Source organism: Pannonibacter sp. CBAS1226 (assembly GCF_055685825.1).
Map to the genome: position 1 here is coordinate 225,613 of NZ_JBVOUO010000005.1, position 57,022 is coordinate 282,634.

Annotated in this window: 50 protein-coding genes and 1 pseudogene (2 of these 51 running past the window's edge); 28 read left to right on the forward strand and 23 right to left on the reverse strand. The window is 61.5% G+C overall.

Features of this window, described 5'->3' with window-relative positions; all coding sequences use genetic code 11:
- From AC0CMF_RS15760 to AC0CMF_RS15775, 4 genes are all read left to right on the forward strand, one after another.
- Positions 1–1,083, forward strand: partial view of a hypothetical protein gene (locus tag AC0CMF_RS15760; protein ID WP_374629679.1) — the 3' portion only. It extends 45 nt beyond the left edge of the window; only the last 1,083 of its 1,128 coding nucleotides appear in the window; its start codon lies off the left edge, out of view; it ends in the stop codon at positions 1,081–1,083.
- Between the two features lie 51 nt (positions 1,084–1,134).
- Complete coding sequence (locus tag AC0CMF_RS15765; RefSeq protein ID WP_374629680.1) at positions 1,135–1,644, forward strand: MmcB family DNA repair protein; 510 nt, start codon at positions 1,135–1,137, stop codon at positions 1,642–1,644.
- Positions 1,645–1,712: 68 nt separating this feature from the next.
- The gene (locus tag AC0CMF_RS15770) at positions 1,713–3,344 is read left to right on the forward strand and encodes an FAD-binding domain-containing protein (RefSeq protein ID WP_374629681.1); all 1,632 of its coding nucleotides are present in this window, start codon (positions 1,713–1,715) and stop codon (positions 3,342–3,344) included.
- A gap of 2 nt (positions 3,345–3,346) precedes the next feature.
- Positions 3,347–3,541 (forward strand): DUF2256 domain-containing protein, encoded by a 195-nt coding sequence (locus tag AC0CMF_RS15775; RefSeq protein ID WP_200901754.1) that lies wholly within the window; start codon positions 3,347–3,349, stop codon positions 3,539–3,541.
- Between the two features lie 43 nt (positions 3,542–3,584).
- On the opposite strand, the gene AC0CMF_RS15780 is transcribed toward AC0CMF_RS15775, so the two are convergent.
- A complete protein-coding gene (locus AC0CMF_RS15780; RefSeq protein WP_019964223.1) occupies positions 3,585–3,971 on the reverse strand; it encodes a YraN family protein in 387 nt (128 codons plus the stop codon).
- The gene (gene rsmI / locus AC0CMF_RS15785; protein ID WP_374629682.1) at positions 3,968–4,897 is read right to left on the reverse strand and encodes a 16S rRNA (cytidine(1402)-2'-O)-methyltransferase; all 930 of its coding nucleotides are present in this window, start codon (positions 4,895–4,897) and stop codon (positions 3,968–3,970) included. Before rsmI ends, AC0CMF_RS15780 begins: the two co-directional genes overlap by 4 nt.
- A gap of 120 nt (positions 4,898–5,017) precedes the next feature.
- Here rsmI and AC0CMF_RS15790 point away from each other — a divergent pair, with 120 nt between their 5' ends.
- Positions 5,018–6,280, forward strand: coding sequence for a penicillin-binding protein activator (locus tag AC0CMF_RS15790; protein WP_374629683.1), 1,263 nt, complete (start codon positions 5,018–5,020; stop codon positions 6,278–6,280).
- Positions 6,281–6,291: 11 nt separating this feature from the next.
- Positions 6,292–7,521, forward strand: a complete 1,230-nt coding sequence (gene coaBC / locus AC0CMF_RS15795) for a bifunctional phosphopantothenoylcysteine decarboxylase/phosphopantothenate--cysteine ligase CoaBC (protein ID WP_374629684.1) — start codon at positions 6,292–6,294, stop codon at positions 7,519–7,521.
- A gap of 2 nt (positions 7,522–7,523) precedes the next feature.
- Here coaBC and AC0CMF_RS15800 read toward each other — a convergent pair whose 3' ends face one another.
- The gene (locus tag AC0CMF_RS15800) at positions 7,524–8,078 is read right to left on the reverse strand and encodes a sugar transferase (protein WP_094462588.1); all 555 of its coding nucleotides are present in this window, start codon (positions 8,076–8,078) and stop codon (positions 7,524–7,526) included.
- A 342-nt stretch (positions 8,079–8,420) separates the two neighbouring features.
- Between AC0CMF_RS15800 and AC0CMF_RS15805 the strand changes: the two genes are divergently transcribed.
- From AC0CMF_RS15805 to AC0CMF_RS15835, 7 genes are read left to right on the forward strand one after another with little or no spacing between them, the layout of a single operon-like run.
- A complete protein-coding gene (locus AC0CMF_RS15805) occupies positions 8,421–9,341 on the forward strand; it encodes an ABC transporter permease (protein WP_082206007.1) in 921 nt (306 codons plus the stop codon).
- A gap of 33 nt (positions 9,342–9,374) precedes the next feature.
- A complete protein-coding gene (locus tag AC0CMF_RS15810; protein ID WP_058898365.1) occupies positions 9,375–10,634 on the forward strand; it encodes an ABC transporter ATP-binding protein in 1,260 nt (419 codons plus the stop codon).
- Between the two features lie 57 nt (positions 10,635–10,691).
- A complete protein-coding gene (locus AC0CMF_RS15815) occupies positions 10,692–11,438 on the forward strand; it encodes a dTDP-glucose 4,6-dehydratase (protein ID WP_472482119.1) in 747 nt (248 codons plus the stop codon).
- A complete protein-coding gene (locus tag AC0CMF_RS15820) occupies positions 11,439–11,636 on the forward strand; it encodes a hypothetical protein (protein WP_472482121.1) in 198 nt (65 codons plus the stop codon). It begins immediately after the preceding gene.
- A 21-nt stretch (positions 11,637–11,657) separates the two neighbouring features.
- Entirely contained in the window at positions 11,658–12,053 is a 396-nt protein-coding gene (locus AC0CMF_RS15825) for a cupin domain-containing protein (protein WP_050473600.1), read from the forward strand.
- A gap of 1 nt (position 12,054) precedes the next feature.
- Positions 12,055–13,338 (forward strand): methyltransferase domain-containing protein, encoded by a 1,284-nt coding sequence (locus AC0CMF_RS15830; RefSeq protein ID WP_374629685.1) that lies wholly within the window; start codon positions 12,055–12,057, stop codon positions 13,336–13,338.
- The gene (locus AC0CMF_RS15835; RefSeq protein ID WP_374629686.1) at positions 13,317–14,261 is read left to right on the forward strand and encodes a Gfo/Idh/MocA family protein; all 945 of its coding nucleotides are present in this window, start codon (positions 13,317–13,319) and stop codon (positions 14,259–14,261) included. Before AC0CMF_RS15830 ends, AC0CMF_RS15835 begins: the two co-directional genes overlap by 22 nt.
- On the opposite strand, the gene AC0CMF_RS15840 is transcribed toward AC0CMF_RS15835, so the two are convergent.
- From AC0CMF_RS15840 to AC0CMF_RS15865, 6 genes are all read right to left on the reverse strand, one after another.
- Positions 14,250–15,185, reverse strand: coding sequence for a glycosyltransferase (locus AC0CMF_RS15840; protein WP_374629687.1), 936 nt, complete (start codon positions 15,183–15,185; stop codon positions 14,250–14,252). The two genes, AC0CMF_RS15835 and AC0CMF_RS15840, sit on opposite strands and share 12 nt — an antisense overlap.
- A complete protein-coding gene (locus AC0CMF_RS15845) occupies positions 15,182–16,462 on the reverse strand; it encodes a glycosyltransferase (RefSeq protein ID WP_082675892.1) in 1,281 nt (426 codons plus the stop codon). Before AC0CMF_RS15845 ends, AC0CMF_RS15840 begins: the two co-directional genes overlap by 4 nt.
- A gap of 263 nt (positions 16,463–16,725) precedes the next feature.
- Complete coding sequence (locus AC0CMF_RS15850; RefSeq protein WP_122522410.1) at positions 16,726–17,967, reverse strand: glycosyltransferase; 1,242 nt, start codon at positions 17,965–17,967, stop codon at positions 16,726–16,728.
- Positions 17,968–17,988: 21 nt separating this feature from the next.
- Positions 17,989–19,821 (reverse strand): carbamoyltransferase family protein, encoded by a 1,833-nt coding sequence (locus AC0CMF_RS15855; RefSeq protein ID WP_122522408.1) that lies wholly within the window; start codon positions 19,819–19,821, stop codon positions 17,989–17,991.
- Positions 19,818–20,849, reverse strand: coding sequence for an SGNH/GDSL hydrolase family protein (locus AC0CMF_RS15860; protein WP_058898356.1), 1,032 nt, complete (start codon positions 20,847–20,849; stop codon positions 19,818–19,820). Before AC0CMF_RS15860 ends, AC0CMF_RS15855 begins: the two co-directional genes overlap by 4 nt.
- A gap of 55 nt (positions 20,850–20,904) precedes the next feature.
- Complete coding sequence (locus AC0CMF_RS15865) at positions 20,905–23,163, reverse strand: glycosyltransferase (protein WP_163001433.1); 2,259 nt, start codon at positions 23,161–23,163, stop codon at positions 20,905–20,907.
- Between the two features lie 482 nt (positions 23,164–23,645).
- Between AC0CMF_RS15865 and AC0CMF_RS15870 the strand changes: the two genes are divergently transcribed.
- The 8 genes and pseudogenes from AC0CMF_RS15870 to AC0CMF_RS15905 all read left to right on the forward strand — a co-directional run bounded on the left by AC0CMF_RS15870 (position 23,646) and on the right by AC0CMF_RS15905 (position 31,361).
- Positions 23,646–24,524, forward strand: a complete 879-nt coding sequence (locus AC0CMF_RS15870; protein ID WP_058900576.1) for a dTDP-4-dehydrorhamnose reductase family protein — start codon at positions 23,646–23,648, stop codon at positions 24,522–24,524.
- 44 nt (positions 24,525–24,568) lie between these two features.
- Positions 24,569–24,751: pseudogene (locus AC0CMF_RS15875) on the forward strand (polysaccharide biosynthesis protein); the annotation flags it as partial.
- 46 nt (positions 24,752–24,797) lie between these two features.
- Positions 24,798–25,625, forward strand: coding sequence for a polysaccharide biosynthesis protein (locus AC0CMF_RS15880; protein ID WP_472482125.1), 828 nt, complete (start codon positions 24,798–24,800; stop codon positions 25,623–25,625).
- A 50-nt stretch (positions 25,626–25,675) separates the two neighbouring features.
- Entirely contained in the window at positions 25,676–26,467 is a 792-nt protein-coding gene (locus AC0CMF_RS15885; protein WP_082675890.1) for a class I SAM-dependent methyltransferase, read from the forward strand.
- A 12-nt stretch (positions 26,468–26,479) separates the two neighbouring features.
- Complete coding sequence (locus AC0CMF_RS15890; RefSeq protein ID WP_157757099.1) at positions 26,480–26,644, forward strand: hypothetical protein; 165 nt, start codon at positions 26,480–26,482, stop codon at positions 26,642–26,644.
- A 351-nt stretch (positions 26,645–26,995) separates the two neighbouring features.
- On the forward strand, positions 26,996–28,090 hold the full coding sequence (wecB, locus tag AC0CMF_RS15895; protein ID WP_122522402.1) for a non-hydrolyzing UDP-N-acetylglucosamine 2-epimerase: 1,095 nt from the start codon (positions 26,996–26,998) through the stop codon (positions 28,088–28,090).
- A gap of 11 nt (positions 28,091–28,101) precedes the next feature.
- Positions 28,102–28,767 (forward strand): methyltransferase domain-containing protein, encoded by a 666-nt coding sequence (locus AC0CMF_RS15900; RefSeq protein ID WP_472482128.1) that lies wholly within the window; start codon positions 28,102–28,104, stop codon positions 28,765–28,767.
- A complete protein-coding gene (locus AC0CMF_RS15905; protein WP_472482129.1) occupies positions 28,764–31,361 on the forward strand; it encodes a sulfotransferase in 2,598 nt (865 codons plus the stop codon). Before AC0CMF_RS15900 ends, AC0CMF_RS15905 begins: the two co-directional genes overlap by 4 nt.
- Before the next feature lie 100 nt (positions 31,362–31,461).
- Here the strand turns inward: AC0CMF_RS15905 and AC0CMF_RS15910 are convergent, their stop codons facing one another.
- Positions 31,462–32,598 carry a glycosyltransferase family 4 protein gene (locus AC0CMF_RS15910; protein ID WP_472482131.1) on the reverse strand — a complete coding sequence of 379 codons (1,137 nt, stop codon included), beginning with the start codon at positions 32,596–32,598 and terminating at the stop codon, positions 31,462–31,464.
- A gap of 226 nt (positions 32,599–32,824) precedes the next feature.
- Between AC0CMF_RS15910 and AC0CMF_RS15915 the strand changes: the two genes are divergently transcribed.
- A complete protein-coding gene (locus AC0CMF_RS15915) occupies positions 32,825–33,739 on the forward strand; it encodes a glycosyltransferase family 2 protein (RefSeq protein ID WP_050473585.1) in 915 nt (304 codons plus the stop codon).
- Here the strand turns inward: AC0CMF_RS15915 and AC0CMF_RS15920 are convergent.
- Genes AC0CMF_RS15920 through gmd form a run of 9 tightly spaced genes read right to left on the reverse strand, consistent with a single transcriptional unit; the run spans position 33,729 to position 43,708 of the window.
- On the reverse strand, positions 33,729–34,790 hold the full coding sequence (locus AC0CMF_RS15920; protein ID WP_472482133.1) for a glycosyltransferase: 1,062 nt from the start codon (positions 34,788–34,790) through the stop codon (positions 33,729–33,731). The two genes, AC0CMF_RS15915 and AC0CMF_RS15920, sit on opposite strands and share 11 nt — an antisense overlap.
- Positions 34,787–35,695 carry an alpha-1,2-fucosyltransferase gene (locus tag AC0CMF_RS15925; protein WP_472482135.1) on the reverse strand — a complete coding sequence of 303 codons (909 nt, stop codon included), beginning with the start codon at positions 35,693–35,695 and terminating at the stop codon, positions 34,787–34,789. Before AC0CMF_RS15925 ends, AC0CMF_RS15920 begins: the two co-directional genes overlap by 4 nt.
- Complete coding sequence (locus AC0CMF_RS15930; protein WP_472482137.1) at positions 35,685–36,650, reverse strand: glycosyltransferase family 2 protein; 966 nt, start codon at positions 36,648–36,650, stop codon at positions 35,685–35,687. Before AC0CMF_RS15930 ends, AC0CMF_RS15925 begins: the two co-directional genes overlap by 11 nt.
- Entirely contained in the window at positions 36,637–38,343 is a 1,707-nt protein-coding gene (locus AC0CMF_RS15935; RefSeq protein WP_472482139.1) for an FkbM family methyltransferase, read from the reverse strand. The genes AC0CMF_RS15930 and AC0CMF_RS15935 overlap by 14 nt, the downstream gene beginning before the upstream one ends.
- A 28-nt stretch (positions 38,344–38,371) precedes the next feature.
- Positions 38,372–39,643 carry an ABC transporter ATP-binding protein gene (locus AC0CMF_RS15940; RefSeq protein WP_472482141.1) on the reverse strand — a complete coding sequence of 424 codons (1,272 nt, stop codon included), beginning with the start codon at positions 39,641–39,643 and terminating at the stop codon, positions 38,372–38,374.
- A gap of 3 nt (positions 39,644–39,646) precedes the next feature.
- Entirely contained in the window at positions 39,647–40,495 is an 849-nt protein-coding gene (locus AC0CMF_RS15945) for an ABC transporter permease (RefSeq protein ID WP_050473580.1), read from the reverse strand.
- A 29-nt stretch (positions 40,496–40,524) separates the two neighbouring features.
- The gene (locus AC0CMF_RS15950; protein ID WP_050473579.1) at positions 40,525–41,712 is read right to left on the reverse strand and encodes a DegT/DnrJ/EryC1/StrS family aminotransferase; all 1,188 of its coding nucleotides are present in this window, start codon (positions 41,710–41,712) and stop codon (positions 40,525–40,527) included.
- Positions 41,693–42,637 carry a GDP-L-fucose synthase family protein gene (locus AC0CMF_RS15955; protein WP_472482144.1) on the reverse strand — a complete coding sequence of 315 codons (945 nt, stop codon included), beginning with the start codon at positions 42,635–42,637 and terminating at the stop codon, positions 41,693–41,695. The genes AC0CMF_RS15950 and AC0CMF_RS15955 overlap by 20 nt, the downstream gene beginning before the upstream one ends.
- Before the next feature lie 3 nt (positions 42,638–42,640).
- Positions 42,641–43,708 (reverse strand): GDP-mannose 4,6-dehydratase, encoded by a 1,068-nt coding sequence (gene gmd, locus AC0CMF_RS15960; protein ID WP_050473577.1) that lies wholly within the window; start codon positions 43,706–43,708, stop codon positions 42,641–42,643.
- A 260-nt stretch (positions 43,709–43,968) separates the two neighbouring features.
- Between gmd and asnB the strand changes: the two genes are divergently transcribed.
- Positions 43,969–45,915, forward strand: coding sequence for an asparagine synthase (glutamine-hydrolyzing) (gene asnB, locus AC0CMF_RS15965; RefSeq protein ID WP_472482146.1), 1,947 nt, complete (start codon positions 43,969–43,971; stop codon positions 45,913–45,915).
- 25 nt (positions 45,916–45,940) lie between these two features.
- Here asnB and AC0CMF_RS15970 read toward each other — a convergent pair whose 3' ends face one another.
- On the reverse strand, positions 45,941–46,414 hold the full coding sequence (locus AC0CMF_RS15970) for an Lrp/AsnC family transcriptional regulator (RefSeq protein WP_050473575.1): 474 nt from the start codon (positions 46,412–46,414) through the stop codon (positions 45,941–45,943).
- Between the two features lie 118 nt (positions 46,415–46,532).
- Between AC0CMF_RS15970 and AC0CMF_RS15975 the strand changes: the two genes are divergently transcribed.
- From AC0CMF_RS15975 to AC0CMF_RS15995, 5 genes are all read left to right on the forward strand, one after another.
- Positions 46,533–47,972, forward strand: a complete 1,440-nt coding sequence (locus AC0CMF_RS15975) for an aminotransferase class V-fold PLP-dependent enzyme (RefSeq protein ID WP_472482148.1) — start codon at positions 46,533–46,535, stop codon at positions 47,970–47,972.
- Between the two features lie 80 nt (positions 47,973–48,052).
- The gene (locus tag AC0CMF_RS15980; RefSeq protein WP_472482150.1) at positions 48,053–48,964 is read left to right on the forward strand and encodes a methylated-DNA--[protein]-cysteine S-methyltransferase; all 912 of its coding nucleotides are present in this window, start codon (positions 48,053–48,055) and stop codon (positions 48,962–48,964) included.
- Positions 48,965–49,105: 141 nt separating this feature from the next.
- Positions 49,106–51,502, forward strand: a complete 2,397-nt coding sequence (locus AC0CMF_RS15985) for an ATP-binding protein (RefSeq protein WP_374630036.1) — start codon at positions 49,106–49,108, stop codon at positions 51,500–51,502.
- A 278-nt stretch (positions 51,503–51,780) separates the two neighbouring features.
- Positions 51,781–52,677, forward strand: a complete 897-nt coding sequence (olsB, locus tag AC0CMF_RS15990; RefSeq protein ID WP_371328523.1) for a l-ornithine N(alpha)-acyltransferase — start codon at positions 51,781–51,783, stop codon at positions 52,675–52,677.
- Between the two features lie 188 nt (positions 52,678–52,865).
- On the forward strand, positions 52,866–55,061 hold the full coding sequence (locus AC0CMF_RS15995) for a transglycosylase domain-containing protein (RefSeq protein WP_374630037.1): 2,196 nt from the start codon (positions 52,866–52,868) through the stop codon (positions 55,059–55,061).
- Here AC0CMF_RS15995 and AC0CMF_RS16000 read toward each other — a convergent pair whose 3' ends face one another.
- The 3 genes from AC0CMF_RS16000 to phaZ all read right to left on the reverse strand — a co-directional run.
- On the reverse strand, positions 55,062–55,799 hold the full coding sequence (locus AC0CMF_RS16000) for a M48 family metallopeptidase (protein WP_374630038.1): 738 nt from the start codon (positions 55,797–55,799) through the stop codon (positions 55,062–55,064).
- 240 nt (positions 55,800–56,039) lie between these two features.
- On the reverse strand, positions 56,040–56,453 hold the full coding sequence (locus AC0CMF_RS16005) for a DUF2852 domain-containing protein (RefSeq protein ID WP_050473670.1): 414 nt from the start codon (positions 56,451–56,453) through the stop codon (positions 56,040–56,042).
- Between the two features lie 289 nt (positions 56,454–56,742).
- Positions 56,743–57,022: the final stretch of a polyhydroxyalkanoate depolymerase gene (gene phaZ, locus AC0CMF_RS16010; RefSeq protein ID WP_374630039.1), read on the reverse strand. 1,364 nt of this gene lie beyond the right edge of the window; the window shows 280 of its 1,644 coding nt (coding positions 1,365–1,644); its start codon lies beyond the right edge, outside the window; its stop codon occupies positions 56,743–56,745.

Below are 57,022 nucleotides of genomic sequence, written 5' to 3' on the forward strand. Positions count from 1 at the left end.
GCGAGCCTGCGGCAGCGGTTCGTATCTGGCCCGCAGAGCGGCGGGAGCGGCATTCTGGCCGTCGTCTATTCGCAGGTCCGCGTGCCGGAGGGGCGGTTCGGGCTGGAGCGGCTGTTCATGGACACGCGCCACGCCTGCCTCTTCCTCAATGACCTGCGCTGGCGCTGGTATGAGGGGCAGACAGAGGCCATCGACGCGGCGATTGATGCCTCTGTCGCCGAGGCGAAACCCTCGCGCATCATCCACTATGGCTCGTCCATGGGCGGCCATGCGGCGCTGGCGGCGGGTTTGCGCCGGGGAGATGGCGAGGTGCACAGCTTCGGCCCGGAGCTGGAGCCCGGACGGCCCGGCACCCAGAGCGCGGACTATGGTCTTGCCTCACCCGGGACGCCAGCAGAGGCGCTGGCGCTTGCACCGGAGTTCGCAAGGCTTGAGACCCCGCCCGCCCATCCGCTGCATCTCTACTTCGGCCATTTCGATGCTGCCGATGCCGCAGGCGCGGCGCGGGTGCTGAGCCGCAAGGCGGAAGTTCCGGCGATGGCTGGCATCCACGTGCATGAGCTTGCCTCCTGCCACGCCAGCCATGATCACCTCTATGCGCTGAACGTGATCCGCAAGATCATCCGCACCTTTGAGCGCGATCCGGCTGCCGAACTGGCCGCCCGCGATCTGCTGCAGCCCCTGCCGCCTGCGTTCCATGCCGGGTTTTCGCAGGCCGCCGAACTGCTGGCGCAAGGCGTCGTGCCCGAGGAATCCGACCTTCTGCATCTGGCAGGCCTCGCCCCGGATCACATCGGCCTCCTGCGTCTCCGGGCGGATGCAGCTGCCGCGCGCACAGATCTGGAATCCGCCCTTGCCCTGATGACACAGGCCGAAGCGCAGATTGCCGGCCATCCCGGCCTTGCCGCCTTGCCCAAGCGCTGGCGCAAGGACCTGACGCTCGCCCGCATCCGCTGGATGGCGGACCTCGGAAGACAGGAGGCAGCGGCGGACCTGCTGAGGTCTCTCGCCGTGCAGATGCCCCATGACGCAAAGGTTCTGGCGCTGGCGGGGGCGCTTGGCATCAACCTGCCGGAAAGCTGAAATGCAGGGACAGCTCTTGCATTTTTCGAACAAATGCGGAACATTTGCAGGATGAACCCGCTTGACCTTGCCCATACCAACCGCATTGCCCTTGATGACCCGCTGACGGACGGGCGCCAGTCCGAAACGGCGCTCAAGGTCTGGCGCGGGGCGGCCCGGCTCATGCGCCTGCAGGGCTTTGCCTGCCTGCCCGAGCTGACGCTGGCCTCCGGGCGGCGGGCCGATCTCATCGCGCTGGGCCCGAAGCACGAGATCATCATCATCGAGGTGAAATCCTCCATCGCGGATTTGCGCGCGGACAGCAAATGGCCGGACTACCGCGCCCATTGTGACCGGCTCTATTTCGCCACCCATGTGGATGTGCCGGCGGAGATCTTCCCGGAAGAGGCGGGGCTGATCCTGTCCGATGGCTATGCGGCGGATATCCTGCGCGAGGCTCCGCACCATCCCCTGGCCGCCGCCACCCGCAAGGCCGTGACCTCCCGCTTTGCCCGTCAGGCCGCCCTGCGCCTGCATGACCTCCTGGACCCGGACGCAAGGGCCATCGCCAGCGTGCTCTGATCCTTGGCGCGGGGGCTGGCGTAAGAGGGAAAGTCTCCACGCGAACCACGCCCTTGCCAGAACCCGTCATGCCACCAGCACCTGCCACGGCCCCTACATCCTCCTCCTCGCTCGGCCTGCAGGTTGTCTGGTTCAAGCGGGATCTGCGCGCCTTTGATCATCAGTCCCTGTTCGAGGCCGCCCGCCTTGGGCCGGTGCTGCCGCTCTATATCGTGGAGCCGGGGCTGTGGGCGCAGCCGGACATGTCCGGCCGCCAGTTCGCCTTTCTGCGCGAATGCCTTGAAGAACTGCGGGAGGCGCTCGCCCGGCTGGGCCAGCCGCTGATCATCCGCACGGGCGAGGCCGTGCCGGTGCTTTCCGCGCTGCACCGGGCGCGGGGCATTGCCGCCCTGTGGTCGCATGAAGAAACCGGCAATCTGTGGACCTTCCGCCGCGATCTGGCGGTGAAGGCCTTTGTACGGGCCGAAGGCATCCCCTGGTATGAGCCGCGCCAGACCGGCGCGGTGCGCCGTCTGGCGAGCCGCAACGGCTGGGCCGCGCGCTGGGACCATGACATGCGCACGCCCCTGCTGCCGGAACCCCTGCTCACTCCGCTCTCCAGCCTTGGCCTCACCATTGATCCCGGCCCCCTGCCCCCGGCGGGCGGTCCTGGCCTCGCGCCGGACCTTTGTCCGCAGCGCCAGCCCGGCGGGCGCAAGGCGGGCCTTGCCTGTCTTGAGAGCTTCCTGCACCGGCGTGGCAAGACCTACAGATCCGGCATGTCGAGCCCCGTCTCCGGCTTCGACGCCTGTTCGCGCCTGTCGCCGCACATCGCCTTCGGCACGCTTTCCTTGCGCGAGACTACGCAGCGGGCGGAAGACCGGCTGAACCAGCTGGTTCTTGCAGGTGATGCGCCGGGTGCGGCCACATGGCGCGATGCCGTCAGTTCCTTTCTCGCCCGGCTGCACTGGCACTGCCACTTCATGCAGAAGCTGGAGGATGCGCCGCGCATCGAGGTCAGCAACCTGCATCCTGCCCATGACGGCCTGCGCCCGCGCGAGCCGGACCGGGCGCGGCTGGAGGCCTGGATGAAGGGTGAAACCGGCCTGCCCTTCGTGGATGCCACCATGCGGGCGCTCCTTGCCACCGGCTGGATGAACTTCCGCATGCGCGCCATGCTGATGGCCGTCTCCAGCTATCACCTGTGGCTGGACTGGCGCACGCCGGGGGAGCATCTTGCGCGCTGCTTCACCGATTATGAGCCCGGCATCCACTGGCCTCAGGTGCAGATGCAGTCCGGCACCACGGGCATCAACACCATCCGCATCTACAATCCGGTGAAGCAGGGGCTGGATCAGGACCCGGATGGCCGCTTCATCCGCCGCTGGGTGCCGGAATTGCGCGCCATTCCGGACGCTTTCCTGCACGAGCCCTGGAAGGCCCCCAACGCGGGCGCCGTGCTGGACAAGGCCTATCCGCTGCCGGTGGTGGATCATGTGGCGGCAGCCCGGGCGGCGCGGGACAAGGTCTGGTCCTTGCGCAAGGACCGTGAATTTCACAAGGCGGCTGACACCATTCAGGAGCGGCACGGGAGCCGCAAGTCCGGCATCACCCGCCGGGGCCGCGATGGCGGAGGAGGATGCAAACGCCCGGCAGACACCACTGCCCAGCTCAGCTTCGGCCTGCTGCTGCCGCAGGAGGAGGGCAAGGGCAGACCATGAAGATGCGCAAGAAATCCGATCTGCCGGTCAAGACCTGCCGCACCTGCGCAAGGCCCTTCACCTGGCGGCGCAAATGGGCCCGCGACTGGGACAACGTGCTCTATTGTTCGGACCGCTGCCGGAGCACGCGCAAAGGCGGCAGCCCGCTGGCTGAAGATCCGGAGGAGGAGACGCAAAGTTCCTCCCGCAGGCGCTAGAGGCTGCCGTCTCCGGCTCCAGACGCAAAACCAGCGCGAGACTTCAGGCCAGCCCGTCCGGGCGGAAGGCGTCCACCACATGTTCGGGCCAGCGGAAGGGCACGACCAGAACCAGATCGAACCGCAGCGTCTGCGCGGCAAGATGCGGATGGTGCAGCAGATAGATCTGCGCGGCACGGATGATGCGGTTGCGGGCGGTGGGGGTGACGGCCTCCAGCGCCGCAGTGCGGGTGCGCCGGGCCTTCACTTCGACGAAGGCCACCACATCGCCCCGTTCGGCAATGAGATCCACCTCACCGGTCGAGGCCTTGAAGCGGCGCTCCAGAATACGCCAGCCGCGCAGGCGCAGCGACAGGGCGGCGAGGCTCTCGGCCAGATGGCCCAGCCGGTAGGCTTTCCGCCGTTTCTGCCGCCGCCCCCGTTCCGTCATGATCCGGTCTCTTCCCCGTCAGCCCCGGAGGCTGCCTTCAGCGCCAGCGCCAGCTTGTAAACCTCGTTCCGGTCCAGCCCCGTGCGCTTCGCCACGTCCTTGGCTGCGGCGGCAACGGGCATGCCGGCAAGGGCCTCGGTGAGCAGCGCTTCCACATCGGCGGCGTCTTCCTCGTGAGCCAGCACCTCCGGCGGGCCGATGAGAACGACGATTTCGCCCTTGGGCGGGTTGTCCTCATAGAAAGCCGCCAGTTCCGCCAGTGTGCCGCGCTGGAAGGTTTCGAACTTCTTCGTCAGCTCGCGGGCGACCACCGCAGCCCTGTCGCCCAGCACCTCAGCCATGGCGGCGAGAGAGGCGGCCAGCCGGTGGGGCGATTCGAAAAAGACAAGGGTGGCCGGTATCGCCGCCAGCTCCGCCAGCCTGCGGCTGCGCTGACCCGCCTTCTGCGGCAGGAAGCCCGCAAAAAGCAGCGTATCGCTGGGCAGGCCGGAGGCGACCAGCGCGGCAAGCGGCGCGGAGGCACCGGGAATGGGGATGACCCGGTGGCCTGCTTCCAGCACATCGCGCACCAGCCGGTAGCCCGGATCGGAGACCAGCGGCGTGCCGGCATCGGAGACCAGCGCCACCGCCTTGCCTTCGGCCAGCGCCGCCAGCAGCCGCGGGCGCTGCCGCTCCGCATTGTGCTCGTGATAGGGCAGAAGCGGTGCCCGCAGGCCGAAGCGCTGGGCCAGCGTTGCCGTGACGCGCGTGTCCTCGCAGGCAATCACATCTGCGCCAGCCAGCGTTTCCAGCGCGCGCAAGGTAATGTCACCAAGATTGCCGATCGGCGTCGAGACGACATAGAGCGCGGCCTCCTGCCGGGGCGCCTCGATCACCTGTCCGGCAACGAAATAACGCCGTTCTGGCGGGGCTTCAGCCATCGTCATGTCAAAACTCCGGGCAACAACAGCTTGAGGGCTGTCCAACACATGATCCAGTCTCGTGAAACTGGACAGGAACGTTCTGAATTCGTAAAGGTTTTTGAACGCGGACGCGAGGAGGCCATAGTGCAAAACACGATTGAAGCCGCCAAGGGCATGAAAACAGCATCCCCACATGCGTCCGGACGCGGCTTTCTGCGCCGGAGCCGGCTTCGGTTTGCCGCCCTTGCCGGGGTGCTCGGCTTTCTGGCGGGCTGCATGCCCTCCACCATGGGGCCGGTGCAGGATGGCTCCTCCTTCCCGGCCACCCCGGCCGCGCCCACCGTGGCAGGCGAGATGATTGGCGACGGATCGATTCGCGTCGGCCTGCTGCTGCCGCTCAGCGGCGGCGGTTCGGCCTCCTCCATCGCCACCACCTTCAAGAATGCCGCACAGCTGGCGATCAGTGATTTTCAGGGCTCCAACATCCAGCTTCTGGTGAAGGATACGCAAGGCACGGCGGAAGGCGGGCGCGCAGCGGCCGAAGCGGCCATGTCGGAAGGGGCCGAGCTGCTGCTCGGGCCGGTCTTTGCTCCCGCCGTCACCGGCGCTGCCAATGCGGCGCGCAATGCCGGCATCCCGATCGTCGCCTTCTCCAGCGACACGGCTGTTGCAGCCCCCGGCGTCTATCTGCTCAGCTTCCTGCCTGCCGGAGACGTGCGCCGGATCATCGGTTACGCCGCACAGCAGAACCGCAAATCCTTTGCCGCCCTGCTGCCGGATGATGCCTATGGCGCCGTCGCCGAAGCGGCCTTCCGTCAGGAAGTGGGCCGTGTGGGTGGGCGCATCGTCGCCATCCAGCGCTACAAGCTGACGGGCAGCGACACGTCGGATCTGGCGGCCAAGGCGCAGCAGCTGGCTCCGAACCTGCCTCAGATCGACGCGTTGTTTGTGCCTGCGGGCGGTGGCGTCGCGCCTTTCGTGGTGCAGACGCTGGTGCAGCAAGGGGCGAACCTTGGCACGGTCAAGCTGCTCGGCAGCGGCCAGTGGGAAACCCAGCAGGTGACCAACAGCCCGATGATGGCCGGCGCCTGGTTCCCCGGCCCGGAAAAAAGCGGCTTTGACGCGCTGGCCAGCCGTTATCAGGCGGCCTATGGCAGCCCGCCGCCGCGCAATGCCTCGCTCGCCTATGATGGCACCATCCTGGCCGCCGGGCTCGTGCGCTCCGCCGGGCCCCAGCGCTTTGCCACGCAGACGCTGACCAACCGCGACGGCTTCCTCGGCATCGACGGCGTGTTCCGCTTCCTGCCGAACGGCCAGAACGAGCGTGGCCTCGCGGTCTATGAAATCACCGGTTCGGGCGTGAAGCCTGTCTCCCCGGCCCCGCGCGACTTCCGCAGCCCCAGCTGAGAAAGCCCATCATGACCGGCGGAAAACGGGTTCTCCTGATCATCGGCGGCGGCATCGCTGCCTACAAGTCGCTGGACCTGATCCGCCGCCTGCGTGAGCGCGGCGTGAGGGTGAAGGTGGTGATGACAGCCGCCGCGCAGCAGTTCATCACCCCGCTGGCCGCCGGGGCGCTGACGGCTGAAAAGGTCTACACCGACCTCTTCGACCGGGAGGCGGAACAGGATGTCGGCCACATCCGCCTGGCCCGTGACACCGGTCTCATCATCGTGGCGCCAGCCACGGCGGACCTGATGGCCAAGATGGCGCAGGGCCTTGCCGGGGATCTCGCCACCACCGTGCTTCTGGCGACCAACCGGCCCGTGCTGGTAGCCCCGGCGATGAACCCGGCCATGTGGGCCCACCCGGCGACGCAGCGCAATGTGGCCACTCTCAAAAGCGATGGCATTGCCTTCATTGGCCCGGAGAGCGGCGAAATGGCCGAAAGCGGCGAGGCAGGCCTTGGCCGCATGGCCGAGCCGCTGGCCATTGCCGAAAGGGCGCTTGAGCTTCTGGAAGCTGGCAGCACGCTGCCTGCCAGGCCTCTCGCCGGGAAGCATGTGGTCATCACCTCCGGGCCGACCCACGAGCCGATTGATCCGGTGCGCTACATCGCCAACCGTTCCTCCGGCAAGCAGGGCCACGCCATTGCTGCAGCAGCTGCCGAAGCTGGTGCCCGGGTGACGCTCATTTCCGGCCCCGTCACCCTGCCCGATCCGGCCGGCGTCACGGTCATCCCTGTGGAAACGGCGAAGGAAATGCTCGCGGCCGTCGAAGCGGCCCTGCCCGCCGACGTGGCCATCATGGCCGCAGCCGTCGCCGACTGGCGCGTGGCGCAGGAAGGCAGCGAGAAGATCAAGAAGGACGGTTCCGGCCAGCCCCCTGCCCTCGCGCTGGTCGAAAACCCGGACATCCTGTCCACGGTCGGGCACCTTGCCGGCAACCGGCCAAGGCTCGTCGTCGGCTTTGCCGCCGAAACGCAGAACCTCATCGCCAATGCGCAAGGCAAGCTGCAGCGCAAGGCGGCCGACTGGATCGTCGCCAATGACGTCAGCCCGTCCACGGGCGTGATGGGCGGCGACGCCAATACGGTGCGCATCGTCACCCATGACGGCATCGAGGACTGGCCAACCCTCGGCAAAACCGAAGTCGCCCGGCGGCTGGTGGCACGGATCGCGGCGGCGCTGGACACCGCTGAGGGCTGAGGTCAGCCGGCGCGGATGCGGTCGCCGCTGCCCGATCCTTTGATGGTCTTGAGGATGTAGCGGAAATAGGCGGAAAGGCTCAGGTCCTTCAGCATCCGCGCGTCGGTTTCCGCCAGCAGCTGCGGCGTGGACATGTCGATATCGTTGATCTGGGCGAGCCCGGTGATGCCCGGCCGCGCGTCAAAGACGCCGCGCGCCGCGCGTTCAGTGATCAGTTCTGTCTGGTTGAACAGGCAGGGACGCGGGCCGACAAGGCTCATCTCCCCCTTCAGCACGTTCCAGAGCTGCGGCAGCTCATCTAGCTTTGTGCGCCGCAAAAAATGCCCCAGCTTCGTCACCGCACGCGGATCGGCCTGATGGGTGGCCACGGAGGCCGTATCCGGCCGCATGGTGCGGAACTTGACGAGGATAAACGGCCTCTGCCCCCGCCCGACCCGCTCCTGCCGGAACAATGGCGAGCCCGTGTCAAACCAGCCCACCACACAGAGAACAGCCAGAACCGGCAAGCCACAGAGCAGCCCGAGCGCGGACAGGATCACATCAAAAGCACGAATCATGCTGCACCATAGTCCCAGCAAAACGAATTGCGAAAGCCGGAGATATCAGCAACGGCATCTTCCGCAAGGAAGCAAGAGGGCTATAGCAGCTCCGGTGCGCGATAGTCACCGGAAGCCCATCCTGCTCATGAGCGGAAAGAGCCTGATACCAAATCCAGATGAGCTTGGCTCATCGGGATTTGGTCAAGCCCATGTGGCACTTGAGCCTTTTCAAGGCGTGATGCGTCAGCGCCGGAAGACTTGGCATGAGATGACGCCTTTTCGCCCTATTGGCCTGTGACTAGTTTGCGCCGGTGTCCTGAAGGGAGGCCATTCGCAGGTGGCTGGACATTTTGCATTTGGATGGGCCCAGCCATTTGGTTACAAGCTGGAGGTGCGGATAGCCGCACAGAGTTCAGCGATCCAACCACATTCGACGCAGGCCCGACATTGAACCGCGACCCCAACCAGATCCAAGTCATTGATGCCGTCGAGATCAAACCTGGGCTCGGTCTATCTGAGGCTTACCGCTTCAGATACCTGATGTACTGGCTGGCCTGGCGCGACATTAAAGTCAGGTATTCCCAAGCATATATGGGAATATTCTGGGCACTTCTTCAGCCCCTTGCAACGGTTGCCATCCTGTCTGTTGTTCTTGGTTTCCTGGCCCGTGTGCCGTCAGACGGCGTTCCTTACAGCGTTTTTGTGGTCTGCGGCATCGTTACATGGACGATTTTTTCCAGTGCGCTGAACAACGTCTCAAATGGTCTTCGTACCAATGGTGCGCTTCTTTCGAAGATATACTGCTCACGGCTTTCTGTTGTTTTAAGCACAATGGGAACGCCTCTATTTGATTCGATATTTCTTTTTTCTTCAATTGTAATAATTGTGTTGGTGCAAACTCATGCACTCTCGCCTCTGACGCTGCTGGCAATTCCGTTCCTTCTATGGGCCCTGGTTCTGGGGGCGGGGATTGGCTTGCTCTTTTCGGCCTTGTCGATCCACTACAAGGACGTGCCCATGGTGATCCCGATCATCCTGCAGATCGGCATGTTTGCATCTCCCGTCATCTATCCGCCAAGTCTGGTTCCCGACCGCTTCCTCTTCCTGCTCCATCTCAATCCTGTGGCAACGATCATCAGTGGCGTCCGCTGGACCATCTATGGTGCGCCTCCTCCGGACATGCCTGCGCTTGCAACATCAGGAGCCGTGTCTGTTGCGATTGTGCTGTGGGCGCTCTACTACTTCAACGAAGTGCAGCGCGCCTATACCGACAAGATGTAAGCCCAGAATGCGAATGAAAGTCAGGCAAGACCAGTGAGCGAACCAGTCATCAAAATTCAGGGCCTGTCGAAACGCTTTGTGCTTGGCCAGACGCCGACGCCTGCGAGCCGCATCAGGAATTCTCTCCGCAGCCTGTTCGGCAAGAAGCCGCAGGAGGCGCAGCCTGCGCTCGCACGGCAGGAGTTCTGGGCGCTTAAGGACATCAATCTGACCGTGAACAAGGGCGATGTGATCGGCATCGTCGGCAGGAACGGCGCCGGGAAATCAACGCTCCTGAAGATCCTTGCTCAGATAACCGCGCCGACGCGCGGCCGCATCGAGATCAAGGGCCGCATCGGCTCCATTCTCGAAATCGGCACAGGCTTCAGTCCTGACCTGACGGGGCGCCAGAACATCACGCTCAGCGCGGCAATTCTAGGCATGCACGAGCACGAGATCCGCAAGAAGATGGACGAGATCATCGACTTTGCAGGGGTCGGGCGGTTCATCGACGTGCCTGTGAAGTTCTACTCCTCGGGCATGTATGCGCGCCTCGCCTTTTCCGTCGTTGCACATCTGGAACACGAAACACTGCTTATCGACGAAGTTCTTGCCGTTGGGGATGCCGAGTTCCAGAAGAAATGCGTCGGAAAGCTGCATGGGGAGGCGAGCAGCGGGCGGACGGTTTTGTTTGTCAGCCACAGCATGGCCTCGGTTTCCAGCCTGTGCAACAGAGCTATTTTGCTGGCTGACGGGCAGATCACCCATGATGGATCCACCGATGACATCGTCGATGCCTATCTCGAGAAGGTTTCTTCTCTCGATTCCATGGTCGACTTTGAAAATCCCGAGAGCGCTCCCGGCAACGAGACATTCCGCCTAAAAAAAGTTGTCATCCGCGGCGAGGATAACAGCGAACGTTACAGGCTGAAGAACAGTGAAGACATTCACATCGACATTGACTACTGGAACGTGCGCGACAGAGCCAAGATTGGTGCAACCGTGGCCATTCTCAATTCTGCAGGCGTCTGCGTATTTGGATCATTGAGCAATCACGAGCCCAACTGGCACGGCAAGCCCCGGCCGCTGGGTGCTTACCGGAGCACGGTGACAATCCCCAAGCACCTAATGCGGGAGGGCAGATATACGCTGGTTGTTCTCTTGTGGAGTGACAGCTACACAGATCAACGCCGATTCGACAATGTAGCCGAATTTGAAGTTACCGATTCCGGTGTTTTGCGCGGTGATTATTTTGGCGGCTGGGAAGGATACATCCTTCCGAAGCTGGACTGGACCTGCTCAAAACTGGATTGATAATCGCGAAGATTTGCGCTCTTGTCTAAGGACATAACCGGAGGAAGCAGTATAACGATGTCACAAACAAAAATTTTCACTGTGACCGGTGGGGCGGGCTTCATTGGAAAGCACTTTGTGAAGCGCCTTCTGGACGATGGCCACTACGTGACCAATATCGATGTCATGAACTATGCTGCAGACCGTAAGGTTGCGCAGGAGTTTCTTGATTACGAAAAGTACCGGCACGTTGAAGAAGACATATCAAACCTGCGTCATCTCCAGGAATGCGATTATCTGGTTAACTTTGCTGCCGAATCCCATGTCGACAATTCGATTGCGAGCAGCAGGGAGTTCTGTTTCAGCAATTTCATCGGTACCCATCGCCTGCTCGAACTGACGCGGGCCAAAGGCCCGGATGACCGTCCCCATTTCCTCCAGATCAGCACCGACGAAGTTTACGGTGACATCAAGGAAGGGACGCATTCGGAAGATGACATTCTGAAGCCGTCAAATCCCTACTCGGCGACAAAAGCTGCCGCGGACATGCTGGTTCATGGCTGGGCACGCACTTACGGGATTCGCTACAACATCATCCGTATGACCAACAACTACGGCAAGCATCAGTATCCTGAGAAACTGATCCCCAAGTCGGCAGGGCGGATGCTGCGCGGAAAACCCGCGCTACTTCAAGGAAATGGCACCTACTACCGCAATTGGTTGCATGCGGAAGACAGTGTGGACGCCATCCTCACCGTCATCGACAAGGGCGAGGCCAACCGCATTTACAATGTGTGCGGCAATGCCGAACTTCAGAATATTTAAGTGGTGCGCAAGATCGCCGCGATCATAGGCATCGAGGAGAGCAAGGCGTATAAGTTCGTCGCCGACCGGGTTGGTCAGGATGTTCGCTACAGCCTCGACAGTTCAGCGCTGCATGCCCTCGGCTGGGTGCCGCGGCGCAACTTTGACGAAGAACTCCGCAAGATTATTGAGGCGGTTGATTTTCACCGCTTTGTCTGAAGGCACCAAAGGAAAAGATCAATGAACACAGAAAATTACCCTGTCATCGAGCTTCCCGAAGGCTTTTCTGACGATCGCGGCGTCATTCAGCCTCTGGTTGACGGTGGCTTCGCCGCAGTTCAGGTTATTACTTCAAAGAAAGATACTGTTCGGGCGAATCATTATCATAAGAAAGACTCCCACTACATGTATATTGTGAGTGGTGTCATGCGTTACTTCCACAGGCCCGTAGGCGAAACCGGCGCACCGGACTATGTCGACCTGAAGGCCGGCCAGCTGGTGCATACGCCGGCAATGGTCGAGCACGCCGCGCTTTTCCTGGAGGACTGCACCTTCCTCAACATCACATCCGAGAAACGCGACCAGGCGACCTACGAGGACGACATTGTCCGCGTCAACCTTTATCCGGGAACGTGAGATGACGGGTGGAGCTATCTTCTCGGAAGAACAAAACTGCCGTCTTTGCGGCTCCGGCGCGCTTACGGATGTTGTCCGGCTGACGGCCACACCGCCTGCGAACAATCTGATCACTGCAGAACACCTGGGTGATCAGGTCCTGCGGATTCCGCTCACTGTTTGCCGCTGTGGCAGCTGTACCCACATTCAGCTGCGCCACACGGTAGATTCCTCGCTGCTTTTTTCCAGCTATCTCTACACCTCGCGAACCTCGCAGGTGATGCTGGATCACCTCGCAGCGCAGGCTGCTTCCATCGCCAGCCGGCATGCTGACAGTTCAAACCGCTTTGTCGTGGAGTTCGGTTCGAACGACGGGTCGCTCCTGAAGAACTTCATTGCAAATGGCTACACCGTTCTTGGCATCGATCCGGCTGCCAACATCGTCCAGGAAGCAAATGACGCCGGCGTGAGAACGATCGCAGCCTTCTTTAATGAAGAGACGGCAAAGCAAGTTGCTGACACCTATGGCAAGGCCGGGCTGATCTGCGCGAACCACTGCTTCGCGCACATTGCTGGCATCGAGTCTGTTGTGCGCGGGGTCAGGCACCTGCTGGATGACGACGGCGAGTTCGTCTTTGAAGTCGGCTACCTTCTGGATGTCGTTCAGAAGGCCTTGTTCGATACGATCTACCACGAGCATCTTCACTATCATCACGTGCGGCCCTTGGTGGATTTCTTCAGGCAGCACGGCATGTCGCTTGTGCGGGTGGAGCGGCACGACATTCAGGGCGGCGCCCTCAGAGGCTTCGTCCGCAAGGGGTCGGTACCGGCCGATGAAACCGTGGCTGCCCTGCTTGCACTTGAAGAGGCTGCAGGCCTCAACGAGGAGGCAACATTCTCCAGATTTTCTGCAAGAATTCAGGATCTCTCCCGAAACTTGAAAGATCTTCTGGTGGAGATTAATTCAAAGGGGAAGAAAATCTGCGGGTATGGTGTCCCTGCCAAGGCCACCACGATGCTGTATCACTTCGGTGTCAATGCCGATCTCGTGCCCTCCATAGTCGATGACAATCCGCTGAAACAAGGGCGCTACATTCCGGGATTGAATATTGAAATTGTGCCGCCAGCCAGTCTGGAGCAGATCGCGCCGGATTATATTCTGATATTCGCATGGAATTTTGCCGATGCCATCATCGCGAAGCATCGCTGGTTCCTGGAGCGCGGTGGGCATTTCATTGTCGCTCTGCCGGAATTGCGGATTGTGTCTGCAGACGGAACACAAACGTGGCCGAACCTGACCGTCTGAATGTTGCCGTTCTCGGGGCTGGCCGGTGGGGCAAATGCCTCATCGGCACGGTCCAGCGCCTTGACGGGTTTGCGCTGAAAGCTGTCGCGAGCAGCAATCCGGAGACCCGGTCGCTGGTGCCGCATGACTGCATGGTCACGGCGGACTGGCGTGCTGCCGTCGGGAACCCCGACGTTTCAGCCGTTCTGATTGCAACTCCCCCCGCGCTGCATCTGGAGATGACGCGGCTGGCCCTCATGTGCGGCAAGCCCGTCTTTCTGGAAAAGCCCATGACCATGGTTCCGCAAGAGGCGCGGGAAATACTGCGTTTGTCCGGTGAAACGGGTATCCCCGTTATCATCGACCACATTCACCTCTTCTCTGAGGCTTTCCAGGGCCTGAAGGCTCATCTTCACCATATCGGCCGCATCAGGGTGATACGAGGCGAGGCCGGCAACAAGGGGCCGGTCCGGCACGATGCCAGTGTGTTGTGGGATTGGGGTCCTCATGATCTGGCGATGATCCTGAACATCACCGGCTTAAGGCCGCAGGCGGTGCAGGCGCGCCGCGTGAAGCATGAGCAGACGCCGGACGGGATGGGCGAGCATATCCGTGTGGCCCTTCACTTCGGGCCGGAGCAGGCTGACTGCGCCTTTGATATCAGCAACATCCGGGCTGAAAAGCGGCGGCATTTTTCCGTCGAAGGAGAGTTTGGCAGCCTGCAGTATGATGATCTTGCTGCGGACAAACTGGTTCTTCAGCGACATGGCCAATCCGCCACGCCTTTGGCTCTTCCCGGCGTTTTATCCCTCGACAACGCCCTGGGTGCATTCAGGCGCACCGTTCAGGGCCTTGGCGGCCTGGATCACGAAGCCTTGCTTGAGCAGAGCGCTGCAACAGTGGACATTCTCCACGAGTGCTCCCAGCAGCTTTCAACGGCCTGAAGGCGGGGCAGAGCGGTTCCGGCCTTCAAACCTCTCAGGACGCCATTTCTGCCCCGTCATCAGGTCGGCAGACCTGTAGGCAGCCCATGCCAGCAGGTGCCGGGCGGCAACTGCCGGATTGACGCGCCAGGTGATGCGGGCCGCCAGAAAATGCACGGAAGCCATGGCGGCAGATCTCATGGCTCTGACCCGGCCGGGCAAGTCCTCCCGATCGAAAAAACTCCGGAGAATCTGGGTGTATTCCTTTGCCCTGTCGCAGTGGTTGCCCCGTATCGACGTACTTCCGGCATGCTCCCGCCACTGGGCTCTGACACCTGTGGCGTGCACGAAGGGGGCAATCAGAGACAGCCTCAGCCAGCTTTCATAGTCCGATCCAAACCTCAGATCTCTGCGTCTGAGCGCGCCGGCGGGAGCCAGACGCCTGCGGATAAGCGTTCCAGGGCCGGGAAGGCACCGTGCCCCGGCAATCAGTTCATCCTGGGAAAAATCCGGCAGTTTGACTTCCTGGAGCACCCGGCCATCTTCGCCAATGACCACCCAGTCGGGATAGGCCGCGGCGGCTTCCGGGTGCTGCAGCAGAGCAGCCACACAGCCACTCAGCCAATCGGCAGGCTGGGGGTCATCCGCACTGACAATCGCGGCGAACTCCCCTTGCGCCGCTGCCCAGCCGGTGTTCACAGCTGCGGCCTCACCGGCATTGGGCTGGTTGATGATCTTGAACAGGCGCTGCGGGACCCAGTCATCAAGGATGGGGCGAAGGGCCTCGAGGCACTTCCCGGTTCCATCCTGTGACCCGTCATTCACCACCACGATTTCCAGTGCGCAATAGGATTGCTGCGCAATACTGCGGACAGTTTCCTCAATGAAAGCCTGGCCGTTGAAAACGGGAATGATGACTGAAACGAGAGGGTCAGCGCCTTTCATTCCGCGTTGCACCCGACCTTGCGGCCGCCGCTGCCGTAACCTGCCTGCCGTGCAAGCCGTTCATAAATGCGGAAAAGCTGTACCGCCTGTTCCTGTCCGTCAAACCGCGAGTGGACCCATTGTGCGGCCCGGGCCCCCATTTCCGCACGCTGCTGACTGTTCTTTGCAAGAAACACGGCGTGGCTGGTCAACGCCGCCAGATCACCCGGTTCGACGAGAAATCCACCTGTGCCATGCTCAACAGCCTCCACGATACCGCCGGTTCGCGTGGCAATGACCGGGGTTCCACAGGCCTGTGCCTCGATCAGAACCAGGCCGAAGCCCTCCTGCTTTGATGGAAGGACCAGCAAATCCAGCGCTGACATGTAGCCTGGAATCTCCGAGTTCGGAACAGACGGGACGAGATGCACCGCATCCTGAAGCCCTAGCGTGCCAGCCTTTTGCTTCAACGCGGCGCAGCGGGAACCGTCACCGATGAACATGCCTGCCGCACGGGTTCCTGCCGCTCGCACCCGGCTGACAAGCTCAAGAGCCTCAAAGACGCCCTTTTCATCTTCGATACGGCCGACATAACCGATCAGAACGTCATCACCGATGCCATGCGCGCTCCGTATCCTGTTCCGGGCGACGTCATCCCGCTGAAACTGCTCGAGATTCACACCAAGATAGGCAGACTTCGCCGAAATTCCGGCGCCACACAGCTGGGTCGTGGCTTCCTTCAGATATTCGCTGACGCATAAGACAGCATCTGATCCGCACAGAGACTCTACGGCCAGTTCCCTGAGGACAGACGATGAGTGCGTGTAGTCCGTCACGTCGAGACCATGAACGGTCAGAACGAGTGGCCGCCGGCCGGCATTCATCCGGACAGAGGCCAGGCCAACCGGCAAAGTCATGTGGGCATGAATCACGTCAGGCTGAAACCCGGCACAAAGTTCATCGAAAGCACCGGAACAGAAGCGGCTGATGCTTTGCGCCGCGTAGGCGCGAAACCAGCGGCCCGGCGGCCGTAGGAACCTCGGGCGCAGAACCTGCACCCCATCGAGCGTCTCACGGCTGGGGAGATTTGAGAAATTGCCCCATTTCGGAAACACCCGCATAGCCTTGGGAACATAAGGCGTTGGACAGAAAACCATTACCTCCACGCCCAGTCTCCTCAGTTGGAGGATCTGTTCATGGATAAAGGAATTGGCTGCCGGTGTGCTCGCTGATGGGTAGGCATCTGCGACATGCACCACCCTCATACCGTCACTGCCAGCATTCTGCTGCTCCTCCATGTGCCGCCTGAAAACAGATCAGGCAACCGGCGCAGGGTATGCATGCCAAGCTTGTGCGGAGGCCGTCCCATTCACGCTCTTCCCTCATGGCCCCACCAGAGCTTTTTTGATGACTCCATTTTCATCGAAAGAGCTCTATCTATTTGTTTTCAAACAATTCCGGAGACAAACCGGTTTCCTCTTTTGCAAGAAATGCCTCAGAATTCAGGTCCTTCATATGAAGAACTGGCAGGTCTGCGTCCAGGTTCCAGCCGAGCGCCCTATCAGCTGGCCTTCGCGCTCAACCGCCGGTAAAGCTCCAGAAATCTCCCGGCATAGATCGGCAAAGTATGGTGTCTCTCCAGAAGGCGGAGGCCGTTCTCCGCCATTTTGTATCGAAGACCGTCATCATTGAACAGTGTTTCTATTGCGTCCTTCAGCTGGGCGCTATTGCCCATCTCAACGGCAATGCCGCATCTTGGGGCGTCAATCGTCTCCTCAAGCGCCGTCCCCCTGAAGGTGATCACAGGGGTGCCGCAGGCCAGTGCCTCCATCGCCATAAGGCCAAATGCCTCCTGAACGGAAGGCATGAGAAAAATGTCAGCAGCGTTCAGGGCGTCAGAGAGCATCTCCTGATCATTGTTCGTCCAGGGCAGTTGAATGATCTCGAACTTGCCGCTGAGCGCGTCCAGGCCGCCTTGTCCCTCGAAGGTGAGCAGGTAGGTTTTACGCCGCGGCACGAAATCTTTCAGTGCTGCGATAATAAAATGCGTTCCCTTGAAGTTTGTTCCATAAGGGACAGAACGGAATGAAATAACATCGGCATCTTCAGGGATGCCAAACCGCTCACGGCATACCCTCTTATCCTTTATGTAATACTTGGATGTATCGACGCCATAGGGGATGTAGTGGGACAGCTTGCGGGCAAGTATCGGACTGCGTGCCAGCATTCTCTGTTGCCAGGGAGATCCCACGATCAGGTGAATACGGGCGAGGCCGAACACGAGCCTGCGAATCAGCCAGGCAAGGCGTGTGACATCATGGCGGATCGCAAAGGGTGTTTCCTTGTTCGGGCATTTGCCGCAGCCGGACTGCCAGCGCTCGCATCCCATCGAATAGACACAGTGCCCAGTGGTCATGAACATGTCATGGATTGCAACCAGCGTCGGCTTGTTCCACCTCAGCCAGCTTATCAGCGCAATCATGAAGAGGCTGAAGAACTGCGCATTGTAGGTCAGCTGCAAATGCAGAACATCCGCCTGGCGCACCCTGCGGCTGAAAAGGAGGCGGTAGCCCTCTATGGGAAACACGGACCACAAGGACAGCGCAGTCCCGATCTTCTGCATCCGGACGTTAAGATACCGCAGCCACCTGGAATAAAGGCTGAAGACCCGCGGATCGTCAGAATGCTTCTCATGAACGAACATGATCGAATCATGTCCTTCACTCAGATAGTATTCATGCAGAAGGTAGCCATTGACCTGGATACCAAGTGTATCAAAGCCGGAAATCTGGACGATCTTCATTCTGTGCGAGACTCCACGCGGTCAGTCCAGATCGAAGCGGTTGCGCCATCTCTCTCTATCTGCGGCAGTTTGCTCGGGTTGGGCGGACTTATCCAGCCAGAATCCCTCAATGAACAGGAAATCCATATCTGTGTTCACAAAACACCGGAATGCATCGTCGGGGGTGCAGACAATCGGCTCACCCCGGACGTTGAAGGACGTGTTGACCAGAACCGAGCAGCCGGTTTTCGCCTTGAATGCCTCCAGGATCTGGTGGAAGAGCGGATTCGTTTCCGCATGAACAGTCTGCACGCGGGCGCTGTAATCCCAGTGGGTCACCGCAGGAATATCACTGCGCAACTGGCTGACCGACTTCAGAAGGTCCTCATCGGGAACATCTGTTGCGCGGGGAAGGCAACGCTCCTTACAAACCGGTGCGACCAGAAGCATGTAAGGGCTTTCCGTATCAATTTCGAAATACTGTGAAGCATCCTCTGCAAGAACAGCAGGAGCAAAGGGCCGGAAGGACTCCCGGTACTTGATCTGCAGGTTCATCTGCTTCTGCGTTTCCGGGCTCAGAGGATTTCCAAGGATGGATCTTGCGCCCAGAGAGCGTGGACCGAACTCCATGCGCCCGTTGAAAAAGCCGACGATCTTTTCCTCTGCAAGAGCCGATGCGACAACCTCCGCACACTCGGCGTCATCCAGCTCGCGGTAGGGGATCTGATAGCTGCGCAGATACGCCCTGACTTCGTCTCTGGAAAACTTGGGGCCAAGATAGGAGCCCTTCATATGGTCCAGCCCTGCAGCCATCTTGCGGGGTACAGCAGCCACACCGTGGTGATAGGCCAGTGCGGCGCCCAATGCACAGCCCGCGTCGCCCGCAGCGGGCTGGATCCAGATGCGGTCAAACAAGCCCGACTTCAGAAGCTTGCCATTCGCAACGCAATTGAGCGCAACGCCCCCCGCAAGGCACAGGTTCTTCATACCCGTGACATCGCGGGCAAAGCGGGCCATGCGTTCGACAGCAATCTCGGTCAGTGCCTGAATGGAAGCCGCAAGATCCATTTCCCGGCGCGTGATGGGACTTTCCTGCGCCCGGGCCGGTCCGCCGAACAAGCCCGCAAATGCCTCGGAAAACATCTCTTCGCCAGCCACATAAGCGAACTTGTCAAGCTTCATGGTGACGTCTCCGGTTTCACCCAGCGTGACCAGTTCCTGAAGCATCTTCTCGAGATAGACAGGCTTGCCATAAGGGGCGAGACCCATCAGCTTGTACTCGCCCGAGTTCACCTTGAACCCGCAAAAAGCGGTCACTGCCGAATAGAGCAAACCAAGGGAATCGGGAAAGTTCAGCTGCTTGCTCAAGCTCACATGCTGTTGCTTTCCGGTGCCGATCGATGCGGTTGCCCACTCCCCGACACCGTCAATCACGAGGATTGCGGCCTCCTCGAAGGGAGACGGGTAGAAGGCCGACGCGGCATGCGAAAGATGGTGCTCGGAAAAATAGATCTGAGCCTGGGGATAGCCCTCGAATGTATCCGAGATGATCTGGCTGACGTGCAGTTTCTCCCCACTCCAGCCGGGTGCTGCCTTCAGCCAGGATTGCCTTGCTCCAGCAGCCCCGGACTGAAAGGACGTGACCATGCGCTCCAGCTTGCGCAGCGGCTTCTCGTAAAAGACCACATGGTTCAGCTGATGAAAGCCTATTCCTCCCTGTTCGAGGCAATAGGCGATGGCGCTGACCGGAAAGGATGCATCGTGCTTGATTCGCGTGAAACGCTCCTCCTGCGCAGCAGCGATGATTTCACCGTCCTTGAGCAGGGCCGCAGCTGAATCGTGGTAAAATGCGGAAATACCGAGTGTCCAGGTCATGATGCCGTTTCACCGTTGATTTTGGATTTCATCAAGCCGGGCTCAAGCCAGGTCATCATATAGTCAAGGGACGTCGCAAGTCTTTGATGCGCAAAGTCCGTGTAATGCGGATCGTCCGGAAAGCGGAAATTCTGGCGGTTGCTCGGATGCTCGGACATGAAGGCCGGCAAGACATCCAGAACATGCACCCGTGTATCCGGGTCGCGAAGCTCCTTGAAGCGCTCCAGATATGTCGCGGGGGCCTCGCCCAAATAATGCTGATACATCGGCAGCGGGACAAGGAAGACGGGCTTGGGGGCAACCTGCGCCAGGAACCGGCTGATGATCGCCTTCATGAGAAGCCAGTGGCTGCTATCGGGCTTGCTGTAGATCGCATAGGGATCTGACGGGTGTTCTGGCAGATAGGGGAACGTATAAGCCCAATCACCTCGGGTCTCTGCCGTTCGCATTTCTGTTGGCACCGGCACGTTTGAAAGTTTCAAGCCGTCTTCAGTCAACTCGAAGAAGGGCTTGGGCCGGAGCACCTCACGATTCTCATGCCAGTTGAAACTCGGGAAGCAAGTGTACTTGTTCCGGGCAATATTCTCCACGCAGAAGAACCAGATATAGGCATCTGCCTCGTAGCTCTTCGCAAGCGTTTCAAAAATCAAAAGCTGCTGGTCAGTACCGCTGCCATTCAGGCCGAAATTCAGAATTTCCAGGTCTGGATGCCTGGCTTCGATCAGACTGGTCGCGCGGCGGTCATTCGAGACACCGTCACCCGCCGTATAAGAATCACCCAGCGCAATGATCCGGGTCTTTCCGGCCGGGATTTCGCGGGTGAATTCGCGGGAATCCCGCATGCCGGTGCTGTTCGTCTGAAACCGGTGATAGGTCTGGCCAAGCATGAGCCGGGCGTCCATGTTCGGGATATGCCACCAGCCAAAAACCGGATGATACTCAAAGCACTGGCGCCGCCACCGCGTGCGCGTCGTGCGCTTCCATGAAACTGGCGCCGCCTCGTGCCGTGCGGTTCTCTTGAGAAACATCCGCCGCCTCCTCAAATATCTGTCTCAAAACCGCCAGCATGACAGCCCGGCAGGGTCAACCGGCACTCTCCCGGCTGCAAATCGTGAAAAGCTGCTGACTGAGCCGGATGGGATCGAATTCCTCAACGGCTATCCGCCTCGCATTTTCGCGCAACTGTGTTCTAAGTTCCGGCGAACCCGCAATCAAGGAAACGGCTTTGGCAATTTCAAGCGGGGACTCGGAATGCGCCGCAATGCCGGCATTGTTTTTTCTCAGGTACCAGGACAGGAACGAGTCTTTCCCCGCAATTGCCAGGATTGGCCGCCCGGTTGCGAGATAATCCGCCAGCTTCGCGGTTGCGGAAGTCCGGACAAGCTCCGCTGCCCGTGTGTCCATGCTGAATGGAATCAGCAGGATGTCGGCATTTGACTGAGCCTCGACAACTTCCTCGGGCTTGGCATGCTGGTGAAGCACCACTTTGGGCCCGTCGATCCCCTCTGATCTCAAGTGATCGTGAGATTGCGCCGTATAGATATGAAGCTCGGCATCGAAATCCTTGATCGCCTCGAGTGCGGCAATGATCGAGCGGAAGACCGAATAGTTGAGGTGGTACACAGCGCCGGTGAAAACCAGTTTCACCTTTTTCCCATCAGCGGGAAACCGGGTGACGAGCGGCGGCAGGGATGAACTGTGCATCGGATTGCGCAGCACATAGCACTTCGTCTTGAAATCCCTGACAAGCTTGTCCCGCATGAACTCGTTTGGCGCGATCATGAAGCTGGCTCTGGGGACAATGAACCGCTCGATCAGCGCAATCGCCGGCATGATGTGCCGGTCTGCCCACCACTGCTCCCGGTAATCGTCAAAATAATAGAGCGCAGCCTTTACACCCAGCACCCTGGCGGCAATCAGCGTCGCCAGCGGATCGTGGTAGTCACCCGTGCAGCCGATAAGGATCTTCGGGCGGTGTTCCGGATCCCTGAAGCAGGATACGATCTGCCGTGCACGCTGGATGCTGCCATGCCAGATGCTGATCGAGGCGATGACAGGCGCGAAGAACCGGAGCAGGGGGCCGATAAACGGCCTGCTGTAATGATGGGTAAAGTAAAGCGGCAGGACCGGCTTGATCGGAGGCAGGGGGAAATAGCGTCCTCCCACATTGCCAACGAAATCGTCCGCACCTGACCGCGACGCAAGAACCGGGTGACCGATCAGCCGGTAGTGTTCGGGCGGAATTGCAGACAGCAGGCGCCTGATGACGACCGCCTGTCCGGACCACATCGGCGGAAGAAATCTGCTGGAAAAGGCAAAAAGCGGCGCCTTGGGCCGCTCCAAGGCCGGCGGCACGTTCGCCCGTCGCGCCATACCGTGCAGCACAAGGCCGAAGACCTTGAAGATGAACCACTGCGCAATCCGGCAGGCCCCGCGCAAAGGCAAGCGGAGCAGCCGGATCAGGCGCTGCAAGCCGGCCGGCCGGGTGGCGGCCCCGTCCTTTCCGCCCCACGAAGCAATAGCCTTGACCTTTTCCGAGACCTGCAGGCAGCGGTTCCGCACGCGCTGTTTCCAGTGCTCCGAGTAATGCATGGCGCCGATGCCATACAGCTTCGCCAAAATCTGGTGGCGCTCCGACTTTAGCTCGGAGGGAAGGGCAGGATCGGCCAGGGTGCGCTTGAAGGCATCGACGACCTCCACAAATATTGCGGATTTCTTTGTCTTGATACTGGCAGAATCAAGATGGTCCCGATGCGTGGCAAGCAATTTCGGCACATAGATAAGGTCGCCACGGATGGCCAGGCGCATGAAGAATTCCATGTCCCCTGCATAGCGGTATTCTTCGCGCCTTGCGCCGTAAGAGGTAATTGCGTCACGCCGGATCAGGGTGCCCGGACCAATGCCAAAATTCACATCCCGCAGCATTGAGTGAATCGTATAGGGCATCAATTTCTCGACGCGAATATACTCATGCTCCGGACCAATCCGGACCCAGTCACCATAAGCAGCAACGGCCAGTGAATTGGCTTCCAGCGCTTTTACGAGTGTCGAAATGCAGGCCGGCAGAATTGGATCGTCCGAGTTCACAACGCAGACATATTTGCCTGTCGCCTCGCTGAAACCCTGATTGACCGTCCGCCCTTCACCGCGGTTTTCTCTTGAAATGACACGCAAACGGCCAGCATACCGGCCGATCATTTCAAGGCTGCGATCAGTTGAACCATCGTCAATGACGATAATTTCAATATCGTCATAATCCTGGGCGAAAATGCTATCAATAGTTTCGCAGATCAGTTTTTCCCTATTGAACGTAGGGACGATCACAGTAACCTTTGGATTCATCTGCCTACATAACCCACCCAAAGACATAAATAGACGTGCGAGATATTTCGCCCGAAAGGCTTAAACGATCCGAACACCCCATACAACCAGAAATCTTACAGCCGCTCATAACACCAAGCTGGCTTGTTGATGACGGTGAGTTTGACGGCAGAAAAAGTATGACAGGACAACGTCTTCACTCTGTTTTTGGTACCGTCCGGCGATCGGAGCAAGATGAGGCATGCACGTCACGGTGCAAAGCCGGTCACTCTATTACACCCCGTCAGTCTCCCCAGGGTTGCTTCCGGAGCCCGGTGTCAGGGAAATGCCACCGGTGTTTGCAACATTGCACAGGCAGATCTCTGGAGCGCATACACAAGTCTGGGAATCACAGGAATTGCACGATAGTGTGCACGCCATAAATGATTGAATCTGTCAGGCAGGTCACGCACAAGCTTCATGGCGGACAAGCGCTGCAGACGAACACGGGGAGAACGCATCAGATGCAGAGTGTCCTGGTCATTGGAGCAACAGGAATGCTGGGGCATCAGTGTTGCGCGCAGCTTTCCCAGCGCTTCTCCGTGACAGGTACGGTGAGAGGTGATGCAGGTGCGTTTTCAGGCCTGCCTGCCTTCCGGAACGTGCAGCTTGCCGGCGGGATCTCCACGTCGGGCCTGGACGGGCTTGAAGCACTCCTTGCGGATCTGCGCCCGCATGCGGTCCTGAATTGCGTCGGGGTCATCAAGCAATTGGCTTCGGAAGCTTCATCCGAAACAATGATTGCCACCAATGCCCTGTTTCCGCATCAGCTGGCCCGGTTGTGCGGACTTTACGGCAGCCGCCTCATTCATTTCAGCACCGACTGCGTTTTTTCAGGCGCTGCAGGAAACTACAGGGAAGGTGACCTGACCGATGCAAGAGATGTCTATGGCCTGTCAAAGCTGCTAGGCGAAGTCACGGATGGCAACGCCCTGACGCTGAGAACGTCAATCATCGGCCTTGAACTCAATCATTTTCTCAGCCTTGCGGAGTGGGTCATCTCCAACAAGGGGGGCAAGGTGCGCGGGTTCACGAACGCAATTTTCTCCGGCTTCACGACGCCCGTCCTGGCCCGTCTCGCCGGTGACATCATCGCCTCGCATCCGGATTTGAGCGGCCTGTACCACGCCTCGGCCGAGCCAATCAGCAAGTATGACCTGGTCAAGCTCATCAATGACGAGCTGAAGCTCGGTATTGAGATTGAAGCCTATCCGGACTTCAGGTGCGACCGCTCTCTTGACAGCAGCCGGCTGCAGGATGCCATAGGTTTTCGCGCACCTTCATGGCAGCACATGATCGCCGAGCTTGGCTCACAATACGCAATCCGCGAGCAATCGCTGTAAGCGGCAGATTTTGACGGCATTCAGACGAACACGGGAACAAAAGCATGCTCACAGGCAAGAAGATACTGATCACAGGTGGCACCGGGTCTCTGGGAAAGGTCCTCATCCGGCGGCTGTTGAGCGGCGAATTCGGCACACCGGACAAGATAGTCGTCTTCTCCCGGGATGAAGCGAAGCAGCATAATCTCCGGCTTGAGTATCTGCACAAGACCGTCTCAACGGAAGAAATCGTCTATCATAATTTCGAACGTATCCTTGAGTTCGTTATCGGTGATGTGCGGGATCCCGTCCATCACCAATGCCTTGCGCGATGTGGATATCGTGTTCAATGCGGCCGCAATGAAACAGGTGCCAACCTGCGAGTATTTCCCTTACGAAGCGGTGCGCACCAACATCGATGGCTGCCAGAACATCATCCGTGCGATCCGTGAGCTGCGCCTGCCGATCGAAACTGTGGTCGGCATCTCCACGGACAAGGCCGCCAAGCCTGTGAATGTGATGGGGATGACGAAGTCTCTGCAGGAGCGCCTGTTCCTCAGCGCGAACATCTATGCGCCCCAGACCAGATTTGTCTGCGTCCGTTATGGCAATGTCCTTGCCTCGCGCGGTTCCGTCATTCCCCTGTTCCATGATCAGATCAAGAAGGGTGGCCCGGTCACAGTCACCAGTCCGGACATGACACGCTTCCTCCTGAGCCTTGATGAGGCGGTGGACGTCATCATGGCGGCGGTGAAGGACGGTGATCCGGGTGACACATTCGTGCCGCGTGTTCCCTCCAGCAATATCATGAATCTGGCGCATGGGCTGATCGAGGACAGGGATATCGAGATCAAGGTGACCGGCGTCCGCCCTGGCGAGAAGCTGCATGAGATCCTCATTTCCGAAGAGGAGGCCCTGCGCACGGTCGAACGCGGCAAGTACTATGTCATTCAGTCCATCCTGCCGGAATTGCGGAAGGGTGAGGCGGCAGCTCCTTGCCTGACCAAGGAATACAGTTCCGAAGATGATGTCATGACGGAAGATGAAATGCGTCAGCTGCTGATCGATCGCAGGCTTCGCGTAACCGATATGCTCAACTACGAAGGTGAGTTCCTCGCCTGAGATATCGGATTCGAGCACTTGCAGGGTTCATGGGAAAAGAATGAGCTGATATGGCACAGCGTCTAGATGACATGTCGAAAATGTCCCGCATCCAGTACGTGGTATACAATCGCGGTGAGCGGATGCTGCCCGGCATCACTCACTCGATGGCTGAGATCGTCAGGCATTACAGCAGCTACAAATTCTTCCATGACGCCATTGTCAGTGATCTCGAACGTGCCGGGGAACTGGGCAAGCGTCCGGTGAGCATTCTCGATCTCGGATTCGGGACAGGGCATGGCTGCCAAATGCTCGCTCAGATCCCCAATTCGAGGGTTGTCGGGATAGACAATTCCTATGCGTGCCGAAGATACGCCAGGCGCTACTATAACAGCCGCAACATCGACTATGTGATCGCCGACATTCCAGATTATCTTCGGAAAATGAAGCCTTTCGATTACGTCGTGTCACGTGGTGTGATTGAACACGTTCCCGACGGCATTGAAGAAACGATCAATGCCAGATGGACCAGCCGCCTGATGTTCGACGTGCCTTATGATGAGCCGGGCGGCATCAACGAACATCATCTGGTCTCCAACGTGACCGCTGAATCATTCCGGGACTACTCCAATGTGGAGATTTTCTACGAAGAGGTCGGCGGAGAAATCTACACAGGCGATCCCAGACCTGAAAAGCCGAACATGATCATGTGCGTCTCCTCGCGTGAAACGCTGCCTCCCCTCAGTTCTGTCCTGCAACTGCCGGTGCCGCCCTGGAGCACAAGCCTGTCCATGGCGGAGATGGCACCTCAGGTCACCTGGTGGCACAAGTTCATCGACAAGATCCACGTTCCAGCAAAATGAACGGAATTTTTCATGCCTGAACATACTTTGAAGACGGTTCTGAACCTTCTCTGGTTCTGCGTGATCTTGCCGGTTGGGTTTTTGCGCCGGCTGACGGGCCGCGGCTTGAAACAGCAAGGCTGGGTGGACGTCAGCGTTACCACCATCGACCCGGAAACTTTCAGGAGGCAATATTGAGAACCTTCTTGCGGCGGTGCAAACGGATTTTGATTGTGCCTTCCTCCTACCGCTCCTCTCTGCGGAACATGTCATTCGTCATGCGTCTTGGCGACAGGCTTCTGCTGCGGCTCATGATCCGCGCCACGCCTCTGGCCAGGGGCAACGAAGCCTCCGGGGTCAACGAAAAAACATATGTCATGTTCTGATTTTCCGGCAGAACACAGGAACAGAGCAGTTCCAGCCGTCTGATCAGGTCGAAGGGCGTGTTCGAAGCCGGCCGGTCTGACGGGCCATCCTTGCTTGTGCCCTGCCGCATTTGGGCCATTGAATACCTTACTATGTTGTTCACTCAATAAGGGTTTGAGCAGAATGAAAATTGCCACGATCCTCGGAACCCGTCCGGAAATCATTCGCTTGAGCCGGATCATTCCCAAGCTGGATGCGGTCTCAGAGCACGTTCTGATCCATACCGGCCAGAACTACACGCCAAGCCTGAGCGACAACTTTCTCAAGGAATTCGACATCCGGGAGCCGGATCACTTTCTTGGCGTGAAGGCTGACACGGCTGCGGGCATTATTGCGCAGGTGATTGAAAGAACGGACCGCATTCTTGAGGCAGAAAAGCCGGACCGCATCCTGATCCTGGGTGACACGAACTCAGGCCTCGCAGCCATACCGGCGCAGCGCCGCGGGATTCCGGTGTTTCATATGGAGGCAGGCAACCGCTGCTACGACATCCGTGTGCCGGAGGAGGGCAACAGACGGATCATCGACCATTCAAGCGAGATTCTTCTGCCCTACACCGAAGGGAGCAGGCGCATACTGCTGGCAGAGGGCATTCCCTCGAACCGGGTTTATGTCACCGGCAATCCGATCAAGGAAGTTCTGGACCACTACCAGAGCGAAATAGACAGATCCGTGATTCTGGCCGATCTCGGGCTGGGTGCCAAGGACTACATCCTGGCGACCCTCCACAGGGCGGAGAACGTGGATTCTCCGGACCGGCTGGCTACCTTTATCGAAGGCTTCAACAGGGTTGCAGAGACATTCGGCAAGCCGGTTGTGGTCAGCACACATCCGCGCACGCGCGACAAGATGACCCGCTTCGGCATTACGGGCAGCAGCAATGTCCGCTTTCTCGAGCCCTTCGGTTTCTTTGATTTCGTTCACCTGGAGAAGCAGGCCCTTTGCGTGCTCAGCGACAGCGGCACCGTGCAGGAGGAATGCTGCCTTCTCAACATTCCGACCGTCACGTTGCGTGATACGACCGAGCGCCCGGAGACGATCGACTGCGGAAGCAACATTCTCAGTGGCTGCGATGCCGGCCGCATTCTGGAATGCGTGCGTGCAGCCCTGGCATTTCCTCCAAGCTGGACGGCACCCCGCGAGTATCTGCAAACCAATGTCAGTGACGTTGTAACGCGTATCCTCCTTACCCATTTTATGGGCAGGACGGGTTCCTGACGGAGATTTTGATGACAAATTCGACTGGAGCAGAACCAGCCCCAAGTCATGCGGACGTAAGAAACTTCGACAACAATCAGAAGACCGATGCGGCCTTTCGGGAAGCTCTGCACCACAACAATGTTGTTCTTGACATCGGATGCGGGCTCAATCCTTTTTCCATGTTCACTCCGGGCATTCATTTGGCCGTTGAGCCATGGGGGCAGTATCATCCGCTTCTGAGAAAGCGGTTTTCGAACGTTCCGGGATTTGTTCTTCTGAATTTCCTTGTTCCGGAGGGGCTGAGTGTTCTTCCGGACAAGTCAGCTGACAGCGTCTTCATGTTTGACGTAATCGAACACCTCGACAAGGATCAGGGGCATTTGCTGCTGGCGGAGGCGGAACGGATCGCCCGCGATCAGATCGGGATATTTACCCCGCTCGGCTTCATTGACCAGTCATATGAGGCAGATGACAAGGATGCCTGGGGCTTTGACAACACGCTTTTGCAAACACACAGATCCGGATGGACACCATCCGACTTCGGGCCCGGCTGGCAATGCTTCGTTTGCGATACCTATCATAGCCATCCCGGCCGGGAGCTGAGCTTCGGAGCATTCTTTGCCCTGAAAACCCTGACTGGCCGGGATCTGCAGCGTGAGAGTGCTGCCCCCAGAACCGCCGGAGAGCACCTTTGATTGACAGGCAGAATTCCAGTGAAAGCCTTGCCCCGGAAAATGCGATCCAGCAACTGGCCCAAGTGATCGAATCTGGCCCGGTTGTACTCAGCGTTGGTTCTGGGCCGGTCGACCGCCGGCTGTTTCGCCCCGAAATGCTGATCGAGGCACGAATCCGCAACTGGTCCTCTCCAGCTTCCCAGCTCCCGGAAGACGGCGCCTTCAGTGCAGAGCCGGAACTGTGCGAACGCAGGACCGAGCTTCTTCTTGCAGATTCTGACGCCCTCTCGATCTTTCCGGACAAGACGGCCGACATCGCAGTTCTTGCCGGTGATCTTGCGCTCCTGGACAGGGCCGAAGGGTGGACGGTGATCGAACACCTGCTCCGTATTGCGCGGCGCCAGGCTGTCATTCCTTGCGGAGTTTCCGTCTCTTCCCAGGGCGAACATTCGCCCGGCAGCACAGGGACGGTCTGGCGCCCGGAGGATTTTGATGGAACCTGGCAGATTGTCTTTCAGCCGGAGCAGATCCCGGCTGTGCCAGGGGACGCGCGGCCGTTTTATGCCATCCGGACGTTTCCCAAGCCGGGTTACCGCTACAGGTTCAGCCGCAAGACCCTTGTCATTGCCGAAACGGCCTTGCCGCAAGGTCGGTTTGAAAAGCGTGCACCTGAAGAAAGCGAATTGGAGGGCGCCCTCTACAGCATATTCAAGGATGTTGAGCCTTCTTCTTTCATGATTTCCGGAACCTGGGATTTTCAGCCTTACCCGGCAAATTCCATGTATGACCCTGCCGTGCTTGCCGAAAGGCGCCATCCCATCCAGTATATCTATATGCCCGGCATGTTGAACCATGCGCAGGAAGTTATAGAAAGTCAGAACTTCTCCGAAATTTCAGAAATCTCTGAAATACCGCCGCTCATTACGCATTTGGCGGAGAATTATTATGAAAAGATATTCAAGCCTCTGGAGATAGATTTCTTTCTCTATATCGGCAGGCCAAACATTGCAGCTTTCTGCCTTATCTATCTGATGGAAAAATATGGCATAAAGATCAGGATTCTTGACTACGAACCTGCAACGGCTTCGAACGGACAGCTTTATTTGCGTTATGCTGAGCGTTTCAAGGTCAAGACAGCCCTCGAGCGGATGGACTCTTTTGCTGTCAACCTGACATCCTCCTGGGAACGTCCTGCCATGCCGATGCCGCAAGTGAACCCGCCGGAGGAAGAGACGGAACCTGCTGCTCAGGCCCCGGCTCCTGTGCAGGTGGACCTTGCGCCCTTCCCGTTCCTGAGGCGGCTGGAACTGACCCCGGCTCCGGACGCATCGCAGCTGGATCTCTATCTGTCCGGCTGTAAGCTTGAAATTGCGCCCGCCCCCCACACGACAGTCAGGGGGCTTCAGGTGCGCGGCAGTTTCATGTTGAAGGGAGCGGGCACGGACAAATTCAAGCTGAAGGCAATCCGGGTCATCTGGGACACCGAAACGCTTTCAGAGACCAGTTATTGGGGTCATTCCGCCACAGCCTCAAGCTACAGCTTTTCGATCAACGCAGGTCTCATCGGGACGGGGCCACACTGTGACCTGACGGTCGTTCTTTATCTGGAGAACGCTGAGGCTGAGGAGGATCTCCCTCATGCCGTCTATTTCAGCGCAGGGACGATCAAGGTCGAGCGTGTGGCTCCTGCATGGAGCCGTGACAGCGCCGGGGATCCGGTGGCGATCCATCCGCTCCTTGTGTCTGGACTGGGCCGCAGCGGCACGACGCTGCTGATGAAGCTCCTGCTGTCTCACCCCAAGATCGCCGGCTGGGATGTTCATCCCTATGAAGGTCAGGCAGCCCAGTACTGGCTGAATGCTGCCCGCATTCTGCTGCAGCCCCGCGATGTCCGGCCGGACGTTCCGGTGACGGCATTTCAGCAGGCCATGAACAAGATCTTCCGCAATCCGTTCCTCTCTCATCCGTTCATGGCGGATCCGGCAGAGCACAATCCGGTTCTGGAATGGGCCGATCATACCCATGTTCCTCAGACAATCGAGTTCTTCAAACGTCAGATTGACCAATATTACAAGGCACTCGCCAAGGAATGCGGGAAAGAGGGCGCCGTGTTCTTCGCAGAGAAGACACAGCCGAACATGCACTCCGAGATCTTCAATGAAGTCTACAGGAATCCGGCAGAGCTGACACTTGTCCGGCATCCATTCGACGTGCTTTGTTCTGTCCGATCATTTTTCCCGCAAGTGGAGTTCTACAAGACGGATGAATATATTTCTGCGCTCAATCTCGGTTATGAGCGCATGCTTTACAGGCTTGATCTGGAAGACCGCAGGAACAAGGTGATCCTGTATGAGGACATGATCTCTTCACCGCAGGAAACAATGTCCGGTGTGTTTAAGTTCATTGGGCTGGAGGCATTTGAAATGCCTGCCTCAGGCGCAACGGATGGGGCGGCGAATTCACACATCACCAGCGCCAGTTCGGAAAGCTCCGTCCATCGCTGGAAGCAGGACCTGTCCGCGAGCGATCAGGAACTGGCAAAAGCGGTGTTTGAGAGCACGATGAAGAAGATGGCAATGCATTTGCCGGGCTTCGATCCGGGATATCCTGTCTGATACCAGGGCGCTGATGCCAAGTCTCGATGAGTTCGACTCATCGGGACTTGGTCAAGCACCTGCAGCGCTTGGGCTCCCCCACGGCGGGGCCGGCTCGTTATCAGAAAAGTTCGCGGTATACGGCCCGCGTCTGCTCGATAATCGCCTCTTCCGCAAATTCCGCCTCTGCTTTGTGCCGTCCGGCCTCGCCCATGCGGGCGCAGGTGGCGGGGTCCTGAAGCAGGCGGCGGATGGCGGCAGTGAGAGAGGCGGCATTGCGCGGCTCCACCAGCAGGCCGGTGACCCCGTCTTCCACGGCCTCGCTGCAGCCGGGCATGGTGGTGGTCACAACGGGCCGGGCACAGGCCATCGCCTCGATCACCACCTTGGGAATGCCTTCGCCATAATAGGAGGGCAGACAGAAGATATGCGTGGCGGCCAGAACCTCAGGCATGTCGGACCGGTAGCCCCACCATTCCACCACGCCCTCGGCCACCCAGGCCTCAAGCTGCTGGTGGGATACGGATGAGGGGTTCTTTTCATCCGGGCGGCCAGTCAGCACGAAGCGTGCAGACACACCGTCCGCCCGCAGCCGGCGCGCCGCTTCCACAAACTCGCCAATGCCCTTGTCCCACAGCAGGCGCGAGGCCAGCAGCACAACGGGCGCGCCGTCCGGCAGCGGCGTGGCGGCATAGCTGGAGAGATTGACCCCGGCACTGCGGATCAGGCGAACCTGCGACGGGTCAAGCAACCCATTGTGGGTGAGGGCGGCCGCATCATGCCCGTTCTGCACGATGACCCGGCTGCGCGGGTTGCCCAGAAGCAGGTGAAAGAGGCCACGCATCACGGGCCGCAGAATCCGGGCCTTGCGCGAGGTGGAGGAAAACACAAAACCGAGGCCGGCGAGGGCGTTGACGATGGCCGGAACGCCGGTCAGCCGCGCTGCCAGCGCGCCATAAAGCACCGGCTTCAACGCCACATGATGCACCAGAGTGGGCTTCTCGGCGCGGTAGATCTGCATCAGTTCGGCAATGGACCGCAGATCCCGGAACGGATTGAGGCCGGAACGGTCCATGTGCTGAAGCGGGATCACGCGCACCCCTTCAGCGGAGATCACCGCCTCGTCCCCGTTGGTCCGTGTTGCCAGGACCACCTCATGCCCGGCCCGCACCAGCGCCGCCGCCAGCGGCAGCCTGTGTGAGCGGAAGTACCAGTCTTCCGAAACAACAAACAGGATTTTCAGCTTAGGCAATGACATGAAAACCAGTATGGGATGACGGGAATGCTCCACCTTCGCTCAACCCTTACGGATGTTTGGCAGGCAGGGCAAGTGAACTTGCAGAGGCTGCGCACTTGCATGCGCGGCTTCCGCCTCATAATTGCTTGTGATCATCGCGCGCCAGCCTGCTGCGCGGGAGCCAATGATATACCATGTCCATGCAGGAGTTCCGTCCATCGGCCACTGCCCGCTTAGAAGAACCCATATGACGGCAACGATTCCGCTGACCTTTGTCATTCCCTCCTATGGCCGCCAGCAGAAACTGGAGCGGGCGGTGGCGAGCATTCTGGCGCAAGGCGTGCTGCCGGAGGAGATCATCGTCGTTGATGATGCCTCGCCGGAACCTCTTGTGCTGCCGGAGGCGGTGGCTGCAACGGGCCGGGTGCGGCTGATCCGCCAGCCGGTCAATGGCGGGGCGGCGCAAGCGCGCAACACAGGGATGGAAGCGGCGCGCACGGACTGGGTGAGCTTCCTCGACAGCGACGACTGGCTGCTGCCGGACACGCTGCAGCCGCGCTGGCACTTTCTGCAGGAGGGGGAGGACCGGACGGCGGAAAAAGGACGCACGGTCTATGGCTGCGGCTGGCAGGACACTCTTCCCGATGGCACGGTGCTGCGCGAGCGTATCCCCCTGCCCGCCCATGGGCCGGCGGATTTCTTCCGCGGCTGCTGGTTCTCGCCCGGCTCCTGCATCATCCTCAACCGGCAGGAGGTGCTGCGGCTCGCAGGCGGGGCGGATGGCAGCCTGCGGCGGCTTGAGGATTATGAGTGGTTCGTGCGCATCGGTCTGGCGGGTTTTGTGCTGAAGGTGCAGGACATGGCCGGAGCCGGTATCGAACGGGGCAGCAACACCAGCCTTGCCGCCGTCAGCGCGGCGGCGGATGCCATCAGCCTGCGCATTGCCGGTCTCACGAGGGACCGGCAGGACAAGGCGGTTTTGCGGCGGCGGGCCAATGCCTATCTGCGCTATGAAAGGGCGGCATCGGCCTGGCGGGAAAAGCGCCTTGCGGCCTTCGCCCTGCTGATGGCCGGTTCCCTTGCCGCAAGCCCCAGGCTGAAGCTCTCTCCCCTGCCCGGCTGGACACTGCGCCATGCCCCGGCACCCCGGGTCAGACCCTGACCCGTGCCTTCACCTTGCGCCACAGCAGGCCGCATGTGGCCCGCGGATGCCGGCGCATGGCCTCGGCCAAGGCCCGGAAGGCAAGGCCATGGCTGCGGTTGCGCACCGCGCCATTGAGCAGCCGCATGAGAAAATCGCACATCACCGTTTCGCGCCGTGCCTGCGGGCTCAGCTGCCCGTAGTGTTGCCAGGCTGTCTCCAGCTCATCACGGGCGGCGAGCGACAGATGCGCGTGGCGCAGCACGAAGAGGGCGGCCTCCACATCCTGGCGCAGATGCGCGGGAACGGCCTCGATCAGTCCCGCGTGCAGCTTTTCCGCCCCGGCGGTGGGGTCGGCCAAGCCCGCCACACGGGCCCGGTGCGCCAGCAGGGCGACCATGGTGCCCAGTTCCTGCGTATTCCTATGGACAGCGGACACATTGGCGCCGTGCATGCGGTAGTTCAGCAAGGGCTGCGGCAGGTTGGCGATGCCATAGCCCAGCTCGCTGATGCGCAGCCACAGGTCATAGTCTTCACAATGGGAAAAAAGCTTGCGGTAGCCTCCGGCCTTCAGCACGGCCTCGCGGCGCATCATGACGGTGGGGTGGGCCACGGGACAGCCATGTTCCATGAAACGCGCTGCCTCCGCCACGCTGACCGGATAGTCTCCCAGACGAATGGTCCGGCCGGCCTTGTCCATGATGCGGATGAAGCTGCCCAGCACGCCCAGTTCCGGCTCGGCTTCCATCCGGGCATGCTGAAGGGCAAAGCGCTTGGGCATGGCCACGTCATCGGCGTCCATACGGGCGATGAGCCCGGCCTGCGCCCGTTCGATACCCTCGTTCAGCGCCGAGACAAGGCCGCCGTTCGCCCGCTCCACCAGCACGATGCGCGGGTCCTGTGCGGCAAGCTCCCGCAGGATGGCACCGCTGCCATCGGTCGAGCCGTCATTGATGATGATCAGCTCGAATTCCGTGAAGGTCTGCGCCAGAATGCTCTCCACGGCCTCGCGCACATAGGCTTCGCCGTTGTAGACCGGCAGAACGGCACTGATGGCGGGCTTCTGGCTCATTTCAGCAGGATCCAGTCATCAGGGTAAAGGTCGAGCACGTTGCAGCCGGCCAGCTTGTCCGGGGTGAACCAGCGGGCCGGGGCGATGACGCGCTTGTCCTCGGCGGGGTTCAGCCAGGCGCCCCACCAGGAATAGGAGCTGTTGGCCGTGATGTTGTGGCGGCAGCGCGCCATCAGGAACATGTCTTCCCAGGGGGCAGACGGATCGGAGCGCACCACATGGGCGCGCGGCAGGCCGGCAAAGGCCTCCGCGATGAAATCCGGCTCGTCGGAGAAGAGAAAGAACTCCGCCTCCGGCCCCGCCAGATCCTGCATCAGGGCGACGGCCCGGTCATAATAGCCCCGGTCCAGTGCCGCATGCACGGCGGAGGCCGCCGCCGTCAGATAGTCGCCCCGGCGCACATGCAGGGAGACGCTGCAGGGCGCGGCGGCAATCCTTGCCGCCCAGCCGGCGGCCAGATCCGTCAGCGGCGCCTTGGGCTGGAACCGCTCGCGCAGCAGCGCCTCGGCGCCTTCGAAATAGCGCGGGCTCTGGAAATAGCCGTCGAGCAGGATTTCATTTCCCGTCAGGCTGAAGACCGCAGGATCGAAATGGAAATGCGGCTCCCGGTAGACGCCTTCGCGGAAGCTGCTGCCGCCTTTCAGCTTGCGGAGTACACGGGCAGGCAGCGAGGCGGAGACAGGCCCGGCCAGCGGCGCGCCGGTGTAAAGATCCTGCGGCACCTTCAGGCAATCGAGCTGATAGGGCCAGGCCTTGTAGGCCTCAAAGGCAGACACATCCAGCAGCAGGGCCCTGCCCTGCCGCTCCGCCAGCCCCAGCGCGCCCGCATACTGGAACATCTGGTTCCCAAGCCCACCCAGCAGGCGGATGGCTACCGTGCCGTTCTTGCCAGAATTACCGGTCATTCAACCCCGCCTTGCGCTTCATGCGCCGCCATAGAATACCAAGAACTGCCGAGCCGACTTCAAGCCAGAAATGCAGGGCATTGCGAAAGATCGAACGGGTCAGCGCGCTCTCGTCTGCCGCAAGGCTGCGGTAGAAGCCCGCCGCCTCTGCCGGCGTGCGCAGGACGGGAAGCACCGCATCCACCGCCCGCTGCCGCAGGCTCTCCCGGAAGCGCCGGTCTCCGCCGGTCAGCTCTTCCCACTTTGAATAGACCAGCATGTGCTGACGGAAAAACCGGATGGCGCGCTCCGGCGCGGGACGGCGCTGTGCGCTCTGGTCATGCACCCGGATGCCCACCACGGCCTCGGGGGTGAAATCCACCTTGCTGATGCGGGCAAGCCTGATCCAAAGATCCCAGTCCTCGCCATGGAACAGCCGCTCATCGAAATGACCTGCCCTGTCCAGAACATCCCGGCGCACCATGACGCTGGAGGCAGAGCCGGACAGGACATAGCCTTCCAGCAGCAGCGGCATGAAGATGTCGCCGCGCTGCTTCGGCGGCACCACATTGCGGTCTGACAGGTGCCCGTCCTGTGCATCGATGAAAAAGTAGGATGAATGCACGAAGCCGGTCTCGGGCCCGCCGCGTTCGAAAGCCTCCATCTGCCGCTCCAGCTTCTCCGGCAGCCAGATGTCATCCGCATCCAGAAACGCAATGAACGGCGCCGACGAGGCCGCAATGCCTGCGTTGCGGGCAGCAGAAACGCCCGCATGGGGCAGCTTCAGACAGGTAATACGGTCATCGGTGCGCATCAGGTCTTCGACAGCCCGGACTGTTCCGTCTGTCGATCCGTCATCGGCCACAATGATGCGGGAAACCGGCAGCGTCTGCGACTGGACTGACTGCAGAGCTTTGGCAATATACGCTTCGCCGTTGAAGACGGGTATGACGGCGTCGATCTCACGGCCGCCCATGTGACCTGCCCGCATCTTCCCGGCGCACCCATGATTTCCAGACAAACGGGTAGCGCCATTGCAGCTTATGGGTCTGCCGGAGGCGTTTGGCCAGTTGTCTGTATTGGTCCCGCGCGCCCGGCACATGCAGGTGGAACTGCACCTGAATATGCTTGATCGAGGCAATCCTGCCGGTATCAATCAGCCGGTTCAGCAGCGCATATTCACCGCCCTCGATGTTGAGCTTGGCAAGATGCCACTCGTCGGTGCCGCACTGGCTGAGAAACCGCTCGGCATCCCACAACGTCACCTGCACCCTCTGGCCGCCTGAGGAGCCGAAAGCACCGGAGGCATCTGCGTCAAGATCAAACTCGGCCACCTCGTCCTTGTCCGAAAGGCCTGCCTCATGGACACGGACACGCGTGTCACCGGCAAACCGCTCCTCGATCTGGGCAGCAAATTTCGACACGGGTTCGAACACGGTCACATTCGCATTGCAGAGCTCGACAAAGCGGGCGGCAAAATCCCCGGCATATCCTCCGACGTCGAGGATGTTTGCGCCTGACGGCAAATCATACTGGAAGCGGACGTCATCCTGCGGATTGTGCCGGATCCATCTCTGGTGAGATCTGTAGAATTCGTCCGTCAGATATTTCCAGTAATGCTGCGTCTTTACTTTTACAAAATGCGCTTTGTATTTGAGAAAGCGAAGGGACTTCCGCAGCATCGGCATCTGCCCGATCCGGTGTTGAAGCCACAGCTTCAGCTTTGCGGTCAATGGCAGGAAATGGCTCTCCGGATGCAGCGTCCTCGCCCGCCTCTGAGCGGCACCGGCGTCTGCAGCCAGAAGGTCCCGGGCAGTCTTCGCCAGCAGGCCGAAAACATTGTGCTCATGCATGACCCGGCGGCGCGCTTCCAGCAGATGCTCCCGGCGCTGTTCCGCCAGATCCGAGCCAATCACCTTCCTGATGATCTCCACCGCCTCGTCAGGCTCGTAGATGTTGATTGGCTGCAAGGCCTCTTCCGGGAAGTAGTCCTTGATATTCGGGCATCCGTGATAAATCGGGAAAGTCAGCGTCAGATAAGGGTCGGCAAGCTTCTCGGTCCAATAGTCCTCGATTGCACAGTTTTCGAGGGCGATATGATATCTGTAATCGTCCAGAACATCACGCTTGTCTGCGAAATCGGCGATACCTCGTCCGAAAACATCCACCTGATCGCCCAGAGCTTCTTTAAGCTTGGCAACGAAGGCGAGCCTTGCGCGGTGTTCAGCCGTGAAGGCCTTGTCCGATGACACAACGGACACAAGCCTGGTCTTGCGCGGCTCATGCGCCTCGAATTCCTCAAAGGTCATGGGAGTATCGAGGAGTTTGCCCCCTGCCGTCATGCTGCCCGCATGCCAGGGAAGACCGGCCTGAACGAAAATCCGGTTGGGATGCGCAGTGTCCCGGTCAGAGGTGATGACAGCGTCGAACTGTGCCAGAAAGGCAGGATTGTACCGCTTCACATTTTCCGGCTCGGAAGCCACGAAAACCGCAGGAACAGGCCGTTTCAGGACAAGCCTGCCCTCCGGAAGGGCGTCGTAGACGAAGACGATATCGGCCTCGTCGACCGGCACGAAGAACTCGGCACCGTCAAACGCAGGCTGTCCGCCCGGCAGCTGACGCTCCCAAGGCCAGCTTGCATGCAAGGTGACAAAAGCTGCCTTGATCATCGTAGTCTCCTGCCAGTCTGCATCTGCTTCAGTTCGCCACCCAGTCCAGCACCGGCGCTATTGCACCGGGACGGCGGGACCGCCAGTAGGGCGATTCACTCAAGCCTCCGGAGACCTGCAGGAAAACGCCGACAGGCGTGTTTCCAGGCTCGGAGAACCAGCCCTGCCCATGGAGAGAGGCGAAAAGATCCACCCGGTAACGGCCTTCGTTCAGAAGATGGCCCGGAATATGGGTCCGGATGACATTGCGGCCGATCTTCAGTTCCGGCCAGTTTTCCGCCGCCGTGTCTGTTGTCGCCGACCACAGGACATGCTGGCCGTGCTCGTCGATCACCACGCAGCCGAAGTTCAGGAGCGGGCTCAGGCGGTGAATATCCACGCAGATTTCGACGCCGACATCACTGCTGCCGGGAACCGGATGATCGAGCGTTGCCCCCCCGGCCCCAACAAGGCGGAAGGATTTCAGCGAGAAGAAGTCACAGTCGAGTGCGCCGTGGACTTCCGCATCATGGCTGCCTTGCAGCTTGCCATCCTCGCCCAGCAGATAGCGGCCGCAGGTTTCGTGCACATCGCGGCTGTCGGCCTTGAGCTGGCCGCGCTCCAGCCAGACGATACGCGAGCACAGCTGCATCACCGCGTTCATGTTGTGCGAGACGAACAGCACCGTGCGGCCGGCGCTGGCGACGTCGCGCATCTTGCCGAGGCACTTGTTCTGGAAATCCACGTCACCGACGGCCAGCACCTCGTCGATGATCATGATCTCCGGTTCGAGATGCGCCGCCACCGAGAAGGCGAGGCGCATCTTCATGCCGCTGGAATAGCGCTTGATCGGCGTGTCGATGAAGGCCTCGATGCCGGAGAAGGCGACGATCTCGTCAAAGCGCGCCTTGATCTCGTGCTTCCTGAGGCCAAGGATCGTGCCGTTGAAATAGACGTTCTCCCGGCCGGTCAGCTCCGGATGAAAGCCGGTGCCCACTTCCAGCAGCGAGCCGACCCGGCCGTTGAGGATGGCCTCGCCGGCGGTCGGCGTGGTGATGCGCGAGAGGATCTTCAGCAGCGTGCTCTTGCCGGCGCCGTTGCGTCCGACGATGCCGATGACTTCGCCCTCGTTCACGTCGAAGCTGACATCCTTCAGCGCCCAGAATTCGCGCGGCCCGGCCGGGGCCGCCTCTGCCGCCGGTTCGGGGCGCTTGCGGGAGACGAGGGAGGCCAGCATGTCACGCAAGGTGTCATGCGCGGGGCCTGATCCGTTCAGCCTGTATTTCTTGCCGATGCCGTTGACACTGATGATGGGCGCCATGCGTCAGATCCTGTCAACAATGGCCGGCTCAAGCTTGCGGAAGGTCCGGAAGCCGAGGGTGAAGATGAGGGCGGTCCAGACCAGCAGGATGCCATAGGCCGTGAGGGACGGGAACGGGCTGCCCAGCAGGACCGCGCGGGCCGTGTCCAGCAGCGTCGCCACCGGATTGAGCAGGAAGAGCCACTGCCAGGCCTGCGGCACGAAGCTGACCGGATAGATCACCGGCGTTAGATACATGCCGATCTGCACGAAGAAGGGCAGGGCAATGCTGATGTCCCGGTAGATGGCGTTGATGGGCGACAGCATCAGTCCGATGCCATAGCCCAGCAGCCCGCCAAAGAGCAGCAGCAGGGGCAACAGCACCACATAGGGCGTGGGAGCCACGCCATAGATCAGCATCAGCACCAGCAGGATGGCCAGCGATATGCCAAGCTCCACAGCGGCAGAGAGCGCCGGCACCAGCGGCAGGATCAGCCGGGGAAAGAACACCTTGGTGATGATGCCCTCGTTCTTGACGAGGGAGCCGGAGGATTCCACCACCACCTTGCTAAAATACTGCCAGAACAGCAGCCCGGACAGGACAAACACCGGATAGGGCACGCCATCGGCCGGGATCTTCGCCAGAAAGCCGAAAATGAGCGTGAAGATCACCGTCGTCACCAGCGGCTGCATCACCGCCCAGGCCACGCCGACGACCGACTGCTTGTAGCGGATCTGGATTTCGCGCAAGGCCAGCGTCCAGGCGATGTCCCGGTTCGACCAGACATCATGGATGCTGTCGGCAATCGTGTGGCGAGTCCGTGGACGGATCACGACGCGGGTTGCGCCGTGATCTGCAGGCGTGTCGGGCATCGGTTCGCTTCCGGTTTCTGGGCCTGGCCTCAGCTATTGGCCGCCGTTGCCACCGCATCGTCAAGCGCCTGCCGCAGCAGCGCGAATTCCTGATCGAGCGGATAATGATGGTTGCCGATGAACAGGCCCGAGCTGTCGATGATCTCCGCATTCGGCAGGTTGCCGCTGATGGAGTAGTCGAACCAGCGCAGAACCTCGTTCTTGGCGAAGTTGCCCGCCACGATCGGCCGTACATCGATCTTGTGACGGTTGAAGGCGGCGATCAGGTCTTCGCGGCTGACGGGCGCATCCGGTCCCACCAGCATGGAGAATCCGAACCAGCTGCTTTCGCCGATTTCCTGCTGCGTGCGCAGGAAGGGGAAGTCCGCCAGAACAGCCTTGAAGCCTTCGGCATTCTTGCGGCGCTCGGCGACAAGGTTTGGCAGCTTGCGCAACTGCGCAAGACCGATGGCGCCGCTCATTTCCAGCGGGCGCAGGTTGTAGCCCGGCAGCACGAAACGGAAGGATTCCGTGAAGGCGTCATCGCTCTTCGGCGTGGTGATCTTGTTGACCTTCGGCAGGTTCCGCGTCCAGCCATGGGCGCGCAGCGCCAGCAGGATGTGGTACAGCTCCTCGTCATCCGTCACCACCATACCGCCTTCCATGGTGGAAATGTGGTGGCTGAAGAAGGCGCTGAACGTGCCCATGATGCCATGCGTGCCCGCCTGACGGCCCTCGAAGGTGGCGCCCATGGACTCGCAGTTGTCCTCGATGATGTCGATCTGCCGGTCACCGATGATCTGGCGGATGCGGGCAAAATCGTTGGGATTGCCCAGAAGGTTCACCACCATGATCGCCCGCGTTGCCGGGGTGATCGCCCGTGCCAGCTGATCAAGGTCATAGTTCAGCGTGTTGATGTCCACATCCACGAAGCGCAGCTTCAGGCCGTACTGGTAGAGCGGATAATAGGTGGTGCTCCAGGACACGGCCGGCACGATGACTTCCGCACCCGGCAGCAGCGGCGCATCCTTGCGGTAACGCAGCGCGCCCACCATCACCAGGTTGGCGGAGGAGCCGGAATTGACCATGACGCAGTATTTGCTGCCGCACCAGTCCGCAAAGGCCTGCTCGAACTCGGCCACGCGCGGGCCCATCGAGAACATGCCCGATTCCGTCACGCTGCGGATCGCGGCGTATTCCTCTTCATCCCAGCTCGAATTAGCCAGCGGATAGGTCATTTGCGTCATCCAGTTTCAGGAAATACTCATAGGTCTGGCGGATGCCCTCGCGCAGTTCCGTGCGCGGGGCCCAGCCAAGATCCCGCTGGCGGGAAACATCCAGCAGCTTGCGCATCATGCCCACAGGCCGGGATGTGTCAAAGACGAAGCTGCCATCATAGCCGATGACATCGGCAGCGGCTTCGTAATAGTCGCGGACGGACAGGTCCGTGCCGATGCCGATGTTCAGGTCGCCGGGCAGGGTCTCGACGCGGTCAAGGCAGAACAGGATGGCTTCGGCCAGATCGCCTGCGAACATGAACTCGCGGCGCGCCGTGCCGTCACCCCAGATTTCCACCTCGCGCTGACCCGTCAGCCGCGCCACGTGCAGCTTGCGGATCACCGCCGGCACCAGATGCGAGACCTTCGGGTTGAACTTGTCGTAGCGGCCGTAAAGGTTGCAGGGGATCAGCGTCTTGTAGTGCAGCGCCGGATCTTCCGCACGCATGTAGCTGCACAGGCGGGCGGTGACGCATTTGGCCAGCGCATAGCCCTCGTTCGTCGGCTCCAGCGTGCCGCTCAGCACGTCTTCCTCACGCAAGGCGTCCGGGCTGTTGCGCGGATACATGCAGGAGCTGCCGAGGTTCAGCACCGTCTTTACGCCCGCATCGCGGGCGGCCAGGAGCAGGTTCTGCCCCATCGCCAGATTGCGGGTCAGGAAGGCCACGGGCTCGCGGATGTTGGCCTGGATGCCGCCCACATGGCCGGCGCAGTGGACGACCACATCCGGCCTGTTCGCCCGCAGCCATTCAAGAACGGCGGCCTGGTCCAGCAGGTTCACGCTGGCACTTGATGGAGCGAGCACCTCGTGGCCCGTCCCTTCAAGACGGTCCAGCAGGTTGCGCCCGACCATGCCCGATGCGCCGGTGACGAAGATCCGCGCCATGTGTCAGACCCCGGCCGGCTGGCTTCCCGCAGTGCGGCGGGCCTCTTCGAGATCGCTCGCCACCATTTCCTTCACAAGGTCATGGAACGGCGTCGTATGCTGCCAGCCAAGCTTTGCCTTCGCCTTGGAGGGATCACCCAGCAGCAGATCCACCTCGGTCGGGCGGAAATAGCGCGGGTCGATCTTCACCAGCTCGGCGCCGGTCTTGCTGTCGAGGCCGACCTCGTCCACGCCTTCGCCCTTCCAGACGATGGTGCGGCCGAGCTCGCCAAAAGCCAGTTCCACGAATTCGCGCACGGAATGGGTTTCACCCGTGGCCAGCACATAGTCGTCCGGCTCGTCCTGCTGCATGATCCGCCACATGCCTTCGACGTAATCGCGGGCATGGCCCCAGTCGCGCTTGGCGTCGAGGTTGCCGAGATAGAGGCTCTTCTGCTGGCCCAGTTCGATCGCGGCCACGGCGCGGGTGATCTTGCGGGTCACGAAGGTCTCGCCGCGGATCGGGCTTTCGTGGTTGAACAGGATGCCGTTCGAGGCATGCATGCCATAGGCCTCGCGGTAGTTCACCGTGATCCAGTAGGCATAGAGCTTGGCGGCGGCATAGGGGCTGCGCGGATAGAAGGGAGTGGTTTCCTTCTGCGGCGTCTCCTGCACCTTGCCATAGAGCTCGGAGGTCGAGGCCTGGTAGAAGCGGGTCTTGCCTTCCAGCTTCAGCAGGCGGATTGCTTCGAGAATGCGCAGCGTGCCGATGGCATCCGCGTTGGCGGTGTATTCCGGCGTTTCGAAACTGACCTGCACATGGCTCTGGGCGGCGAGGTTGTAGATCTCGTCCGGCTGGATTTCCTGAATGATGCGGATGAGGTTGGTCGAATCCGTCATGTCGCCATAGACAAGGCGGAACTGCGTCTCGGACTCGTGCACATCCTTGTAGAGATGATCGATACGTCCCGTATTGAACGAGGATGACCGGCGCTTCACACCCCAGACGGAATAGCCCTTGGAGAGGAGAAGTTCGGCGAGATAGGCGCCGTCCTGTCCGGTCACGCCAGTGATGAGTGCTTTTTTCTGCAAGGTTCGATCCGTTGTTCCGGGCGCCTGCCACCGGGGCGGCGCATCTCATATCTGCTCAGGAAACCTGCAGTCGTTTACACGATGCATGGCCACAACGACAACAAGGAAGATGCCCGCTTTTTCCATGTATCATGTATTGCTGCCGTGGCACACCTGCTGGCCGGGCCTGTCTGGCCGCCTGTTCCGGCTCCCCATCGCACCTTTGACAAAGGCCGCAGCCGTTGTAGGAAAAGCAGAAAGCGGCAGGATGGATCACAGGCATGTGCGGCATTGCGGGACTGATGAACTTGACAGCGGGAGGCGATGCCTCCCGGGCGGCCGCCCAGTCCATGATCGGCTGCCTGCGCCATCGCGGACCGGATGACAATGGTGTCTGGGCGGATGACGGCATCGCTCTGGCGCAGGCGCGCCTGTCCATCATCGATTTGTCGGCTGCCGGGCATCAGCCGATGTTCTCCGCCTGCGGCCGTTTCGGCATCGTCTTCAATGGTGAGATCTACAATCATCAGGATCTGCGCGAGAGCCTGGACCGTGCAGGCACGGCACCGCGATGGCGTGGGCATTCCGATACGGAGACCCTTCTCGCGGCCCTCGCTGCCTGGGGTGTACGTGCGGCACTGGAACGGTCTACCGGCATGTTCGCCTTTGCCCTCTGGGACAGGCAGGCCCGGACGCTGACCCTGGGCCGCGACCGGCTGGGCGAAAAGCCGCTTTATTACGGCTGGCAGGGCCGCAGCTTTCTCTTCGGCTCGGAGCTGAAGGCACTCAGGGCCCATCAGGACTTTCAGGCGCCGGTAGACCGGAACGCGCTGACGCAGTTCATGCGGCTCGGCTATGTGCCTGCGCCCCACACGATCCATCAGGGCATCTTCAAGCTGATGCCGGGCACATTTGCGGTGCTGGCGCAGGACGCAGCACCCGGCACACCGCCGCAGGCGGAGACCTACTGGAGCGCACAGGCCGCCGCAGTCCAGCCGCAGGACAGCGGCATGAGCGATGAGGAGGCCATCGCGACGCTCGAGCGGCTTTTGTCTCAGGCGGTTGCCAGGCAGATGGTGGCCGATGTGCCCCTGGGCGCATTCCTCTCCGGCGGCATTGATTCCACCACCATCACCGCCCTGATGCAGGCCCACTCCGCCCGGCCCGTGAAGACCTTCACCATCGGCTTCCATGAAGCCGGATATGATGAGGCCGTGCATGCGAAGGCCGTGGCGCAGCATCTGGGCTGCGATCACACGGAGCTTTATGTCAATGCCCGCGAGGCGATGGATGTGATCCCGCGCCTCCCGCAGATCTATGACGAGCCCTTCGCCGATGTATCTCAGATCCCGGTATTTCTGGTCTCGGCGCTGGCCCGCCGCCACGTGACGGTCAGCCTCTCGGGTGATGCGGGAGACGAGCTTTTCGGCGGCTATAACCGCTACACCTGGGGCGCCAGCCTCTGGCGCAGGCTTGGCGGCATGCCGGCCGGACTGCGGTCGGCAGGCGGAGCCGTGTTGCAAGGGGTGCCGCCGCATGGCTGGGACAGGCTCTTCTCCCTTGCCTCCCCCCTGCTGCCACGGGCGCTGCGTCAATCCGCTCCGGGCGCAAAGATCCACAAGCTCGCGGGCCTTGCCGGAGCGCGGAACCCGGAAGATCTCTACCGGCGGCTCATCTCCCGCTGGCAGGAGCCGCAGGCTCTGGTCAGGGGCGGCACTGAACCTGCGCTCACCTCCGCCGGAGGCTTGCAGGCGGGCGGCGGCAGCCTGCCCGAGCAGATGATGCTCCTCGACCAGACCGGTTATCTGCCCGATGACATTCTGGCCAAGGTGGACCGCGCCGCCATGGCCAACTCGCTGGAAACACGCGTGCCGCTGCTGGATCACGGGGTGGTGGAATTCGCCTGGCGCCAGCCGCTCGACCGCAAGATCCGCAATGGCGAAGGCAAATGGCTGCTGCGGCGCGTTCTTGACCGGCACGTGCCGCCGGCTCTGGTGGAACGGCCCAAGATGGGCTTTGCCGTTCCGCTGGACAACTGGCTGCGTGGCCCCTTGCGGGACTGGGCCGAGGCCCTGCTGAAAGAGGACCGGCTTGAGAGCGAAGGCTATCTCGACGCAGGGCTTGTCCGCCGGACATGGCGGGAGCATCTCTCGGGGCGCCGCGACTGGTCGCACCAGCTCTGGATTGTCCTGATGTTCCAGGCCTGGCTTGAGAGCGTCAGCCTCTGACGTTTACACCAAAGACTGCCCGCCTTCACCGCTCCTTCGTCTCCCGCACTGGCAGGGGGCGTTGCTCTTCGATGGCTTCCATGGCGAAGTAGGACGTGACGCTGTCGAGTTCGACGCCGGAGATCAGGCGGCGGTAGACGGCGTCGTAGCTGGCCATGTCGCGGGTGACGACTTTCAGCATGTAGTCATAGTCGCCGCCGATGCGGAAGAAGTCGATGACTTCCGGGATCTGCACCACGTGGCGCCGGAAAATATCCAGCCATTCCGCCGAATGGTGGCGGGTGCGGATCATCACGAAGACCACCAGATCAAGGCCCAGCCGGGTGCGGTCAAGCTGCACCGTCTGGCCGGTGATCACGCCGTCCTTCTTCAGCGCCTGAATGCGGTTCCAGCAGGCGTTGGGCGACAGATGGACCTTCTCCGACAATTCGCGCTGGGTCAGGCTGCCATCCTCCTGCAGCGCCTTGAGGATGGCCTTGTTGAACTGATCAATCATCATGCGCCTTTGTCGAACAGATTTATGGCTATGGGGCGCAATGATGTGAAATATGGGAACATATCTCAAGTCTGATCGCATAATTTTCGATGCATCAGTCTTTTTCCGTTGGAACCATCCCATGCCGATGAGCCTTGAAGCCTTCCAGAGCAGCCTGCGCACCTCCCGCACCGTCGAGGCGCTCAGCGCCGGGCTGATCGGGGAGGGGGCGGAGATCGAGGGCGCTTTCGGGCCGCGCAGGATCACCTATGCGGATTACACCGCCTCGGGCCGGGCGCTGCGGCAGGTGGAGGAGTTCATCCTCGCCGAGGTTCTGCCGTATTATGCCAACAGCCACACGGAGGCCTCCTATTGCGGGGCGCGGATGACCACGCTGCGCCGCGAGGCGCGGGCACAGATTGCCCGCAGCACCGGTGCGGATGAAAATTACACGGTGATCTTCACCGGCTCCGGCGCCACGGCCGGCATCAACCGGGCGCTCAGCCTGTTCGGCTTTGGCGGGGCAGGGCAGGAGGGTGGCCGCCCGGCGGTTCTCATCGGCCCCTATGAGCATCATTCCAACATCCTGCCCTGGCGCGAGAGCGGTGCGGAGGTGATCGAGATTCCCGAAGCCCCTGTAGGCGGGCCGGATATGGATGTGCTGGAGGCCGAGCTTCTGCGCCTCAGGGACCGGCCGCTGGTGCTGGGCGCTTTTTCTGCCGCCTCCAACGTCACCGGTATCCTGACGGATGTGGATGCGGTGACCCGCCTGCTGAAGCGCCATGGCGCGCTCGCCCTCTGGGACTATGCGGGCGGCGGCCCCTACCTGCCCATTGCCATGGCGCCTGAGGCGGACTGCGCCAAGGATGCGGTGGTGGTGTCGCCGCACAAGTTTCCCGGCGGGCCGGGGGCATCGGGCATCCTGATCATCCGCAATGCGTCGGTGCGCGCCAATAAGCCCACATGGCCGGGCGGCGGCACGGTGTCTTTCGTCTCGCCCTGGGGCCATGACTATTCCGCCTCTCTGGCCGCGCGTGAAGAAGCAGGCACGCCGAATGTGCTGGGCGATATCCGCGCCGGCCTTGCCTTTGCGGTGAAGGATGCGGTGGGCTGCGATTTCATCCTCGCCCGCGACAAGGAGCTGGCCCGCATGGCCTTCGCGGCCTGGGACGGCCATCCCGCCTTGCGCATTCTGGCGGCGGATCAGCGGGACCGGCTGCCCATCTTTGCCTTTCAGGTGCTGGACCGGCAGGGTGCAAAGGTGCATCCGCAACTTTTCACCCGCATGCTGTCCGATTTCCACGGCATTCAGGCCCGTGGCGGCTGCGCCTGCGCCGGGCCCTATGCGCACCGGCTGCTGGGCATCTCTCAGGCGCGCTCGGAAGGCCTGCGCGCTTCGATCCAGGCCGGGGACGAGATCGAGAAGCCCGGCTGGACGCGGCTCAACTTCAGCTACCTGATGAGCGATGAAACCGCCCGCTTCATCCACCAGTCGGTCGCGGAACTGGCGGCCGAAGCGGGTGAGCGGGCAAAGCTTTATGTGGCCGACACGCGCACGGCCCGCTTCCGCAAGGCGGGCTGAAGGCTCGCTTATCGGGTGGCGCGGCGGCAGGGCCGGGGTTAGGGTCAGGATCTGACAAAATCACCGGACCTGCCGTTGCCATGACCCAGCTTTTCGACCTGAACCTTGCCGGACGCGAGGCGGCCGCTGTTCCCGAAACGGGGGAAGCCGCCGCGCGGGACTATGCCATCGTCCGCCAGACGCTGGAGCGCATTTCCGATACCTGGCGCGACCAGCCGGCACTGGAAGATCTTGCCCGCGAGGCCGGGCTGCAGCCGATCCAGCTGCAGCGGGTGTTCTCGCGCTGGGCCGGGCTGACGCCCAAGCAGTTCCTGCAGGCGATCACGCTCGATCATGCCCGTGACCTCTTGCGCGATGCCGCCAGCATTCTGGAAACCTCCTATGAGGTGGGGCTGTCCGGGCCTGGGCGGCTGCATGATCTCTTCGTCACCCACGAGGCGATGACACCGGGTGATTACCGCAACCGTGAGGCCGGCCTCACCATCCGCTACGGCTTTCATCCCTGCCCCTTCGGCCAGGTGCTGATCATGGCGACCGACCGGGGCCTTGCCGGGCTCGCCTTTGCCGATGAGGGCGAGGAAGCCTCCGCCTTTGCCGACATGTCCGGCCGCTGGCCTGCGGCCGTCTTCGTGGAGGATGACGTGGCAACAGCGCCCTATGCGGCGCGGGTGTTTGATCCGGCCAACTGGTCTGAGGACACGCCGCTCAAGGTCATTTTCATCGGCAGCGATTTCGAAATCCGCGTCTGGCGCACGCTGCTGAAGATCCCCATGGGCAAGGCGACCACCTATTCCGACATTGCCCGCAGCCTCGGCAAACCCAGCGCGGCGCGGGCGGTGGGCTCGGCCGTGGGCCGCAACCCGATTTCCTTTGTGGTGCCCTGCCACCGGGTGCTGGGACGCACCGGCGGGCTTTGCGGCTATCACTGGGGCCTGACCCGCAAACGCGCCATTCTCGGCTGGGAAGCCGGGATCACCGGCATGGGAGGCTGACCTGTACAAACCGGAAAAGCCTAAAATTCGAAAGGCTTTTTCAAGGGATTGGACTGCAAGCTTGTCTCCGGCTGTGCCCGCAGATCCTTGTCGGGCCTTCATCAGGATCAGGCCTGCCGCGCAGGCCGCTGGGGACAGGGCATGCGACCGCAATCGGCAGACGGAAACGGCAGCAAGGCTGAAGCGGAGACGGGCCTGAAGGCACAGCAGCCGGACGGTCCCGAGCGCCCGGAGGGGCAGAAGCGTCCGCAAAGCCCGAAAGACGCAAAACGTCCGCCGAAGGGCAAGGCCGGTCAGCCCGGATCCGCGCCGGACGAGCCCGATGCCCTGACCCGCGCCGGGCGCCGGTTCGGTCACGAACGGGTTCTCACACTGACCGCAGCTATTGGCGTTCTGGCGCTGATTGCTGCCCTTCTGCTGCTCGGCGGCGGGCCTTACGAGCGGCTTCTGGCGCTGGTCCTCGGTTTTGCCGCAGGCGGGCTTGCCATCGCCTGTGTCATTCATGATGACCGGCACCGCCTGCAGACCGCGCTCGGCACCGCAGCAGTGGAAACCCACCGGCTGAACCAGCGCATCGAGGAGCTGGAAGACGCCGCCTGGGAGCTGCGCGAATCCGACGAGCGCCATGCCAGCATTCTCCATGCGCTGGGCGATGTGGTCATCCGCCGCGACATGGAAGAGAACGTCATCTATGCCAATCCGGCGGCCGGAAGCCTGTTCTGGCCGGAGCAGAGCCCGCGCCCCGGCGAAAAGCTGGAGCTGCCGCTGGCGGATACGCCGCAGGATCTGCTCAGCGCCGAAGCCACCGGCGTCTTTGGGGATATCCTGCTCGACACCCGCGAAGGCCCGCGCTGGTTCTCCCGCATCGACGTGACCGTGCGGGAAGGGCCGCGTGGAACGCCGGTACTGCAGACCGTGCTGCGTGACGTCACGGCGCGGCGCAAGATGGAAGAGGAGCTTCTGGCCGCCCGCCAGAATGCGGAAAGCGCCAGCGAGGCCAAGTCCCGCTTTCTGGCGACGGTCAGCCACGAGGTGCGCACGCCGCTCAACGGCATTCTGGGCATGGCGGCGCTTTTGTCCGACACCCATCTCACCCATGAGCAGAGAGCCTATGTGCGGGCGCTGGAAACCTCCGGCGAAACGCTGCTGCTGCTGATCGACGAGCTGCTGGACTTCTCCCGCGCCGAAGCCGGCAAACTGACGATCCAGCCGGGACCGGTGGACCTCGAAAGCCTCGCTGAGCATGTGGTGGAACTGCTGGCGCCGCGTGCCCATGCCAAGGGGCTGGAGATCGGCTTCACCGCCGACCCGGCAATTCCCCGTATCGTCACGGCCGATGCCAACCGGCTGCGGCAGATCCTGTTCAATCTGGCCGGAAACGGCATCAAGTTCACCGAAGAGGGCGGCGTCCTCATCAGCCTTGCCATCACGCTGCAGGGCAGTGGCAGCCTGCTGACGCTGGAAGTGCGGGACACCGGAATTGGCTTCTCGGCAGCCGATGCCGAACGGCTGTTCGGCGAGTTCGAGCAGGTGGACCATGGCCCTGCCCGCCGCTACGGCGGCACGGGGCTTGGGCTTGCCATCGTCCGCCGGCTCGTGGGGCTGATGGAAGGCACGGTGGAAGCGGTGGCCGAGGAAGGCAAGGGCGCCGTCTTCCGCATCTGCCTGCCGCTGCCCGAAGCTCCCGATGCTGGCGGTCATGCCGGTCTTGAATGCCTGACAGGCCGCCGCGTTGTGATCGTGTCACAGGGTGTGATCGAGGGTGAAGCGCTGGCGCTGCAGTTTACCACCCATGGCGCCAGGGTGCAGCTTGTGCAGCCGGGAGACGACACGCTGGCCGATGCCCTGCCCCATGCGGATCTCGTGCTGCTGGAGCATGGCGCGGTGGCCGATGGCGCGGGCTGGCTGGCCACGGCCCGGGCAGCGGGCTGCGTGGCGCCGGCTATTGTTCTCGTGACCCCGCAGGAGCGGGACCGGCTGGACCGGCTGCGCGAGGCAGGGTTCTCCGCCTATCTGGTGCGGCCCGTGCGCGGGCGAACGCTCCGGCGCATCATTGCCAGCCTCATGGGCGAAGGCGGTGAAACGCTTGCCTGGGAAGCGGCCGTGGATCTGCCGCCGGAGCGCATTCCCGGCGCGCCGCACCGGCTTGCTCCGGCCCGGCCGCTGCGGCTGCTGCTGGCGGAGGATAACGATATCAACCGCCTTCTGGGCGAAGCGCTGCTGCGCAAGCTCGGCCATGAGGTGACGGTGGTGCCCGACGGTCTGGAGGCCTGGCGCGCGGCCAGCGAGCAGAATTTCGATGCCATCCTGATGGACCTGCACATGCCGGGGCTCGACGGGCTGGATGCCATGGCCCAGATTCGCGAGATCGAAACCGCCCGCGGGCGCCCGCATGTGCCGGTGCTGATCGTCACGGCGGACGTGATGCCGGCTGCCCGCGACCGGGCAAGAGCGAGCGGTGTTGCCGGTTTCCTCACAAAACCGCTTTCCCGCGAAGCCGTTGAAGACGCATTGGAAAATCTGCCCTCCCGGACATAGTGCCGCTCCCGGATTGTTACCGTCACGAAATATTGTGAACGCTGGCCGTTGTCATGCTAGTGTTGGAAAACTATGGTCTACGGCAAGATCAGGGTTTCGCCGGTTAAGGGGATGAGAATCACTGCAACGGCGCAGCAATCTGACAGGACAAACGAGGCCTGCGGCAACGGTTTCGCAGGGCCCCCGGTGGGAAACAACCGAGGCAGATAGGGGACCGAATCTCAATGATGCGGCCAGGTCTATTTTCTCCGCGCAAGCTCGTGCAGAAGTTCGTGCCGATGATGGGCGAACAGGGCATTTCCGCGCGCTTTTTCCCAGGTTTCGCCAAGTCTCTGCATGGCGAAACAGGTCTTTACGGCGATCTTTCCCTTGGCCGTGTCGGATCGCTGGAGGTGCGCCTCGCCCGCACCGCGCGTGAGGTGAAGAAGGCGCAGCGCCTGCGCTATCACGTCTTCTACGAGGAAATGTCCGCCATCGCCGATGCGCAGACCCTCGCTGCCCGCCGCGACATGGATGCTTTTGACGCCATCTGCGATCATCTTCTGGTCGTCGATCATGCCTCGATGAAGCGCAACAAGCTGGGCCGCCTGCAGCCGCAGATCGTCGGCACCTACCGCCTGCTGCGCCAGGATGTGGCCGAGGCAAACGGCGGCTTCTATACGGCCAGCGAATATGACATCCAGCCGCTGGTCGATGCCAATCCGGGTCTGCGCTTTCTGGAACTGGGCCGCTCCTGCGTGCTCAAGCCCTACCGCAACAAGCGCACGGTCGAACTGCTGTGGCACGGCATCTGGGCCTATGTGATCCGCCACCGCATCGACGTGATGATCGGCTGTGCCTCCATCGAGGGCACGGATCCGGACCGGATCGCCAGCCAGCTGTCCTTCCTGCACCACCACGCCCGTGCGCCGGAGCCCTGGCGCGTGCGCGCCGTGCCGGAGCGCTATGTCGAGATGAACCGCGTGGCCCGTGAAGAGCTCAACGACAAGGCCACCTTGCGCGAGCTGCCGCCGCTGGTGAAGGGCTACCTGCGCCTCGGCGCCTATATCGGTGACGGGGCCGTGGTCGACTATCAGTTCGGCACCACAGACGTTCTCATTGTCATGCCGGTGACGCAGCTGAATGAGCGCTACGTGAATTATTACGGTGCGGACGCCTCGCGCTACTCAAGCTGAGCTGGCGAACTATCCGCATCCAACGCCAAAGGACCGCTGCCTCTCCGGGGCGGCGGTTTTTGTTTGCGGGGCTCCGCATCCACGCCTCAGCCGGCGCCCAAGGCTTAACGCCGCCTTAAACCGGCCGCTCTAGTTTGATGCAGACTGCCTGTGCTCCCCGCGCAGGCCCGCAGAGTGACGAGAGGCTCATGGCACGCCGCCCGGCAGGCAGCAATCGGATTGAACCGGCGTTTGGCTCTGCCAGCGGCGATCTTTACGATGTGCGCCCGGGAACCGGTGACGTTTCGGCAGAGCGCCCGGCCAGACGGCCCCGGCGCCCGCGCGCTGACGACAGCGACGCCCCCGCCCCCCGCCGCAAGCGGCCCGCAAAGGCAGGCGGCAAGGGCAAGGCCAAAAAGAAAGCCCGGCGCAGCCGCACCCGTTCGTCCAATCCGCTGTTCTGGCTGATCCGCAAGCTGTTCTACTGGGGCTTCGTCCTGTCCATCTGGGGCGGCATCGCCGCCACCGGTGTGGTCGTCTATTACGCGGCCCATCTGCCGCCCACCTCCGAATGGAAGGTTCCGGCCCGCCCGCCCAATGTGAAGATCGTCGCCACCACCGGCGAGCTTCTGGCCAACCGGGGCGACACGGGCGGCGAGGCCGTGCGGCTGGAGCAGCTTCCGGCCTATCTGCCGCAGGCGGTGATTGCCATCGAGGACCGGCGGTTCGAAGACCATTTCGGGCTGGACCCGATCGGTCTGGTCCGCGCCTTCACCGTCAATTTCACCTCCGGCAATCTGGTGCAGGGCGGCTCGACGCTGACCCAGCAGCTGGCCAAGAACCTGTTTCTCGAGCCTGACCGCACCCTGAAGCGCAAGGTGCAGGAAGTGGTGCTGGCGCTGTGGCTGGAAGCCAAATACTCCAAGGACGAGATCCTGGAGATGTATCTCAACCGCGTTTATCTGGGGGCAGGCGCCTATGGGGTGGATGCGGCCGCGCGGCGCTATTTTGGCAAGTCGGCGCGGCTGGTCACCCTGCAGGAAGCCGCCGTTCTGGCGGGCCTGCTGAAGGCGCCCAGCCGCTATGCCCCCACGCGCAATCCCGAGCTGGCCTACGAGCGCTCCAAGGTGGTTCTGGCCGCTATGCGCGATGCCGGCTTCATTGATGCGGCGACCGCCCGGACCGCCATGAGCGAGCCCGCCCAGGTGGTCAGCGACAGGAACACCGCCAGCGCCAATTATGTGGCGGACTGGGTGATGGACCTGCTGCCGCAGTTTGCCGGATCCATCGACAGCGACATCATCGTCGACACCACCATCGATCCGGCCATGCAGCTGGCAGCGGAATCCGCACTTGTTGGCGCGTTGAACACCCATGGCCGGGAGCTCGGCGTCTCCCAGGGCGCCATCGTCATCATGGACACGGCTGGGGCCGTGCGGGCGATGGTCGGCGGCCGGAATTATCAGAAGAGCCAGTTCAACCGCGCCACCAACGCCCGCCGCCAGCCGGGCTCCGCCTTCAAGCCCTTCGTTTATCTGGCGGCGCTGGAAAGCGGCATGACGCCGGACACGATCCGCCGGGATGAACCGTTCTCCCTCAAGGGCTGGCGGCCGCAGAACTACACCAAACAGTATTACGGCGACGTCACGCTGACCGACGCGCTGGCCATGTCCCTCAACACGGTGGCTGCGCGGCTGGCGGTGGAAACGGGTCCGGCAAAGGTGGTGAAGGTGGCGCAGAAGCTGGGCATCCGCTCGCAGCTGGCGGCCAATCCTTCGCTGGCGCTGGGTACATCGGAGGTGACGCCGCTGGAGATTACCGCCGCCTACGTGCCCTTCTCCAATGGCGGCTACGGGGTTGTGCCGCATGTCATCCGCCGCATCCGCACGGTGGAGGGCCGCACGCTCTATGCCCGGCAGGGGGATGGAACGGGCAAGGTGATCGACGGCCTGCGCCTTGCCCAGATGAACCACATGATGGCGCAGACGCTGGTCACCGGCACGGGCAAGAAGGCGATGCTGGCCGATCAGCGCCCGGCAGGCGGCAAAACGGGCACCAGCCAGGATTTCCGCGATGCCTGGTTCATCGGCTACACCGGCAACCTGACGGCCACCGTCTGGCTCGGCAATGACGACAACAGCCCGACGAAGAAGGCAACGGGCGGTTCGCTGCCGGCGGAGATCTGGAAGGCGGCGATGGACAAGGCGCATGCCGGTCTGCCCGTGGCGGGGCTTCCGGGTGTTGCCGAACAGCTGCCGCAGAATTACGGCCCCGTGCCCACCGACAATGCCCCCATTCCTCCGGCGGATGTGGGGGCGGATGTGGGGGCCGATGGCCGGGTCATCCCGCCGCCGCCCTCCGAAGGCGGGCCGCTCGGCTTCATCGGAAGGCTGTTCGGCGGCTGATCAGCCGAAGAGATGCAGCTTGCCGCCCTCGTCCTTCAGCCACTGGCGGGCCTTGGGCGTGTGCGGGGCAAGCTGGCGGCACAGCGCCCAGAACCGGTCCGAATGGTTCATTTCCCGCAGATGCGCCACCTCATGGGCCGCGACATAATCGAGGATCTCCGGCGGGGCGAGGATGAGCCGCCAGGAGAAGGACAGACGTCCGTTCGAGGCGCAGGAACCCCAGCGGCTGCGGGTGTCGCGCAGGGAAATGGCCGCGGCCTTCACTCCCAGCGTGGCCGTATGGCGGGCAACAGCTGCTTCGATATCGGCCCGCGCCTGCCGCTTCAGCCAGTCGGCCACCTTGCGGCCCGTATGTTCGCCAGCGCCGGGCACGCTGAGCACCGCATGACCTTCTGTATCAAGCCCGGCCGTCACCAGCCCGCGCAGGCGGCCGGAAGGCTCGATCCGGTGCAGGACGCCCCGGACAGGCACAACCGATCCGGCGGCAAAGGGGGTTGTCTGCGGCAGGGCCGCGAGCTTTTCCTCCAGCCAGCCGGCGTGCTTTTCGGCAAAGCGCTGGGCGGTGGAGAGCGAACCGCCCTTGGGAATGGTCAGCACCGGGCCGGACTGGTCATGCGGCAGGCGCAGCAGATAGCGCCGCGCGCGCGGATCAGGCCGCAGGCGCACGGCAATCTCGCCGCCGCTCAGCGGCAGCACGATGTGGTCCGGAAAAACAGGCCGCCGCAGCCGTGAGAACATTCCGCTTCCCTGCAAGGCCCGCAGACAGGCGCCGCGGGAGGTGATTCGAACGTATCAGAGGGTATCCGGTTTTGCAGGCGGGGGGAGTGGCTTGCAACGCGTCCATCCTCACCTTGTCATCCCCGCGCAGGCGGGAATGACACCCGGTACCAAGGCTCACTCGTTCCGTCTTGGTATAAACGGCGAAAGCGGCGCAAGGTGCGCCGCTTCCCGCGTGGTGCGCCGTACCGGACCGTACGGTCAGGCAGGGCCAGTGGTGCCGGAGCTGCGGCCGCGGGCAGACATGAAGCGGTCGAATTCTTCCTGATCCTTCGCCCGGCGCAGTTCGCGCAGAAAAGTATCGAATTCGGCGCGCATGGCATCGAGCTTGGCACGCTCTTCTTCCAGGCGCTTCAGCTCGCGCTCCCGGTAGTCGTCAAAGGCCACATTGCCGGTCCGGCCAAAGCTTCCCGTATTCATGGTGTTCACCGCGCTCTTGATCGGGCTTCTGTTCCACTGGTCACGCGCGTCCTGAAACAGCGTCTGGAAGCGGTCACCCCAAAGAATATAGGCAAGCATTGCCAGTCCGAGCGGCCAGAACAACACGAAGCCCAGCACCATCAGCGCGATGCTTGCCCCGTTCCAGCCAGGCCTCAACACAGTGTTCCCAGTCATCGTCATCCCCTTTCGGATTTCAACAGACAAAAACGTGGGGACGGCTGCCCGGCCTTTCAAGAACACCATGAAGTCCTGCGCCGGTTACACAGTGGCGCGGGTTGCCTGCGAAATTTGACGCAGAGGCAGAAGAGTTTCTTGAATCAAAGGCTTGGACGGAAGGTCCGCCGTTTACCGGCCTCAGCAGCAGACATGAAAAAACCCGGCCCCGCCCTGCTTGCGCGCCGTGAGGCGGGCGTTTCAGGAGGCAGGGCCGGGTCTGATCTCTGATCTGGTCTCAGGCCGTGTCTCAGGCGACCGTTTCAGCCAGCTTGCGGGCCTGTTCGATCCAGTTGTCACGGGCCATGCGGCCGCGGAAGTCCAGACGGTCGTCCAGCGCCTCAATCTGCGCATCCGTCAGGCCTGCGATCTGCCAGAAGTGGAAGATGCCCGCTTCATTCAGGGCCTTTTCCAGCTTGGGGCCGACGCCGGTGATGGCCTTGAGATTGTCGGCAACGCCCTGGGGCTTGGCCAGCAGGATCTCGGCCAGCGGATCGGCCTTTGCAGCCACAGCAGCCTTCGGCTCAGGC

What these genes read in the sequence shown, in the direction of transcription:
- AC0CMF_RS15765 (WP_374629680.1), top strand. Translation starts at nt 1,135, where the DNA reads ATGAACCCGCTTGACCTTGCCCATACCAACCGCATTGCCCTTGATGAC.
- AC0CMF_RS15770 (WP_374629681.1), top strand. Translation starts at nt 1,713, where the DNA reads ATGCCACCAGCACCTGCCACGGCCCCTACATCCTCCTCCTCGCTCGGC.
- AC0CMF_RS15775 (WP_200901754.1), top strand. Translation starts at nt 3,347, where the DNA reads ATGCGCAAGAAATCCGATCTGCCGGTCAAGACCTGCCGCACCTGCGCA.
- AC0CMF_RS15780 (WP_019964223.1), bottom strand. Translation starts at nt 3,971, where the DNA reads ATGACGGAACGGGGGCGGCGGCAGAAACGGCGGAAAGCCTACCGGCTG.
- rsmI (WP_374629682.1), bottom strand. Translation starts at nt 4,897, where the DNA reads ATGACGATGGCTGAAGCCCCGCCAGAACGGCGTTATTTCGTTGCCGGA.
- coaBC (WP_374629684.1), top strand. Translation starts at nt 6,292, where the DNA reads ATGACCGGCGGAAAACGGGTTCTCCTGATCATCGGCGGCGGCATCGCT.
- AC0CMF_RS15800 (WP_094462588.1), bottom strand. Translation starts at nt 8,078, where the DNA reads ATGATTCGTGCTTTTGATGTGATCCTGTCCGCGCTCGGGCTGCTCTGT.
- AC0CMF_RS15805 (WP_082206007.1), top strand. Translation starts at nt 8,421, where the DNA reads ATGGGCCCAGCCATTTGGTTACAAGCTGGAGGTGCGGATAGCCGCACA.
- AC0CMF_RS15815 (WP_472482119.1), top strand. Translation starts at nt 10,692, where the DNA reads ATGTCACAAACAAAAATTTTCACTGTGACCGGTGGGGCGGGCTTCATT.
- AC0CMF_RS15825 (WP_050473600.1), top strand. Translation starts at nt 11,658, where the DNA reads ATGAACACAGAAAATTACCCTGTCATCGAGCTTCCCGAAGGCTTTTCT.
- AC0CMF_RS15830 (WP_374629685.1), top strand. Translation starts at nt 12,055, where the DNA reads ATGACGGGTGGAGCTATCTTCTCGGAAGAACAAAACTGCCGTCTTTGC.
- AC0CMF_RS15840 (WP_374629687.1), bottom strand. Translation starts at nt 15,185, where the DNA reads ATGAAAGGCGCTGACCCTCTCGTTTCAGTCATCATTCCCGTTTTCAAC.
- AC0CMF_RS15845 (WP_082675892.1), bottom strand. Translation starts at nt 16,462, where the DNA reads ATGGAGGAGCAGCAGAATGCTGGCAGTGACGGTATGAGGGTGGTGCAT.
- AC0CMF_RS15850 (WP_122522410.1), bottom strand. Translation starts at nt 17,967, where the DNA reads ATGAAGATCGTCCAGATTTCCGGCTTTGATACACTTGGTATCCAGGTC.
- AC0CMF_RS15855 (WP_122522408.1), bottom strand. Translation starts at nt 19,821, where the DNA reads ATGACCTGGACACTCGGTATTTCCGCATTTTACCACGATTCAGCTGCG.
- AC0CMF_RS15860 (WP_058898356.1), bottom strand. Translation starts at nt 20,849, where the DNA reads ATGTTTCTCAAGAGAACCGCACGGCACGAGGCGGCGCCAGTTTCATGG.
- AC0CMF_RS15865 (WP_163001433.1), bottom strand. Translation starts at nt 23,163, where the DNA reads ATGAATCCAAAGGTTACTGTGATCGTCCCTACGTTCAATAGGGAAAAA.
- AC0CMF_RS15870 (WP_058900576.1), top strand. Translation starts at nt 23,646, where the DNA reads ATGCAGAGTGTCCTGGTCATTGGAGCAACAGGAATGCTGGGGCATCAG.
- AC0CMF_RS15880 (WP_472482125.1), top strand. Translation starts at nt 24,798, where the DNA reads ATGTGCGGGATCCCGTCCATCACCAATGCCTTGCGCGATGTGGATATC.
- AC0CMF_RS15885 (WP_082675890.1), top strand. Translation starts at nt 25,676, where the DNA reads ATGGCACAGCGTCTAGATGACATGTCGAAAATGTCCCGCATCCAGTAC.
- AC0CMF_RS15890 (WP_157757099.1), top strand. Translation starts at nt 26,480, where the DNA reads ATGCCTGAACATACTTTGAAGACGGTTCTGAACCTTCTCTGGTTCTGC.
- wecB (WP_122522402.1), top strand. Translation starts at nt 26,996, where the DNA reads ATGAAAATTGCCACGATCCTCGGAACCCGTCCGGAAATCATTCGCTTG.
- AC0CMF_RS15900 (WP_472482128.1), top strand. Translation starts at nt 28,102, where the DNA reads ATGACAAATTCGACTGGAGCAGAACCAGCCCCAAGTCATGCGGACGTA.
- AC0CMF_RS15910 (WP_472482131.1), bottom strand. Translation starts at nt 32,598, where the DNA reads ATGTCATTGCCTAAGCTGAAAATCCTGTTTGTTGTTTCGGAAGACTGG.
- AC0CMF_RS15915 (WP_050473585.1), top strand. Translation starts at nt 32,825, where the DNA reads ATGACGGCAACGATTCCGCTGACCTTTGTCATTCCCTCCTATGGCCGC.
- AC0CMF_RS15920 (WP_472482133.1), bottom strand. Translation starts at nt 34,790, where the DNA reads ATGAGCCAGAAGCCCGCCATCAGTGCCGTTCTGCCGGTCTACAACGGC.
- AC0CMF_RS15925 (WP_472482135.1), bottom strand. Translation starts at nt 35,695, where the DNA reads ATGACCGGTAATTCTGGCAAGAACGGCACGGTAGCCATCCGCCTGCTG.
- AC0CMF_RS15930 (WP_472482137.1), bottom strand. Translation starts at nt 36,650, where the DNA reads ATGGGCGGCCGTGAGATCGACGCCGTCATACCCGTCTTCAACGGCGAA.
- AC0CMF_RS15935 (WP_472482139.1), bottom strand. Translation starts at nt 38,343, where the DNA reads ATGATCAAGGCAGCTTTTGTCACCTTGCATGCAAGCTGGCCTTGGGAG.
- AC0CMF_RS15940 (WP_472482141.1), bottom strand. Translation starts at nt 39,643, where the DNA reads ATGGCGCCCATCATCAGTGTCAACGGCATCGGCAAGAAATACAGGCTG.
- AC0CMF_RS15945 (WP_050473580.1), bottom strand. Translation starts at nt 40,495, where the DNA reads ATGCCCGACACGCCTGCAGATCACGGCGCAACCCGCGTCGTGATCCGT.
- AC0CMF_RS15950 (WP_050473579.1), bottom strand. Translation starts at nt 41,712, where the DNA reads ATGACCTATCCGCTGGCTAATTCGAGCTGGGATGAAGAGGAATACGCC.
- AC0CMF_RS15955 (WP_472482144.1), bottom strand. Translation starts at nt 42,637, where the DNA reads ATGGCGCGGATCTTCGTCACCGGCGCATCGGGCATGGTCGGGCGCAAC.
- asnB (WP_472482146.1), top strand. Translation starts at nt 43,969, where the DNA reads ATGTGCGGCATTGCGGGACTGATGAACTTGACAGCGGGAGGCGATGCC.
- AC0CMF_RS15970 (WP_050473575.1), bottom strand. Translation starts at nt 46,414, where the DNA reads ATGATGATTGATCAGTTCAACAAGGCCATCCTCAAGGCGCTGCAGGAG.
- AC0CMF_RS15975 (WP_472482148.1), top strand. Translation starts at nt 46,533, where the DNA reads ATGCCGATGAGCCTTGAAGCCTTCCAGAGCAGCCTGCGCACCTCCCGC.
- AC0CMF_RS15980 (WP_472482150.1), top strand. Translation starts at nt 48,053, where the DNA reads ATGACCCAGCTTTTCGACCTGAACCTTGCCGGACGCGAGGCGGCCGCT.
- AC0CMF_RS15985 (WP_374630036.1), top strand. Translation starts at nt 49,106, where the DNA reads ATGCGACCGCAATCGGCAGACGGAAACGGCAGCAAGGCTGAAGCGGAG.
- olsB (WP_371328523.1), top strand. Translation starts at nt 51,781, where the DNA reads ATGATGGGCGAACAGGGCATTTCCGCGCGCTTTTTCCCAGGTTTCGCC.
- AC0CMF_RS15995 (WP_374630037.1), top strand. Translation starts at nt 52,866, where the DNA reads ATGGCACGCCGCCCGGCAGGCAGCAATCGGATTGAACCGGCGTTTGGC.
- AC0CMF_RS16000 (WP_374630038.1), bottom strand. Translation starts at nt 55,799, where the DNA reads ATGTTCTCACGGCTGCGGCGGCCTGTTTTTCCGGACCACATCGTGCTG.
- AC0CMF_RS16005 (WP_050473670.1), bottom strand. Translation starts at nt 56,453, where the DNA reads ATGACTGGGAACACTGTGTTGAGGCCTGGCTGGAACGGGGCAAGCATC.